A 55,028-nucleotide genomic window follows, 5' to 3' on the forward strand; every position below is an offset into this window, starting at 1 on the left:
CGGTTCGCACTCGACGTTCTTGTCAGCCAGCGACCCCGTGGGTAAAGGGATTCAAGCTGGAATGCAAAAGTTGGAAGGCTTCTTGCAATACCGCCTCCAGGACGCGCTTCAGCGTCAAAACTTTGCTTCAAGGAACACGAGGAATACCGGTGGTAGATCGCTCTCAAATGCTCAACACGGCCCGTGGCACCCTGACTGATCTGTCGCGGGGCAACCTGGGTGTGCCGTTGTTGTTGCTGGTGATGCTGGCAATGATGATGTTGCCGATGCCGCCGTTCCTGCTCGACGTGTTTTTTACCTTCAACATTGCCCTGTCCGTCGTCGTGCTGCTGGTCTGCGTGTACGCCCTGCGGCCGCTGGATTTCGCGGTATTTCCTACCATCCTGCTGATCGCGACCCTGCTGCGCCTGGCGCTGAACGTGGCGTCCACGCGGGTGGTGATGCTCCACGGCCAGGACGGCCACGCCGCCGCCGGTAAGGTGATCCAGGCGTTCGGTGAAGTGGTGATCGGCGGTAACTACGTGGTCGGTATCGTGGTGTTCGCGATCCTGATGATCATCAACTTCGTGGTGGTGACCAAGGGCGCCGGGCGGATCTCCGAGGTGAGCGCGCGCTTTACCCTCGACGCCATGCCCGGCAAACAAATGGCGATCGACGCCGACCTCAACGCCGGCCTGATCGACCAGGGCCAGGCCAAGGCCCGCCGTCTGGAAGTGGCCCAGGAAGCCGAGTTCTACGGTTCCATGGACGGTGCGAGCAAGTTCGTGCGCGGTGACGCCATCGCCGGCCTGTTGATTCTGTTCATCAACCTGATCGGCGGCATGGCGGTTGGTATCTTCCAGCACGGCATGACCTTCGGCGATGCGGGCAAGGTCTACGCCTTGCTGACCATCGGTGACGGTTTAGTGGCGCAATTGCCATCACTGTTGTTATCCACAGCCGCCGCGATCATGGTGACCCGTGCTTCGGGCTCCGAAGACATGGGCAAGCAGATCAGCCGCCAGATGTTTGCCTCGCCCAAGGCGCTGGCCGTGGCCGCTGGCATCATGGCGATCATGGGCATCGTGCCGGGCATGCCGCACATCTCGTTCCTGAGCATGGCGGCCATGGCCGCCGGCGGTGCGTACCTGTTCTGGCGCAAGCAAAACCAGGTCAAGGTGCAGGCCCAGCAGGAAATCGCCCGCCAGCAGGACCTGCTGCCGTCGCCGGCCCGCGCCCAGGAAACCAAGGAGCTTGGCTGGGATGACGTGACCCCGATCGACATGATCGGCCTGGAAGTCGGCTACCGCCTGATTCCGCTGGTGGACCGCAACCAGGGCGGCCAATTGCTGGCGCGGATCAAGGGCGTGCGCAAGAAGCTGTCCCAGGACCTGGGCTTCCTGATGCCGACCGTGCACATCCGCGACAACCTCGACCTGGCCCCCAGCGCCTACCGCCTGACCCTGATGGGCGTGATCCTCGCCGAAGCCGAGATTTACCCCGACCGCGAACTGGCGATCAACCCCGGCCAGGTGTTCGGCACGCTCAACGGCATAACCGCCAAAGATCCGGCTTTTGGCCTGGAAGCGGTGTGGATCGAAGTCAGCCAGCGCAGCCAGGCGCAATCGCTGGGTTACACCGTGGTAGACGCCAGTACGGTGGTCGCCACGCACCTCAATCAGATCCTGTACAAGCACTCCCACGAGCTGATCGGCCACGAGGAAGTCCAGCAATTGATGGGTTTGCTGGCCAAAGCCTCGCCAAAACTGGCCGAAGAACTGGTGCCGGGCGTGCTCTCTCTGTCGCAATTGCTCAAGGTATTGCAGGCCTTGCTCGCCGAACAGGTGCCGGTGCGCGACATTCGCAGCATCGCCGAGGCCATCGCGAACAACGCCGCCAAGAGTCAAGATACCGCCGCGCTGGTGGCGGCGGTGCGGGTCGGATTGTCCCGTGCAATCGTGCAAAGCATTGTAGGGATTGAGTCTGAGCTGCCTGTGATCACCTTGGAGCCAAGGTTGGAACAAATATTGCTCAATAGTATTCAGAAGGCGGGACAAGGCCAGGAAGAGGGCGTTCTGCTGGAGCCAAGCATGGCGGAAAAACTGCAGCGTTCTTTGATTGAAGCCGCGCAGCGCCAGGAAATGGCGGGTCACCCGGTAATTCTGCTGGTGGCGGGCCCGGTCCGCGCGATGTTGTCGCGGTTTGGACGTCTGGCAGTGCCGAATTTGCACGTTTTGGCTTATCAGGAAATTCCTGACAACAAGCAAGTGACTATTGTCGCGACAGTAGGGCCCAACGGCTGAGGTAGTGGGTTATGCAAGTTAAGCGTTTTTTCGCCGCCGATATGCGTCAGGCCATGAAACTGGTACGTGATGAGCTGGGCGCCGATGCCGCGATTATCGGAAACCGTCGTATTGCCGGCGGTGTCGAGCTGACGGCTGCCCTGGATTACACCCCCTCGGCGCTGGCGCCGCGTGTGCCGAACATGGAGCTCGAAGACGAGCTGCGCAAGATGGCCTCGCGGATTGTCTCGGCCCAGGCTGAATTGAGCATGCGTGGCGACAGCGATGCCAGCACCAACCGCCAGTTGTTCGCCGGCCTGCCGCTGACCGCTGCCGAGCCGCTGTTTGAACCGACATTCAAAGAACCGCCACGTCCTGCAGCGCCGGCCCCGGCTGCCGCAGTCGACCAGCGCGTGTTCGACTCGATGCGCTTTGAGCTCAACGGCCTGCGTGAGCTGCTCGAAGTGCAGCTGGGCTCGCTGGCGTGGAACCAGTTGCAAGGCAGCAAACCGCAACAAGCCAACCTGTGGCGTCGCCTGCAACGCATCGGTCTGTCTGGCCCGTTGTCCCGCGACCTGCTGGCGCTGACCGCCGAAGTTGAAGAACCACGCCAGGCCTGGCGCATGTTGCTGGCGCACTTGGCACGCATGATCGTGACGCCGGAAATCGAACCCCTGGAAGAGGGCGGTGTGATTGCCATGGTCGGCCCGGCCGGCATGGGCAAGACCACCACCCTGGCCAAGCTGGCAGCGCGTTATGTGCTCAAGTACGGCGCGCAGAATATCGCGCTGGTGAGCATGGACAGCTACCGCATTGGCGCCCAGGAGCAGCTCAAGACCCTGGGCCGCATCCTCAATGTGACGGTGACCCACGTTGACCCGGGCCAGTCGCTGGCAAACGCCCTCGACCCGCTGCTGCGCAAGCGCGTGGTGCTGATCGACACCGCTGGCCTGCAAGCCAGTGACCCGGCGCTGCGCATGCAGCTCGAAAGCCTGGCCGGGCGTGGCATCAAGTCAAAAAATTACCTGGTGCTTGCAACCACCAGCCAGAAACAGGTTCTTACCGCTGCATATCACAGCTACAAGCGTTGCGGCCTGGCCGGTTGCATCCTCACCAAGCTCGATGAAACCGCGAGCCTGGGTGAAGTGCTGAGCCTGGCCATCAGTCATGAATTACCGGTCGCCTACCTGACCGACGGGCCGCGGATCCCGGATGATCTTCATCTGCCGCGCCGTCATCAGTTGGTCAGCCGTGCTGTCAGTGTGCAAATGCAAGAAGAGCCTAGCGAGGAAGCGATGGCCGATATGTTCGCCGACCTTTACCACAACCCCGCCAAGCGGGTCGGTTAAGGCCAGGATGAACACCATGAAATGTATCTACATCGATGGTCTGCAAGCGATTCACGCGGCCAAGCCATGTAGCCTGCGTCTAAGCAAGACAAGGTAAAGAAATAAAATGGGCAGCATGCATCCCGTACAGGTGATCGCGGTGACCGGCGGCAAAGGTGGCGTCGGGAAAACTAACGTGTCAGTGAATTTGTCCCTGGCCCTGGCAGAGCTTGGCCGTCGCGTCATGCTGCTGGATGCTGACCTGGGCCTGGCGAACGTCGACGTTCTGCTGGGGCTGACACCCAAACACACCCTTGCCGATGTGATCGAGGGCCGCTGCGAGCTGCGCGATGTGCTGCTGCAAGGCCCCGGTGGCATTCGCATCGTGCCGGCCGCCTCGGGCACCCAGAGTATGGTGCACCTGAGCCCGGCGCAGCACGCCGGCCTGATCCAGGCGTTCAGCGATATCGGCGACAACCTCGACGTGCTGGTGATCGACACCGCCGCCGGCATCGGCGAGTCCGTGGTCAGCTTCGTGCGCGCCGCCCAGGAAGTGCTGCTGGTGGTCTGCGACGAACCCACCTCGATCACCGACGCCTACGCCCTCATCAAACTGCTTAACCGTGACTACGGCATGAACCGCTTCCGCGTGCTGGCCAACATGGCCCAAAGCCCGCAGGAAGGACGCAACCTGTTCGCCAAGTTGACCAAGGTCACGGATCGCTTCCTGGATGTCGCCTTACAATACGTAGGCGCAGTTCCCTATGACGAGTGTGTACGCAAGGCTGTGCAAAAGCAGCGTGCGGTCTACGAAGCGTTCCCTCGTTCGAAGTGCGCACTGGCGTTCAAGGCTATTGCCCAGAAGGTCGATACTTGGCCGTTGCCCGCCAACCCTCGGGGGCATCTGGAGTTTTTCGTCGAGCGATTGGTGCATCAGACGAGCGCGGGACCTGTGCTATGACATCCAGCGGCTACAACCTTTACAAAAAGTCGGCGCGTGACAGCCAGGGCGAATTGATCGAGCGCTATGCGCCCCTGGTCAAGCGCATTGCCTATCACTTGCTGGCACGCCTGCCGGCCAGCGTGCAGGTCGAAGACCTGATCCAGGCCGGCATGATCGGTCTGCTCGAAGTGTCGACCAAATACGACGCGAGCAAAGGCGCGAGTTTCGAGACGTATGCGGGTATCCGTATCCGTGGCGCGATGCTCGATGAAGTGCGTAAAGGGGATTGGGCGCCGCGTTCGGTACACCGCAATACGCGCATGGTCAGTGACGCAATTCGCGCAATTGAAGCAAAAACCGGTCGTGACGCTAAAGATCATGAAGTTGCGGCCGAACTCCAATTGAGTCTCGACGATTACTACGGGATTTTGAACGATACCTTGGGCAGCCGCCTGTTCAGTTTCGACGACCTGTTGCAGGACGGCGAACACGAAGGGCTGCACGAGGACGGCGCGAGTGCTCATCTCGAACCGTCACGCGACCTGGAGGACGAACGTTTCCAGGGCGCGCTGGCGGAAGCGATTGCCAATTTGCCGGAGCGTGAGCGACTGGTGTTGGCGCTGTACTACGACGAAGAGCTGAACCTCAAGGAAATCGGTGAGGTCCTGGGGGTCAGCGAATCGCGTGTCAGCCAGTTGCACAGCCAGTGCGCAGCCCGCTTGCGGGGGCGATTGGGAGAGTGGCGCGCGCGCTGACAGGCAGTGTGGGGACACTGCAGACGCTACCGCGAAGGCTTCATGCCTTCGCGGGTTCGTACCGTGGTGCCCTGGGCAGTCCTTTTTGTGTAACGCCTGTTGATTGAAATGGCGCGTCCAGGTGCTGGGCGCGTTTAAGACTGCTTGGAGGTCGAATTGGACAAGAACATGAAAATCCTCATCGTTGATGACTTCTCAACGATGCGGCGGATCATAAAAAACCTGTTGCGTGACCTTGGGTTCACCAACACGGTCGAGGCGGATGACGGCATTACGGCGATTCCGATCCTCAACAGCGGGAGCATCGACTTTCTGGTAACCGACTGGAACATGCCGGGCATGACCGGTATCGACCTGCTGCGTCACGTGCGCGCCGATGAAAAACTGCGCAGCCTGCCTGTGTTGATGGTGACCGCCGAAGCCAAGCGTGAACAGATCATCGAAGCCGCCCAAGCCGGGGTAAACGGCTACGTGGTCAAGCCATTCACTGCACTGGCCTTGAAAGAGAAGATTGAAAAAATCTTCGAACGCATCGGTCATTGATGCTGCCACGGGGGAGCTATGGAGCATAAAGAAACGTCACAGGGAGACTTTGAGTCGACCCTGAAAAAGCATGCTCACCAGTTGGTCGAAAGCCTTGAAAAAGGCCACTTCGGCGACGCGGTGCAGTTGATCCATGAGCTTAACCAGACCCGTGACCGCGGCCTGTATCAGGAAGTGGGCAAGCTCACGCGCGAGCTGCACAGTGCGATCGTCAATTTTCAGATTGACCCGCACATGCCCCAGGCCGAAGAAATTTCGCAAATCACCGATGCCACCGAACGCCTGTCCTATGTGGTCAGGCTGACTGAGGCGGCGGCCAACCGCACCATGGACCTGGTGGAAAACGCCACGCCGCTGGTCAATGGCATGGCCACCGACGCTCAGGCGCTCAGCGTTGACTGGGGCCGCTTCATGCGTCGTGAAGTGGGGGCTGAAGAGTTTCGTGAATTGGCACGTCGGGTTGACGCTTTTCTGTCACGCAGCGAGCAGGAAAACCGCACGGTTTCCAGCAACCTCAATGACATTCTGCTGGCCCAGGATTACCAGGACCTCACCGGTCAGGTGATCAAGCGCGTGACCCAATTGGTCACCGAAGTGGAAAGCAACCTGCTCAAACTGGTGCTCATGGCCGGCCAGGTAGACCGTTTTGCCGGCATCGAACATGACCGCGAAGCGATCCTCTCGGAAAAAGATCCAAAAAAACATCTCGCCAAGGGTGAAGGTCCGCAGATTCATGCCGATAAACGTGAAGACGTTATGTCAGGTCAGGATGACGTAGATGACCTGTTATCCAGTTTAGGCTTCTAAGGAGCACCCACATGAGCTTCGGCGCCGATGAAGAAATCCTTCAGGATTTCCTTGTAGAGGCCGGCGAAATTTTAGAGCAACTGTCCGAGCAACTGGTCGAGCTGGAAAGCCGACCGGATGATGCGAACCTGCTCAATGCAATTTTTCGCGGTTTTCACACTGTAAAAGGGGGCGCCGGCTTCCTCCAGCTCCATGAGCTGGTGGAGTGCTGTCACATCGCCGAGAACGTGTTCGACATCCTGCGCAAGGGTGAGCGGCACGTCGACTCGGAACTGATGGACGTGATTCTCGAAGCACTGGATGCGGTCAACGGCATGTTCAGCGAAGTGCGCGAACGTGCACCGATCACTGCGGCCACGCCGGAACTGCTGGCGGCCCTGGCACGCCTGGCAGAACCGGCCACGTCGGCGGCACCTGTGGCAGCGGCGCCTGAGCCGGTTGTCGAGGCTGAGCCGGATGTGACCGACAGCGAGTTTGAGCAGTTGCTCAACTCCCTCAGTGCGGTGAAGGCCGAAGCTGAAGCACCGCAAGCGCCCACTGCGCCTGCAGCGCCGACCAGCGAAGACATTACCGACGCCGAGTTCGAATCGCTGCTCGACCAATTGCATGGCAAAGGCCAGTTCGCCGCCGACGCCGTGGCACCTGCCGCTGCGCCGCAAGCACCGGCGGCGTCTGCCAACACCGACATTACCGACGACGAATTCGAAGCGTTGCTCGACCAGTTGCATGGCAAAGGCACCTTTGCGGCCGAAGCCTTGCCGGAAGTCGCCGCCACCGCCGCCGCGCCTGCCGCCACGGCAGAACCGGCAGAACCGGCTGGCGACGGGCTGATCTCCGATCACGAATTCGAAGCCTTGCTGGATGAATTGCACGGCAAAGGCAAGTTCACCGAAGTGGCCCCGGCCGCCGCGGCGACCGCCACCCCGGTAGCGGCGAAACCCGCGCCAGCCAAAGCCGCCGCACCGGCCGCCGCTAAACCCGCTTCAGCCCCCGCAGCCGCCCCGGCGCCTGCACGGGCTGGTGCGGCGCCAGTGGCCGAGAAGCCTGCCAGTGAAGCCGAAACCACCGTACGGGTTGATACCGCACGCCTGGACGACATCATGAACATGGTCGGCGAACTGGTGCTGGTGCGTAACCGTCTGGTGCGCCTGGGCCTGAACAGCGGTGATGAAGCCATGCAGAAGGCCGTGTCGAACCTCGACGTGGTCACCGCTGACTTGCAGACCGCCGTGATGAAAACGCGGATGCAGCCGATCAAGAAAGTCTTCGGCCGCTTCCCGCGCCTGGTTCGCGACCTGGCGCGCCAGCTCAAGAAAGAAATCAACCTGGAACTGGTGGGCGAAGAAACCGACCTCGACAAAAACCTGGTCGAGGCCCTGGCCGATCCGCTGGTCCACTTGGTGCGCAACGCCGTCGACCATGGCGTCGAAACCCCGGAAGAACGCGAAGCCTCGGGCAAGTCCCGCAACGGCAAGGTGATTCTGGCGGCCGAGCAAGAAGGCGACCATATCCTGCTGTCGATCACCGATGACGGCAAAGGCATGGACCCGACGATTCTGCGCAATATCGCGGTCAAGCGTGGCGTGATGGACAAGGACGCCGCCGACCGCCTGACCGACACCGAGTGCTACAACCTGATCTTCGCCCCGGGCTTCTCGACCAAGACCGAGATTTCCGACGTGTCCGGCCGTGGCGTGGGCATGGACGTGGTGAAGACCAAGATCAGCCAGCTCAATGGCTCGATCAACATTTACTCGACCAAGGGCCAAGGCTCGAAGATCGTCATCAAGGTGCCGTTGACCCTGGCGATCATGCCGACCCTGATGGTGATGCTGGGCAACCAGGCGTTCGCCTTTCCGCTGGTCAACGTCAACGAGATCTTCCACCTCGATCTGTCGCGCACCAACGTGGTGGACGGCCAGGAAGTGGTGATCGTGCGCGACAAGGCGTTGCCGCTGTTCTACCTCAAGCGCTGGCTGGTGGCTTCGGCCAAGCATGAAGAGCAGCGCGAAGGCCATGTGGTGATCTTGTCCGTGGGCACCCAGCGCATCGGCTTTGTGGTCGATCAACTGGTTGGTCAGGAAGAAGTGGTCATCAAGCCGTTGGGCAAAATGCTGCAGGGAACCCCGGGCATGTCGGGTGCGACCATCACCGGTGACGGTCGGATCGCGCTGATTCTCGATGTTCCGAGCATGCTCAAGCGTTACGCCGCACGGCGTATTTGATTCTGGTGGGGCTTGGGCGGTAATGCCCGCCCCGCCTAACGGAGTGTTTATGGCAGTCAAGGTCCTGGTGGTGGACGATTCGGGTTTCTTCCGCCGCCGCGTCTCGGAAATTCTTTCCGCCGATCCAACGATCCAGGTGGTCGGCACGGCCACCAACGGCAAAGAAGCGATTGATCAAGCCATTGCGTTGAAGCCGGACGTGATCACCATGGACTACGAGATGCCGATGATGGATGGCATCACGGCTGTTCGGCACATCATGCAGCGCTGCCCGACTCCGGTGTTGATGTTCTCCTCGCTCACGCACGAAGGCGCCCGGGTCACCCTGGATGCGCTGGACGCGGGGGCCGTGGACTTCCTGCCGAAGAATTTCGAAGACATCTCGCGCAACCCCGAGAAGGTCAAGCAGATGCTGTGCGAGAAGGTGCACAGCATTTCGCGCAGTAACCGTCGCAGCCTGTCCAGTGCGCCGGCGCCGGCCCCGGTGGCAGCGCCTGCTGCGCCGACGTCGTCGTTTGCGCGCCCGGCACCTGCGCCCGTGGCACGCCCTGCGGCGGCGCCGGTGCGCGCCGCTGCACCGAGCGTGCATTCGCCTGCGCCCAAGCGCAAAGCCTACAAGCTTGTCGCTATCGGCACCTCTACCGGCGGCCCGGTGGCCTTGCAGCGGGTATTGACCCAACTGCCGGCCAACTTCCCTGCGCCGATCGTGCTGATCCAGCACATGCCGGCTGCCTTTACCAAAGCGTTCGCCGAGCGCCTGGACAAGCTGTGCCGCATCAGCGTCAAGGAAGCCGAGGATGGCGACATCCTGCGTCCTGGCCTGGCGCTGCTGGCCCCGGGCGGCAAGCAGATGATGGTCGATGGCCGTGGCGCGATCAAAATCCTGCCGGGCGATGAGCGCCTTAACTACAAGCCGTGCGTGGACATCACCTTCGGCTCGGCGGCCAAGTCCTACGGCGACAAAGTTCTGGCGGTGGTGCTCACCGGCATGGGCGCCGACGGCCGTGAAGGCGCGCGCCTGCTCAAGCAGGGCGGCAGCGCCATTTGGGCCCAGGACGAAGCCAGCTGCGTGATCTATGGCATGCCCATGGCCATCGTCAAGGCTGACCTGGCCGACGCCGTCTACAGCCTGGACGACATCGGCAAGCACCTGGTGGAGGCCTGCCTCTGATGGATGTCTTGAGCCTGATTGGCATTACCATGGCGTTTGTCGCGATTATCGGCGGCAACTACCTTGAAGGCGGCCACCTTGGCGCCTTGGCCAACGGCCCGGCGGCACTGATCGTGATCGGCGGCACCGTGGGCGCCGCGTTGCTGCAATCGCCCCTGAGTTCCTTCAAGCGCGCCATGCAGATTCTGGTGTGGATCATTTTCCCGCCACGCGTCGACCTGCCCGGCGGCATCGATCGCGTGGTCAACTGGAGCCTCACCGCCCGCAAGGAAGGCCTGCTGGGCCTGGAAGGCGTGGCCGATGCCGAGCCCGACAGCTACGCGCGCAAAGGCCTGCAATTGCTGGTTGATGGCGCCGAACCGGAGGCGATTCGCAGCATCCTCGAGGTGGATTTCTACACCCAGGAAAGCCGCGACATCAACGCCGCCAAAGTCTTTGAAAGCATGGGCGGCTACGCGCCGACCATCGGCATCATCGGTGCGGTGATGGGCTTGATCCACGTGATGGGCAACCTGGCCGACCCGTCGCAGCTGGGCAGCGGCATTGCCGTGGCGTTTGTCGCCACCATCTACGGCGTGGCGAGTGCCAACCTGGTGTTGCTGCCGGTGGCGAGCAAGCTCAAGTCGATTGCCATGCGCCAGTCGCGTTACCGCGAAATGTTGCTGGAAGGCATCTTGTCGATTGCCGAGGGTGAAAACCCGCGCTCCATCGAATTGAAGCTTCAGGGCTTCATGGATTGATGGGCATGCTTTGTGTAGGAGGGAGTTTGTGAGCCGTCGCCGCCGCGAGCCTGAAGAGCACGTCAACCATGAACGCTGGCTGGTGTCCTACGCCGACTTCATTACCTTGCTGTTCGCGTTTTTTGTGGTGATGTACTCCATCTCGTCGATCAACGAAGGCAAGTACAAAGTCATTTCCCAGGCGCTGATCGGCGTGTTCAACGACGCCGACCGTGCCCTCAAGCCGATCCCCATTGGCGAAGAGCGGCCCAAGACCGTGACCCCGGCCAAGCCGCTGGTCAACGACAGCGACGAAACCGCCGCCGGCATCGGTGGCACCAGTGACCCGCTCAAAAGCATTGCCGACGACATCAGCGCTGCGTTTGGCGACCTGATCAAATCCAACCAGATGACTGTGCGCGGCAACGAGTTGTGGGTGGAAATCGAATTGAATTCCAGCCTGCTGTTCGCCAGCGCCGATGCGATGCCGAGCGACCAGGCGTTCACCATCATCGACAAGGTGGCGGCGATCCTCAAACCGTTTGAAAACCCGATCCACGTGGAAGGCTTTACCGACAACTTCCCGATTGCGACCGCGCAGTACCCGACCAACTGGGAACTGTCGTCGGCGCGCGCCGCAAGCATCGTGCGCATGCTCGCGATGCAGGGCGTGAACCCTGGTCGGCTGGCGTCGGTGGGCTACGGCGAATTCCAGCCGGTGGCCAATAACGCCACCGCCGAAGGCCGCGCGCGCAACCGTCGCGTGGTGCTGGTGGTGTCGCGCAACCTGGATGTACGCCGCAGCCTGACCGGCACCGGCACGGCCAATGCAACACCGGATGCGGCACTGAAGCGGGCTGGCACACAAACTGCTACGCCAACCGTTAAGCCGTCGGTTCGTCAGAGCGCCGTCAATTCTCCGTCACCGGCTCAATAACTTATGCAATGTCTCGGTCGCGCCATCGCCTGCCGGGAGGAACCAACCGAATGAGAGTCTGGGCAGTTGCCAATCAAAAGGGTGGAGTCGGCAAGACCACCACCTCCATCGCTTTAGCCGGCTTGCTGGCCGAGGCGGGCAAGCGTGTGGTCGTGGTCGACCTCGACCCGCATGGCTCGATGACCAGCTATTTCGGCTACGACCCGGATGCGCTGGAACACAGCTGCTACGACCTGTTCCTGCACAAAGGCAGCGTGCCTGCCGACTTGCCGGGGCAATTGCTGCTGCCCACCAGTAACGAAAGCATTTCCCTGCTGCCCTCCAGCACTGCGCTGGCGACCCTGGAGCGTCAGTCGCCGGGGCAGAGCGGTTTGGGCCTGGTGATCGCCAAGACCCTGGCGCAGCTGTGGCAGGACTTCGACTACGCGATCATCGACAGCCCGCCGCTGCTGGGCGTGCTGATGGTCAACGCCTTGGCGGCCAGCCAGCAGTTGGTGATCCCGGTGCAGACCGAGCACCTGGCGGTCAAAGGCCTGGAGCGCATGGTCAGCACGCTGGCGATGATTAACCGTTCGCGCAAGCAGGCGCTGCCGTTCAGCATCGTGCCGACGTTGTTCGACCGTCGTACCCAGGCGTCCCTTGGCACCTTGCGGGTATTGCGCGATGCCTACCCGGACACCATCTGGAACGGCTACATCCCGGTCGACACGCGCCTGCGTGACGCCAGCCGCGCAGGCCTGACGCCTTCGCAGTTCGATGGCAAAAGCCGTGGCGTGCTGGCGTACCGCGCGTTGCTCAAGCATTTGCTGTCGCAACAGCTTGTGGCGCAGGTGGCGTGATGAACCGTCCCGTTGAATTCAAGACCCGGCCGCAACTGGCGCTGGAATCCTACCTGGATGCCCTGCTGCAGGACGCGACCGAAGAGCAACTGCCGGAACCGATTCTGCTGCTTGAACCGGTTGTAGAAGCCGAAAGCACGCTGGATGAGTTCCAGTTGGCAGTGCTCGAAGAACAAGCCCGCGATGCATACCTCGTGCCTGTGGTTGAGCCGTTAGAGCCGATTGCGCCGACGGTCGTGGCGCCCGTGGTGGTCGAGCCGGTGGTGGAAGTCCACCTGCCGCCGAGCATCACGCCGCCGCCAGTCACCGCGGATGGTCGCCCGGTGTGGGCCGCCGAGCCGTTCGAATGCCTGTTGTTCGACGTCGCCGGGTTGACCCTGGCGGTGCCGCTGGTGTGCCTGGGCTCGATCTATTCGCTGGAAGGCCAGGAGCTGACGCCGCTGTTCGGGCAACCGGAGTGGTTTCTCGGCATCCTGCCAAGCCAGGCCGGCAACCTCAAGGTGCTGGACACCGCACGCTGGGTCATGCCCGACCGTTACCGCGATGACTTCCGCCAGGGTTTGCAGTACGTGATTTCGGTGCAGGGCTACGAGTGGGGACTGGCGGTGCATCAGGTCAGCCGCTCGTTGCGCCTGGACCCGAATGAAATCAAATGGCGCAGCCACCGGGGCCAGCGGCCGTGGTTGGCCGGCACCGTGATTGAACACATGTGCGCGTTGCTCGATGTCGCCGAGCTGGCTGAGTTGATCGCCAGCGGCGCGGTAAAAGCGATGCCACAGAACAAACGCAGTTGATTGAACAATAAGGCCCGCATGCAAGTGCGGTCAGCGAAGTACATACGCCGTGAAAACGGTATTTGAAGGGGTCCGAGGAATGAACAAGTCAGCATCCGCACAAGGTTTGGTCGATGATCCAATCCTGCAATGGGTAACCTTCAAACTGGACAACGAGTCCTACGGCATCAACGTGATGCGCGTGCAGGAAGTGTTGCGCTACACCGAGATCGCGCCGGTACCGGGTGCGCCGAGCTACGTGCTGGGCATCATCAACCTGCGCGGCAACGTGGTGACCGTGATCGACACCCGCCAGCGTTTTGGCCTGGTGCCGACCGAGGTTAACGACAACACGCGTATCGTCATCATCGAAGCCGACAAGCAAGTGGTCGGGATCATGGTCGACAGCGTGGCCGAAGTGGTTTACCTGCGCCAATCGGAAGTGGAAACCGCGCCGAACGTGGGCAACGAAGAATCGGCCAAGTTCATCCAGGGCGTGTGCAACAAGAACGGCGAGCTGCTGATTCTGGTTGAGCTGGACAAGATGATGAGCGAAGAAGAATGGCAGGACCTGGAGAACATCTGATTGTTTTTTGAAGCGGCGGTGATTGTCCTGGCCCTGTTGTGGGCCGGGACCGTGGCGTTCCTGCTGCGCTATATGCGCCAGCAACGCGAATTGGCCCAGCAACAGGCCGAGCGCGATGCCGTGCGTGACCGGCGCATTCTTGACCTGGTCAAGCGCGTGGATCACTTCCAGCAGACTGCGGTAAAGGTCGGGGACGAGGTGCATGAACTGCGCGCGATTCTCGGGCCGCTGCCGGACAAGCTGGCGCAGATCGAACAACGCGACCCTTCGAGCCTGTCGTTCGCCCAGGCGGCGAAGCTGGTGGGCATGGGCGCGACCGTGGATGAGCTGACGCAGTCGTGTGGCTTGACCCAGGCTGAAGCGCAATTGATGAGTAAGTTGCACAAAAGCTGACGTAGGTTGCTGCACCTGTCCGACGTTGCGGGCTGGCTTTCCTGTGGGAGCTGGCTTGCCTGCGATGCGGACACCTCGGTACACCAGGCGCACTCGATAGGTGCCGCCTGACATTTGCGCCTCGGCCTGGGACGGATTACAGGGTGCAGGCGAGCATTTACGCCGACTGTTCAATCCAGTTGCATGAGCTGTCTGCCGACGGCAAGCGATGGGATGCCGTAGAACCTGTGCCCAACGGCAAGGTATCGATGTGCAAGGCGATGGATAACTTCCAGGCGGCCAATAAATTTGCGTCCCCGATGGCTTTTTTCTCTCCGGCCAATGTCCACATCCTTCAAGCACCTTTGAACCCAGGAGAATCCCCGCATGACCACCCCCAAGGCACTGTTGATCCTGCACGGCAAGCAAGCCCTCAACGAGGATGTGCGCGCCGCCGTGCAGGCCCGTCGTGAGCAGGGCTGGGAGCTGGCGGTGCGGGTCACTTGGGAGGGTGGCGACGCCCAGCGCATCGTCAATGAGGCCCTGGCCGACGGCTATACCCACCTGATCGCCGGCGGTGGCGACGGCACTTTGCGCGATGTGGCCGAAGCCATGGCGCTGGCCAAGACCGACGCCAGCCTGGTGCTGATGCCGTTGGGCACCGCCAATGATTTTGCCCGCGCCGCCGGCGTTCCGCTGCAGCCTGCGCACGCGCTGGCGCTGCTGGACGTACCGCCCAGGGCCATCGACCTCGGCCAGGCTGGCGGGCAAATGTTCCTCAATATGGCCACCGGCGGGTTTGGCAGCCAGGTCACGGCCAACACCTCCGAAGACCTGAAAAAAGTCCTCGGCGGCGCGGCCTACCTGTTCACCGGGTTGACGCGTTTCAGTGAACTGAAGGCCGCCTATGGCGAGCTGGAAGGGCCGGGCTTCCATTGGAAGGGCGACCTGCTCGCGCTGGGGATCGGCAACGGTCGCCAAGCGGGCGGCGGGCATGTGCTGTGCCCTGGCGCGTTGGCCGACGACGGCTTGCTGGATATCAGCATTCTGCCGGCACCTCAGGAGGTGGTTGGCACGCTGATGACCCTGATGAGCGACGGCTGGGGCCTGGACAACATGTTTGTGCGCGCGCGCCTGCCGTGGGTCGAGATCAAGGTGGCCGAAGGGCTGTACATCAACCTGGACGGTGAACCGTTAAAAGGCGATGACCTGCGGTTCTCTGCACTGCCCAAGGCCTTGCGTGTGCACCTGCCGCTGAATTCGCCGCTAATCGTCCAGGCTGATGATCTGCTCGCGAACGGCGAATAGCACCAGGCCCGCCACGTCGAATATCTGCAGGCGCTTCATGATTTGCGAGCGATGCGCCTCCACGGTCTTGATGCTCAGGCCCAGGCCGTGAGCGATCTCCCGGGTGGATTTGCCGCGCACGATCAGGCGCAGGATTTCCAGCTGGCGCGCCGTGAGGTTGTGGCTGTGGGCGACGGGGGACGTCGGCCCCTGGCTGCGGATCAGCGCCTGATTGATCACGGTGTGGGCAATCGCCGGGCTCAGGTAGCGTTCGTTGTTGCGCAAGGCGAGCAGGGCGTGTTCCAGCTCGTTGGCGGTGGTGTCCTTGAGCAGGTAGCCATGGGCGCCGGACTCCAGCGCCCGCATGATCAGCTCCGGGTCGGTGTGCATCGACAGGATCAGCACTTTGCTTTTGGGGTAGGCCGCCTTGAGTTGCTGCAATGCGTCCAGGCCACCGACGTGCTTCATCGACAGGTCCAGCAGCACGATATCCGGCTGCAGTGCGCTGAATTTTTCCAGTAACTGCGCACCATCATTGGCTTCACCGATCACGGTGTAGCCGGGAATATCCTGGATCAGCGCGCGTACGCCGGCCCGAATCAGTGCGTGGTCATCCACCAGGAGTAAATTGCAGGTCACTCGAGAACCTTAGGGGAACTGGCCCGTTCGAGGGCGCGCGGCGCCCAGGGGAAAAGTGCGTCGATCCGGGTCCCTTTGCCAGGCTGGCTGTTGACGGACAAAGTGCCCCCTAACTGATCTATCCGCTCGGACATGCCGGCCATGCCCCGTTGGCCTTCCAGGCCGGGGTTGATGGCAGGCGAGAAGCCCTGGCCGTCATCGCAGATCATCAGCGACAGGCCTTCGGGCAGGCGTTGCAGGCGCACCAGCAAGTTGTGCGCCTGGGCATGGCGAAGCATGTTGGTCACCGCTTCCTGGGTGATCCGAAAGGCCGCCACGGCCATCTCTTCGGGAATACCGGTCAGCCGTTGCTGGCATTCCAGGCTCCAGTGCACCGGGGTGTTTTCCAGGGTCTTGAGCAGGTGCGCGCGCAGGCTGGCTTCCAAGCCCAGGCTGGCCAGCTGCCTGGGGTTGAGAATGGCCGAGACGTCGCGCACTTTGGCCAGGGTTTCATTCAAGGTGTTGCACAGCACCGTGCACTGGCTTTGCAGGTCTGGCGGCAAGCGGCGCTTGAGCCATTCGCTTTGCAGCTTGGCGGCGGTGAGCAACTGGCCGATGTCGTCATGCAATTCGCGGCTGAGGCGATGCCGTTCGTTTTCCTGTACTTGCAGCAAGCGATCGGCCAATTCCTGCGGCTGAAATTTTATCGATTTGCGCGAGCGCCACTGTTGCACGCCCACCACCAGCAACGTGGCCAGGTTGAGCAAAGGGATCAATAACGGCAACGGCGCGGAACGGGCATAGGCCCACAGGCTGACCAGCAATGAGCAAAGGCACAGGGCGAGAACGATGCGGCGGGCATTGCTGCGGGACACGGATCTTGCGATGAGTGACTTTAAGCTGGCGTACATAGCGGATGGAGCCAATGAAGGTTCGCTGCGGGAAGACCGGTCACGGCGGCTGACGGGGCTTTGTTTGATATGCGGTGCCGAAACATCTTTTATACATCATGAAGTTGATTCACTTCGAGCGGGGCATAGTACCACCACTATTACCGTTGGTCGCCTGGCGACTCGCCTGAGGGGTTAACAACCACGCATAAATACTCAGGGCCCTAGTCTGCGCGTTAGAGGGTCCCGGAGTTGAAACAGCAGGCCGTTGTATTAATGAAGTGGGTGTGCAGAGTTATAGCGCTGATGGCTAATTGATATGTTGCTGTCGTTATTAGATAACTCACTGATTAAATACGACCTCTTACCCCTTCATGAGGTGTGATGTAAGCGTTGCTGCGGTTTATAACCGAAGTTTTTTTGCGGGATCTGCAAGGTGACTGTCGCAATCAATTTAGTTTGCTCGCTTTCATCCAGGGCCAGTTCGCCGGTGCGGGTGTCGATCAACTCCAGTTGCCAGGCCAGTAATGTCAGGCAGTCATGCAAGGCCTTCAGCGCCTGGTCATGCAGTTCCATGGGGCAGGCGGCATTGGCAATCAGGTTTTGAATATGCCGAGAGAATTCGCTGATCGCCTGCAGGGCCAGGCCTTCGGCCTTTTCAGCCAGCTTGCTCAAACTGATTTTCATGCAGTCGATGGCATCGCTGTCGTTGCGAATCAGGTGCAAGTGGTTCAAGCACTCTTGCGACTTGGCCAGGAGCATCTCGGCCTCAAGCAAGAATTCGGGAAGTGCAGTTTGCCATTCGTTTGCGTTATTCATCATGCATGTCTCCGCAACATAAGCTCGGGTGATGAGATGCCGCACCGGGTGAATGGCGTAAACCTACCGCTGAAATATGACTGAAATCTGTAGCCCGCTTCCGAAATTCGAGTAGGACCGTTATTAGAATGATCACGGTAGCCGAGAGTGGCCCTGGTCATTCGGGTCGCTTGCACAACTTTGGATGCCGCCACGGCAATCTCTGAAAGACCCGTGGGCCGAGGGCTTGGGATGGCAAACAAAAGCCTGACTCCATTCATGCAATGAGAATGGCGTCACATTAATGGCTATTAGATATCGCGAATATCAGGTTGGGCCTGATTGTGTATAGGGGATTCCCTTACGCAGCGGAACCTCACGTCGATTTGAAGGTCGCGCGACGTTGCTGCAGTGCCATTTGAAGAGGCCGTTGCAGTAAACCATGATGTCAGTGTGACATCAATGAATTTACGTGGCATTTTACCGGGGTCAAGCTCTGGCGATCGCCGCCGATAACGAGCATAGACGCAAGCATGCTCGCGAAGAATTCAAAGACGGCGCGTTGGTCGGCAGGGTCGCGATACCCGACCCGCTGAACCAGCCGCACACACACCACATCAGGAGCTTTTAATGGCCGGCATTCTCGACACGGTAGATCAACGCACGCAACTGGTGGGTGAGAATCGCCTGGAGATTCTCATGTTTCGCCTGGCCGGGCGGCAGCTGTTCGCGATCAACGTGTTCAAGGTGCAGGAAGTCCTGCAGTTGCCCAAGCTGACCCTGATGCCCCAGCGTCATCCGTTTGTGTGTGGCGTGGTCAACCTGCGCGGCCAGACCCTGCCGGTGATCGACCTGTCGCAGGCGATTGGCATGCGTCCGCTGGTGCCGGGGCCCAACAGCACGATTATCGTCACCGAGTACAACCGCTCGGTGCAGGCGTTCCTGGTGGGCGGTGTGGACCGCATCGTCAACATGAACTGGGAAGCCATCCTGCCGCCACCGGCCAGCGCCGGTCGCCAGCATTACCTCACCGCCATCAGCAAGGTCGATGACCAGTTGGTGGAAATCATCGACGTGGAAAAAGTTCTCGCCGAAATCGTGCCGTACAACGCCAAGGTCTCCCGCGAGAAACTCGAAGACCCGGTGCTGGAGCGCGCCCGTGGCCGCGAAGTGCTACTGGTGGACGACTCCAATGTGGCCCTGTCGCAACTGCGCGATACCCTTGGCCAGCTTGGGGTGAAAATGCACATCGCCAGTGATGGCCTCAAGGCGCTGAACATGCTCAAGGCGTGGGCCGACAGCGGCCAGGTGATGACCGACAAACTGCTGATGATCTTTACCGACGCCGAAATGCCGGAGATGGACGGCTACCGCCTGACCACTGAAATCCGCAACGATCCGCGCCTGCGTGGGCTTTACGTGGTGCTGCACACCTCGCTGTCGGGCAGCTTCAACGACTCGATGGTGAAAAAGGTCGGTTGCGATAACTTCCTGTCCAAATTCCAGCCCGACAAGCTGGTGGATGTGGTGCGCCAACGCCTGATGCTGGATGAAGTGCCGGCCTGAATGTCTTTAAGGGGAAGCTGTAGTTGGGTGAGTTGGCTCTTTGTGGCGAGCAGGCTTGCCCTGCGTTGGGCTGCGCAGCGGCCCCGTAAGGACGCTGCGGTGTCTCAGTAGAACTGCGGCGTCTGGTTGTGGGGCTGCTTCGCAGCCCAAAGCGGGGCAAGCCCGCTCGCCACAGTAAGTCCGCTCGCCACGGTAGGCCCGCGCGCCAGGGTAAGTCTGGGTGGCACGCTGAGTCTGCGCGTTGCACCTGCTTGTTGGCTGTGGGGGCGTCGTCCTTTGATTCCGGGGGCTGCCTGCTATAGGGTGGCGCTTTGTCCCCTCAGGAACGCAGGCTCATGCTTCGTCTCAGCGCGTTGTACCGTTATCCCTTGAAGTCCGGCAAGGCCGAAACCTTGCAGCAGGTCGGTCTGGATCAACTCGGGCTGGACGGGGATCGACGCTGGATGTTGGTGGACGCAGCCAGCGGGCGATTTCTGACGCAGCGGGCGGTGGCGAAGATGAGCCAGTTGTCGGCGTTGTGGAACAGCGCCGGTGGCTTGACCTTGAGCACGCCAGGCATGGCGCCGCTGGAGGTGGCCTTGCCCGGCAGCGACGCCGAACTGCGCGGGGTGACGATCTGGCGCGATACCCTGCGTGTGCCGGATGCCGGCGATGCGGCGGCGGCCTGGGTCAGTGATTTTATCGGCAAAGCCACGCGGCTGGTGCAGATGCCACTGGCCCGTGCACGCACCACCGAGGCCGGTTTCGGCAAAGATAACGACCAAGTGGCGTTTGCCGACGGCTACCCGCTGTTGTTGATCGGCCAGGCGTCCGTGGACGACCTTTCCCGGCAGGTCGGCCGGCCTATGGAAATGCTGCGTTTTCGTCCCAATCTGGTGATCGAAGGCAGTCAAGCGTACGCCGAAGACGGCTGGAAGCGCCTGCGTATCGGCGACGTTGAGTTCCGAGTGGTCAAGCCCTGCGCACGTTGCATCCTCACCACGATCGACCCCGCGACCGGCGAACGCAGTGCCGATCGCGAACCCTTCGCCACGCTCGATGCCTATCGCAAGACGGAACACGGCGCCCTGTTCGGCCAGAACCTGGTCAACGATGACTTGGGCCGTCTGGAAGTGGGCATGCCGGTGACCGTCATCGAGTAACACGTTCGCGCATAAAAAATGCCCGTCTCCTGCGAGACGGGCATTTTTTTGACCGGTGCAACCCTTAGCCGCGGTATTCGCACAGGTAAGCAGTGTCTACCGCGACCTTCAGCTGGAACTTGCTGTTGGCCGGTACGTTGAACTGGCTGCCGGCAGCGAAGGTTTCCCAGTCGGCGTCTGGCAGTTTCACGGTTAGGGCGCCGGACACCACGTGCATGATTTCACGCTGGGCGGTGCCGAATTCGTATTCACCCGGTGCCATTACGCCGATGGTCGCCGGACCTTCTGCGGTGCCGAAAGCGATCGACTTGACGGTGCCGTCGAAGTATTCGTTGACTTTAAACATGGGTGAATCCTCGAAAAGTGGATTAAGGCTTGCTGCTCCGTATGGACGTGCGCTTGCCGGCGATAAGGCCCTTGGGCCTGGCTTCGCTCAGGCGCACGCCATTACCGGCACGCCGGCTCCTACAGAACAGCAGGATATTGGAAAAGGCCGGCCAGTATGCCCAAGCCTTTGCGCGCTGCCTAGACCGGCAAAATCAATGGCAGCAGGCGCGCGGTGTTGCGTGCATCTTCCAGCGCCCGGTGTTGCTGACCCTGAAACTGCATCCCCGCCAATTGCAGCGCGCCGTTGAGACCCAGCGGCTTATCCAGGCGCCGGGCCTTGGCAAAGCGCTGCTTGAGGTTCACATGCGGCGTTTGTGCGAGCGCGCTGGCCAGGCCATGGCGTTGCCATTCGAGTTCAAGCTGCTTGCGATCGTAGTCGCCCCAGCTGGCCCAGCCTTCCAGGCGCGTGTGATGTTGGCCCAGCCAGCGTTCGAAGAGTGGCCACACGTCGGTCATCGGTGCCGCGGCGTCGATGTTGGCCTGGGTGATGTGGGTGAGCTGTCGGCAGAACGGCGTCAGCAACGGCCGACGCAGCGGCCGCACAAAGCGCTGGAAGTGATCCAGTTCACGGCCTTGGCGGTTCACCAGGCTCGCGCCGATCTCGATGACTTCCATCTCCGTCACGGGCCAGCCGCCTTCATCCGTTGTGGCTTCAAGGTCAATAATCAGCCAATGAGGCATCGCGCAGGTTCCCGTACTCGTCCCTTCCTGATGGGGATAGAGCGTAGCCGGGCCTTGTAGTTCCGCCTAGGGCTTTTCGATCTCCAGTAAAACCTGGCGGTTGCGCACCTGAGCGCCTGCAATCACCTGCACGCTTTTGATCACGCCGTCGATGCCGGCCGTCAGCGGATGCTCCATCTTCATCGCTTCGAGCACCAGCAGCAGCTGGCCCTGGCTGACACGCTGACCGGCGCTGACCCGAATATCGACAATGGCACCGTCCATCGGCGCCTTGACGGTGCCGCTGCCGGCATCGGCCTGGCGGCTGGCAACCTGCTGGGTACGGTTGATCACCCGCACGCCGGGCAGCCAGAGCTGGGTATCGTCGAGGTGATAGGCGACGCGGCGGCGCACGCCGTTGATCTCCAGCGTGGCCCGACGGCCGTCGGTACTGAGGTTGCGAATGTCGATGCCGTTGGCCTGCAGGTGGTTGGCGTGCAAAACGCTAACGGCGACCTCGCGGGGTGCGTCGTTAATATCCAGCCGATAAGTCCAAGGCACGCTGGCGTTGTTGCGCCAGCCCGTTAAACCTGGGGAGTAGGTACCGGCGCTGTGTTGATAAAACAGCACGGCGGCCAGGGCGATCTGTTCATTCGTGGCTGCCTGGCGGGGAATTTCGCTGAAGTGCGCGGCGATGAATCCGGTGCTGAAATCGCCGGCGATAAAGTCCGGGTGTTCAAGCAGATCGGCGAGCAATCGCTGGTTGGTCGTTACGCCCAGCAATACCGTGTCTTGGACTGCTCGCAGCAGTTTGCGCCGGGCTTCTTCACGGGTGGCGCCGTGCGCGATGATCTTGCCGAGCATGGCGTCGTAGAACGGGCTGATGCGCTGGCCTTCGAGTACGCCGTGGTCGGTCCGCACGCCGACGGCAGGCTCCCAGCGCAGCACGTCACCGGTTTGCGGCACAAAGCCCTGGGCCGGGTCTTCGGCGTACAGGCGCACTTCCAGGGCGTGGCCGCTGAGGGTCACGTCGGCCTGTGTGAGTGGCAGCGGTTCACCGGCGGCGATTTGCAGTTGCCAGGCCACCAGGTCGAGGCCGGTGATCAGCTCGGTAACGGGGTGCTCCACTTGCAGGCGCGTGTTCATTTCCAGGAAATAGAATTGGCCGTCGCGGTCGAGCAGGAATTCCACGGTACCGGCGCCCACGTAATTGACCGCCCGCCCGGCCTTCAGCGCAGCTTCGCCCATGGCGTGGCGCAGTTGCGGGGTCATCACAGGGCAGGGGGCTTCCTCGATGACTTTCTGGTGGCGGCGCTGGATCGAGCAATCGCGTTCGCCCAGGTAGATGAGCTGGCCGTGGCTGTCGCCGAACAGTTGAATTTCGACATGGCGCGGGTCGATCAGCGCGCGCTCGAGGATCAGTTCGTCGCTGCCAAAGGCGTTCATCGCTTCCGAGCGGGCGGTGCGCAGTGCGTCGAGCAGTTGGCTGGCGTCGTGCACCAGGCGCATGCCGCGCCCGCCGCCGCCGGCGCTGGCCTTGATCATCAGGGGGTAGCCAATGCGCTTGGCTTGCTCTTGCAGGCTGGCGTCGTCTTGGCGGTTGCCTTGGTAACCGGGTATGCACGGCACGCCAGCCTCGAGCATGGCCAGTTTGGACAGGCGCTTGCTGCCCATCAGTTCGATGGCCTCAACGCTTGGGCCGATGAAGGTGATGTTCGCGTGTTGGCAGGCGCGGGCGAAGTCGGCGTTTTCGGAGAGAAAGCCATAGCCGGGGTGGATGGCGTCGGCGCCCGTGATGTTGGCTGCGTTGAGAATGGCGGCGATGTTGAGGTACGACTGCTGGACGGGCGCCGGGCCGATGTTGACGGCTTCGTCGGCCATCTGCACGTGCAGGGCCTGGGCGTCGGCATCGCTGTAGACCGCCACGGTGCGGTAGCCCAGGGCCTGCGCGGTGCGCTGGATGCGACAGGCAATTTCGCCGCGGTTGGCGATCAGGATTTTGCTGAATGGGGGCATTGGTTTATCCCTGGGTAATCGGGTGTTTGTTCTGGCCCCATCGCAGGCAAGCCAGCTCCCACCTTGAAAGGCATTTCAACGGTGGGAGCTGGCTTGCCTGCGATGGCGTCATTTGCACCAGCCTGGCTTACGCTTCTGCACAAAAGCCTGCGTCCCCTCTATTCCTTCCACGCCCGTCACCGCCTCGGCAAACCACTGCGCCCCGCGATCCAGCACCGCCTCAAGCGGCTCGTCGGCACTGGCCAGCAACAGCGCTTTAGTCCGCGCATTCGCGCCCGGCGCACACTGCAGCACGTGTCCCAACACCTCATCCAGGCGCTGCGCCAATGCCTGCGCATCGCTCTCGGCAAAATGCACCACGCCCAAGCGCTGCGCCTCAAGCCCATCAAACCGCGCCGCGGTCAGCGCCAGCCGGCGCGCCTGGGTCAGGCCAATCCGCTTGACCACAAACGGCGCAATCTGCGCTGGCAACAAGCCTAAGCTGGTTTCCGGCAAGCCGAATCGCGCCTGGTGATCGGTGATCGCAATGTCACTCACACACGCCAGCCCAAACCCGCCCCCCAGCACGGCGCCTTGCAGCACCACGATCACCACTTGCGGCACCGCCTCAACTTCTTGCAGCAAGGTGCCAAACGCACGGTTCAGCGCCTGCAACTGCGCCGTGCCGCCGGCGGTGACCATGTCTTTCACATCCGCCCCCGCGCAGAAATGCCCGCCCGCGCCGCTGATCACCAGCGCACGCACCTGGCTGTCGAGCTGCGCCAACACCGTCCGCAGTTCGTTGACCATCTCCAGGCTCATGGCATTGCGATGCGCCGGGCGATTGAGGGTGATGTGCAGCACGCCGTTATGCGGTTCGAGCAGCAAGGTATTCATGATTTTTTCCCAGGCAGCGTGCCCATCAATTTGCAGATGATGCCCAGCATGATTTCGTCGGCGCCGCCGCCAATCGACACCAGCCGTACGTCGCGGTAGGCGCGGGCCACCGGGTTGTCCCACATAAAACCCATGCCGCCCCAGTATTGCAGGCAGCTGTCGCTGACCTCGCGGCCCAGGCGCCCGGCCTTGAGTTTGGCCATGGACGCCAGGCGGGTCACGTCCTGGCCTTTGATGTATTGCTCGGTGGCCTGGTAGACCAGCGCGCGCAGGCATTCGATTTCAGTGGCCAGTTCGGCCAGGCGAAAGTGAATGACCTGGTTGTCGATCAGCGCTTTGCCGAAGGTCTGGCGTTCTTTGCAGTACTCAATGGTGCTGTCGATGCAGTATTCCAGGCCCTTGATCATGTTGGCCGCGCCAAACAGGCGTTCTTCCTGGAACTGCAGCATTTGCATCATGAAGCCCGCCCCTTCGTGGCCGATGCGATTGCGCTGCGGCACGCGCACACCGTCGAAGAACACCTGGGCAGTCTCGGAGCTGTGCATGCCGAGTTTTTCCAGCGGTGGGCTGACGCTGATGCCCGGCGTGTTCATCGGCACCATGATCAGCGACTTGTTGATGTGCGGCTTGTCGTCGGAGGTGTTGGCCAGCAGGCAAATGAAGTCGGCGCTGGGCGAGTTGGTGATCCACATTTTGCTGCCGTTGATCACGTAGTCGTCGCCGTCTTTGCGTGCATGGGTTTTCAGCCCGGCGACGTCGGAGCCGGCGCCGGTTTCCGAGACGCCGATGCAGCCGACCTGCTCGCCGCTGATGGCCGGGCGCAGGAACTCGTCGCGCAGTTCATCGCTGCCGAATCGGGCGAGGGCGGGGGTGCACATGTCGGTCTGCACGCCGATGGACATGGGGATGCCGCCGCAGCGGATGGTGCCGAATTCTTCGGCCGCAACAATGGAATAACTGTAATCCAGGCCCATGCCGCCGAATGGCTCCGGCTTGGAAATGCCCAGCAGGCCGAGGTCACCGGCCTTGCGAAAGATCTCGTGAATGGGGAAGCGCCCGGCTTTTTCCCATTCGTCCACATGCGGGTTGATCTCGCGATCGACGAAGGCGCGCACGGTGCGGCGCAGTTCCTGATGTTCCTGGGTAAAAATCATTGTTGTTGTTCTCCTTTAGAAACGCGCCACGCCGAAGCTGTTGGGTTGCAACTGCCGCCTCTGGGCCTCATGGCAAATGTCCAGCAGGTAACCCAGCAGCGTGCGGGTATCGCGTGGATCGATCAGCCCGTCGTCCCACAGATTCGCGCTGCCATAGAGCGCGGTGGACTGGCTGTCGAGCTTCTGCGCGGTGACCTGTTCGAGCATGTCGAGCACCTTGGGGTCGGGCACCAAACCCTCCTTCAATTGCTTGGCCTCGGTGACGATGCGCAGCACCTTGCCCGCCTGCGCGCCGCCCATCACCGCCGTGCGGCTGTTGGGCCAGGCGAAGATAAAGCGCGGGTCCAGGCCGCGGCCGCACATGGCGTAGTTGCCGGCGCCGTAGGAGCCGCCGACCACCACCGTGAGTTTAGGCACCCGCGCATTGGCCACTGCCTGAATCATCTTCGCGCCGTGCTTGATCACGCCGTGTTGCTCCGACTCGGTGCCCACCATGAAACCTGTGGTGTTGTGCAGGAACAGCAGCGGCGTGCGGCTCTGGTCGCACAGCTGGATAAATTGCGCGGCCTTGCTCGCGCCTTTGGGCGTGATCGGGCCGTTATTGCCGATCACGCCGACGGCGCGGCCTTGGATGTGCAAATGGCCGCAGACGGTGTGGGCGTCGAACTCGCCCTTGAATTCGAGGAAGTTGGAACCGTCGGCCAGGCGCGCGAGGATTTCGCGCACGTCGTAGGGCTTTTTCGGGTCGTCGGGGATCAGCCCCAGCAGCTCTTCGATGGGGTACAGCGGTTCTGTGTAACTGCGTGTTGGCGCACGCGGCAGGTGCTCAGCCCAAGGCAACAGGCTGACGATCTCGCGCACGATGCGCACGCCGTCGGCATCGTTTTCGGCCAGGTATTCGGCGGTGCCGGCGGTTTGCGCGTGCATCTGGGCGCCACCCAGTTCCTCATCGGTGGCCACTTCGCCGGTGGCGGCCTTGAGCAGCGGCGGTCCGGCGAGAAACAGCTTGGCCTTGCCGCGCACCACCACCACGTAATCCGACAGCCCCGGCTGATACGCACCGCCGGCCGTGGCCGAGCCGTGCACCACGGTGATCTGCGGCAGGCCCATGGCCGACATGCGCGCCTGGTTGGCAAAGCTGCGGGCGCCCTCGACGAAAATCTCGGCGGCGTAGTTGAGGTTGGCACCGCCGCTTTCGGCGAGCGTCACCACCGGCAGTTTGTTTTCCATGGCGATCTGTTGCAGGCGCAGGGATTTTTTCAGCCCCGTGGGGGAAATGGTGCCGCCCTTGATCGCGCTGTTGTTGGCCACCACCAACATGCGCACGCCACTGACGTAGCCGATGCCGGCGATCAAACCGCCGCCGGCCGCGCTGCCGTCTTTGTCGTCGTGGAGTTTGTAGCCGGCCAGGCTGGCCAGTTCCAGGAACGGCGCGCCGGGGTCCAGCAGCAGGTTGAGGCGCTCGCGGGGCAGCAGTTGGCCGCGCGTGTCGAACTTGGCTTTGGCTTCCTGCGCCTTGCTGAGCAGGGCGTGCTCCAGTTGGCGCAACTGCGCGATGGCGGCCAGCATCGCCTCGCGGTTTTGCGCGAACTGCGGGCTATGGGCGTCGATCAAGCTTTCAATCACCGGCATGGTTTATTGCTCCGCCTTGAGCACGTCGGGCAGGTAGGCGCGGTGGAAACCATTGAACGGCTCGCTCGGCGGTTGCGCCTTGGGCAGCGGCCAGGCGCGGCTGCCCAGGCTGGCGGCGCCGTCGATGCGCAAGGTGCTGCCGCTGATGAACGCGGCGGCGGGGCTGAGCAGGAACACGATGGCCGCGCTGACCTCCGATTCGGTGCCGATCCGCTTGAGCGGCACGTGCTCGCGCAGGGTCGGGATCACCGCCTTGAAGGCGCCTTCGTAGGTGTCCATGCCGCTGGAGGCAATCCAGCCCGGCGCCACGGCGTTGACGCGCACGCCGGCATAACCCCATTCGAAGGCGGCGGTTTTGGTGAAGTTGTCCATGCCCGACCTGGCTGCGCCCGAGTGGCCCATGCCGGGCATGCCGCCCCACATGTCGGCGAGCATGTTGACGATGGCGCCGCCGTGTTTGCCCATGGATTGATTGAACACTTCCCGCGCCATCAGGAAACCGCCGACCAGGTTGGTGCGCAGCACGGTTTCAAAGCCCTTTTGATTGATCGAGGCCAGGGGCGACGGGTATTGGCCGCCGGCGTTATTCACCAGCCCGTGAATCGGCCCGTGTGCGTGGAGGATCTGCGTGACCAGCGCCTTCACCGCGTCTTCATCGCGAATATCGCAAGCCTGCCAATGCGCCGTGCCGCCGTCTTCGGCGATTTCCGCGGCCACCGTTTGCAGTTTTTCCGGTTTGCGCCCCACCAGAATCACTTGAGCGCCGAGGGCCGCGAGTTCATGCGCGGTGCAGCGGCCAATGCCACTGCCGCCACCGGTGACGATCACGGTTTGCCCGTGGAACAGGTCGGCTTTGAAGATTGAGTCGAAGGCCACGGCAACGCTCCTTTTATTTGAGTTGATCGGCGATGTGTTGCGGCACGGCGATGGGAATTTCCAGCAGTTGCTGGGCGAAGGCTTTGCCCTGCGGGTCGATGCGCAGGCTGGCGATACCGCCGCCGCCCAGGGCGTTTTCCAGCAGGAAATTCAGGCTGTGGCTGCCGGGCAAGTACCAGCGTTCGACGCGGCCGTGGAAGGGGTCAAGCACGTGGCTCATCCAGTCGACGATCACTTGCGGGGTCAGCACTTCGGCGATCCACGGCAAGTAGTCGGGATGGCGGGCGATCACGCCGATATTGCTGTGGTTGCCTTTGTCGCCGGAGCGCGCGACGGCCAGTTTCACCAGCGGCACGCTGGCGTCGGCGCGGCCCTGGGGCTTGGGCGGGTCGATCGGCTCAGCCGGGGTGACCAGTGGCGCAGAGGCGGGCAGTTCAATGGCGTGACGCTGGCCTTGGAAGTCGATCACCAGCTCACAGGATGATTTATCGATCAGGAACGAAAACAGCCGAATCAGCGGATACACCGTCGGGCGGCCGCCAACAATTCCGGTCAACCCCGGCGCCATACCGGTGGCTGCCTGGGCGATCTCGCGGGCGAACAGCACCAGCGCCTGTTTGCTCGGGTGCCGCACTGCCAGCTTGACCACCACTTCGCGGCAATCCTGACGCTGGGCGTGCGCGCCGTAGGTGGCTTCGCTGCCGAGCAGTTCGATGTTGACCTCGGTGTAAGGCGCCCAGCCGCGCTGGCTGAACAGTTGAGAGGTCTTGTTGATGAGCGCCTGGCTGACACGCTCGGCCTTGGCCACCGCGTCGATCCCGGCGATCAGGCAGCTGGCGGTGCAACGAAAACCGTCCGGGTAGGTGGCGCTGACTTTGTACTGATCGGTGGGCGGCAAACCTTTGGCGCCGTGCAGGCGCACTTGGTTTTTGCCCTGCTGCTGCAGTTTGACCTGGCTGAAGTCGCAGATCACATCGGGCAGCAGGTAGGCGCGCGGGTCGCCGATTTCATACAGCAGCTGTTCGGCCACGCTGAGTTCGCTGATCAGCCCGCCCGTGCCGTCGACTTTATTAACGGTGAACTGGCCGTCGGCACTGACCTCGACGATGGGAAAACCGATGTGCTCGTAGTCCGGCACGTCACGCCAATCGGTGAAGTTGCCGCCCGTGCATTGCGCGCCGCATTCGATGATGTGCCCGGCGAGGGCAGCTTGGGCGAGGCGGTCATAGTCCTGCCATGACCAGTTGAATTCGTGCACCAATGCGGCGCTGACCACGGCGCTGTCGACCACGCGGCCGGTGATCACGATGTCGGCGCCCAGCTCAAGTGCCTTGGCGATGCCCGGCGCGCCGAGGTAGGCGTTGGCCGACACGCACATCGGCGGCAGCGGCGCGCCGTTGAACATATCGCTGACGCCGTGCAGGTGCTTGAGCTGCGGTTGCAGGTCATCGCCCAGCAGCACGGCGATTTTCAGCGGGATTTGCGCCTTGTCGCAGGCTGCTTGCAGGGCGGCGGCGCACGCTTGCGGGTTGATGCCGCCGGCATTGCTGATCACGCGGATGCCCTGGCGCTGGATGTCGCCCAGCAGCGGCGTGAGCACTTCGACGAAATCCGTGGCGTAGCCGGCCTGAGGGTCTTTCATCCGTGCGCCGGCAAGGATCGACAGGGTGACTTCCGCCAAATAGTCGAACACCAGGTAATCCAGCGCGCCGCCGTGCACCAGCTGGGCGGCGGCGGTGCAGGTGTCACCCCAGAAAGCGCTGGCGCAGCCGATACGTACCGTCTTGCTCATGAGAAATCCGTCCTCGAATGGCTGGCGTCGAGACTACCAAGCAAGCGCTTGGTTTGTAAACTCTGTACACAAGTTTTGCCCAAGCGCTTGCTTGGGTGGCGGCCACGGCCTAAATTGCCGCCCACGACGTCAGCACACGTGAAGGAGAGAGGCATGGATGAGCAAAAAGCCCTGAGGGTGATGCGCACCATGGTCGATGCCGGCCAATTGACCGACCCCGACAGTGCCCGGGGCAAATTGCTGCAAACCGCAGCTCACCTGTTTCGCAACAAAGGCTTTGAGCGCACCACCGTGCGTGACCTGGCCAGCGCGGTGGGCATTCAGTCCGGCAGCATCTTTCATCACTTTAAGAGCAAGGACGAGATCCTGCGCGCGGTGATGGAGGAAACCATCCACTACAACACCGCGATGATGCGCGCCTCACTCGAGGAAGCGAACAGCGTGCGTGAACGCGTATTGGCGCTGATTCGCTGTGAGTTGCAGTCGATCATGGGCGGCAGCGGCGAGGCCATGGCGGTGCTGGTCTACGAATGGCGTTCGCTGTCGGCCGATGGCCAGGCTCAGGTGCTGGCGCTGCGGGATGTGTACGAAGACATCTGGTTGCAGGTGCTGGGCGAGGCCAAGGCCGCCGGTTACATCAGGGGCGATGTATTTATCACCCGGCGTTTCCTCACCGGCGCATTGTCGTGGACCACCACGTGGTTCCGCGCCCAAGGCAGCCTGACCCTGGAGCAATTGGCCGAAGAAGCCCTGCTGATGGTGCTGAAGGCCGATTGAGGCGCAAGCCATTAATTTGCCGATGGAAAGTTGTCTCACCTGACAAAAACGCCTAGCTTATCGCCATCAGAGTATTAAACGGTGTGTGCCTCAATGTTTTCGCCATGGCGGCTGGCTGCAGGACTAACTTTATGGGCACTGGGCACCGCGGGGTGGATGCCGGCTTCGGCTGCGCAATTGGTGAGGATCGGCGCCGCGCATTTTCCGCCCTACACCGTACGCCCCGAGCAAGGCGCCGACACCGGTTTACTGCCGCAACTGGTCGAGGCGCTGAACGCCTCGCAAACCGACTACCAGTTTGTACTGGTGCCGACGTCGATCCCGCGGCGTTTTCGCGATTTCGAGCAAGGCCGGGTCGACATGGCGATCTTCGAAAATCCCGATTGGGGCTGGCAGAACATTGACCACACTGCCGTGGACATGGGGCTTGAGGACGCGGAAATTTTCGTCGCCCAACGTGAGCCCGGTCGCGATCAGCGCTATTTCGCCGACCTCAACGGCAAGCGTCTGGCCGTGTTCAGCGGTTATCACTACGCCTTTGCCAACTTCAACCCCGACCCCAAGTACATGACCGAGCATTTCAACGCCACGTTGACCTATTCCCATGACAGCAACTTGCTGATGGTGGCGCGCGGGCGTGCGGACATCGCACTGGTCACGCGTTCGTACTTGAGTGATTTCATGGTGCGCAACGCGGACATGGCCGGGCAGTTCCTGGTCTCGGAGCGGATTGACCAGGTGTACCACCACTACGCGTTGCTGCGGCCAAAGGCACCGATTACCGGAGCGGCGTTTGCCGAGATGCTCAAGCGCCTGCGCGATAACGGGCAGCTGTTGAAGATCTTCGAGCCGTATCGCATTGATGTGACAGCGGTGCACTGAGCGCGGATCAGGCTTGCTGTGGCGGGTAGGCTTGCTGTGGCGAGCGGGCTTGCCCCGCGTTGGGCTGCGAAGCGGCCCCAATAAAGCCGCCGCAGGTTTTCAGTCAGACCGCAGTGTCTGGTTCAGGGCTGCTGCGCAGCCCGACGCGGGGCAAGCCCGCTCGCCACAACAAGCCCGCTTGCCACAGCAACCCTGCCCACCACAACAAGCCCTTTCCCCATACTCAGACTCGACGTGCAAACGTATCGCTGTGGCTGCCCGACACTTTGCGGCAATGCACCAGCGCATCACGAATCATGAAGTTCACCAGGGTCGGCGAGACGCCGAGTTCCTTGGCGATGTCCTTTTGCGGCACGCCGTGCAGGCGATACATCTCGAACGCGTAACGGGTGCGTTGGGGCAATTGCGTCAGGGCGTCGGCGATGTTTTCCAGGGTGTTGAAGTTGATGTGCGAGGTTTCCGGTGAAGCGCCGTGAATGACCACATTCAAGCCTTCCTCTTCGGTCCCGGAGTATTTGAGTTCCAGGGCCTGCTTGCGGTAGTGATCGATCGCCAGGTTGCGCACGATCTGGAACAGATAACTCAGTTGGGCCTTGAACGATGAGGTGATCGTCGGCGCCGATTGCAGCCGGAAGTAGGCGTCCTGCACCACGTCTTCGGCGCGCGAGCGGCAGCCGGTAATGCGTGCCGCGATCTTCACCAGAATCAAACGATTGTCGACGAATGCCTGGAGAAGCGGTGAGTCGCACCTGCCTGTGAATACTTGTTCCGTCATGGAAATCACCTTGTCGCAAAAGAGGTTAGGGGAGGGCGTCCGTGCTGAGGCCTCCTACACATCGGGCAACAAATTATGCTTAATGATAATGATTGTCAAATGAGAAGACGAACTAATCTTATGCCTTTCTGAAAGGTGTGAACCAGGTCTCGCGCTTGCCCGCAGACTAATTATTTGCCGGCACCGTCCGTTCTCATGGGTGACAGGTCCGTTAACAAACGGCCAGGGATCAGCGCCCGCAGGAGGACGACATGGGTTTGTACGGTGCATACAGCGTGTTTCAGTTTGAAGCCTTTAGCCTATCGGGCGCCCTCAGCCTGATGAGAGCGCTCAGCCGATGAGTACCGCCACGCGACTGCGCCTGTTTTGCCTGCCCTATTCGGGGGCCAGCGCCATGGTCTATGCGCGTTGGCGTCGGGCTCTGCCGGATTGGTTGCAAGTGTGCCCACTGGAATTGCCGGGGCGCGGCATGCGCATGGATGAGCCGTTGCAGCGCGACATCAAGGCCTTGGCAGCGCAGTTGGCGGATGAAATCAGCCGTGACCTGAACGGCCCGTATGCCCTGTTCGGCCACAGCCTCGGCGGCCTGCTCGCCTTCGAATTGGCCCACGCCCTGCGCGAGCGCGGTGCGCCTGAGCCGCTGGCGTTGTTTGCCTCTGGCACCGCCGGCCCGGCGCGCCGTGATGTGAGCGACTACGCCATTGAAAAGACCGACCAACAACTGATCGCCCGCCTGCGCGAATTGCAGGGCACCGCCGAAGAGGCCCTGGCCAACCCCGAATTGATGCAGTTGATGCTGCCGATCCTGCGCGCCGACTTCCTGCTCTGCGGCAGCTTCACCTACGGCCAGCGCGAACCGCTGGGCATGCCGATCCACGTGTTTGGCGGCAAGCAAGACAGCGTGCGCGCCGACCAGTTGCTTGACTGGCAGGCCGACGCCGCCAGCGGCTTTTCCCTGGACATGTTCGACGGCCACCACTTCTTTCTCGTGCAGCACGAAAGCGCCGTGCTGCGTTGCCTGCGGCGCTACGCCGACGAGCACCTCGCACGCTGGCGTAGTGACGCGGCGCGGCAGCTGGCCGCCGTCTGAACGCTCTCTATTTCTCGATTTTCCCGTAAGCCGATTTCAGGCAGGAACCCCATGATGGACGCCTTCGAACTTCCCCGCACTCTGGTCCAGTCCCTTCAACGTCGCGCCGCGCAGACCCCGGACCAGGTGGCCCTGCGCTTCCTCGCCGACTCTGCCGAGCAAAACGTTGTGCTCAGCTACCGTGACCTGGACCAGCGCGCCCGCGCCATCGCCGCCGCCTTGCAGGCCAATGTGGCGTTGGGCGAGCGCGCGGTGCTGTTGTTCCCCAGCGGCCCGGACTACGTCGCGGCGTTTTTTGGCTGCCTGTACGCCGGGGTCATCGCAGTGCCGGCGTATCCGCCAGAGTCCACGCGCCGGCATCATCAGGAGCGCTTGCTGTCGATCATCAGTGACGCCGAACCTCGCTTGCTGCTGACCATCGCCAGCCTCGGCGGCGGCCTGGCGCAGATCGAAAACGCACCCCCGGTGCTGAGCGTCGACACCCTGGATGCACAGCTCGCCGAGCGCTGGGTCGAACCCGAACTGCACGCCGACGACATCGCCTTCCTGCAATACACCTCCGGCTCCACCGCATTGCCCAAAGGCGTGCAAGTCAGCCACGGCAACCTGGTGGCCAACGAAGTGCTGATCCGCCGTGGCTTCGGCATCGACCTCAACCCGGATGACGTGATCGTCAGCTGGCTGCCGCTGTACCACGACATGGGCCTGATCGGCGGCCTGCTGCAACCGATCTTCAGTGGCGTGCCGTGCGTGTTGATGTCGCCGGCGTACTTCCTTGGCCGGCCGCTGCGTTGGCTGGAGGCGATCAGTGAATACCGCGGCACCATCAGCGGTGGCCCGGACTTCGCCTACCGCCTGTGCAGCGAGCGGGTCAGCGAATCCGCCCTGGAGCGCCTCGACTTGAGCACCTGGCGCGTGGCCTATTCGGGCTCTGAACCGATCCGCCTCGACACCCTGGAGCGCTTCGCCGAGAAGTTCGCGACGTGTGGCTTCACCCCGAACAATTTCTTCGCCTCCTACGGCCTGGCCGAGGCGACCCTGTTCGTCGCCGGCGGCACCCGTGGCCACGGCATCCCGGCCTTGCGCCTGGATGAACAGGCGTTGGCCGCCAACCGCGCCGAACCGGGGCAGGGCAACGCGATCATGAGTTGCGGCACCAGCCAGCCGGAGCACGCGGTGTTGATCGCCGACCCGCACACGCTGAGCGAACTGCCGGATAACCACGTCGGCGAACTGTGGGCCAGCGGCCCGAGCATCGCCCACGGCTACTGGCGCAACCCGCAAGCGTCGGCCAAGACGTTTGTACAGCACGCCGGCCGCACCTGGCTGCGCACCGGCGACCTGGGTTTTATCCGCGAGGGCCAGGTGTACATCACCGGTCGCCTGAAAGACCTGCTGATCGTGCGCGGCCACAACCTGTATCCCCAGGACATCGAACAAACCATCGAGCGCGAAGTGGAAGTGGTGCGCAAGGGCCGCGTTGCCGCTTTTGCAGTGAATGACCAAGGCCTGGAAGGCATCGGCATCGCCGCCGAAATCAGCCGCAGCGTGCAGAAAATCCTGCCGCCCGAGGCGCTGATCAAAGCCATCCGCCAGGCCGTGGCCGAGGCGTATCAAGAAGCCCCGAGCGTGGTGGTGCTGCTCAACCCCGGCGCCTTGCCGAAGACCTCCAGCGGCAAAGTGCAGCGCTCGGCCTGTGCCCTTCGCCACGCCGATGGCAGCCTCGACAGCTACGCGCAGTTCCCCGACCTGCAAGCGCACACGAGCGATGCGGCGTTGGAATCCGATCTGCAAAACCAGATCGCCGCCATCTGGTGCGAGCAGTTGCAGGTCGCAACCGTTGCGGCCGATGACCACTTTTTCCTGCTCGGCGGTAACTCCATCACCGCCACCCAAGTGGTCGCCCGCCTGCGCGAAACTCTGGGGCTGGAGCTGAACCTGCGCATGCTGTTCGAAGCGCCGACCCTGGCGAGCTTTGCCGCAAGCGTTGCGCAATTGCAGCAGGACGGCGGCGTTGCTCAAGGCGCGATTCATGCCTTGTCGCGCCAGGACGACCTGCCGCAATCCCTGGCGCAAAACCGCCTGTGGATCACCTGGCAACTTGACCCGCAGAGCAGCGCCTACACCATCCCCGGCGCCTTGCGTTTGCGCGGCGAGTTGGACGAAGACGCCGTGCGCGCCAGCTTCCAGCACCTGATCCAGCGTCACGAAGCCCTGCGTACGCGTTTCTACGAGCGCGACGGCCAGGCCTTCCAGCGTGTGCAGGCAAGCGCCGAATTCGACCTGCAAATTATCGACCTCAGCGACCTGCCGGGCGCCGAGCGTGAGGCGCGCGCGCAGCAGATCCGCGAAGACGAGGCGCGCACCCAGTTCGACCTGGAAAAAGGCCCGCTGCTGTGGGTGACCCTGGTGCGCCTGGACGATGAAGATCACCAATTGCTGGTGACGCTGCACCACATCATTGCCGACGGTTGGTCGCTGAATATCCTCATCGACGAATTCTCGCGCCTGTATGCCGCCGCAACGCAAGGCCAGACCCTGGAGCTACCACCATTGGCCCTGCAATACGCCGACTACGGCAGCTGGCAGCGCCAATGGCTGGCCGAAGGCGAAGGCCAGCGGCAACTGGCGTACTGGAAAACCCAGTTGGGCGAGGAACATCCGAGCCTGAGCCTGGCCACCGACCATCCGCGCTCGTCGCAACAACGCCACAGCGCGTCGCGCCATAGCGTGCGCCTGGAGGCCGGCCTCAGTGCAGCGATTCGCCAGACCGCCCAAGACCACCAAGCCACCCCGTTCATGCTGCTGCTGGCGGCGTTCCAAAGCCTGCTCTACCGCTACAGCGGCCAGCGCGATATTCGCATCGGCGTGCCGAATGCCAACCGCCCGCGCCAGGAAACCCAAGGCCTGATCGGCTTCTTCATCAACACCCTGGTGCTGCGCGCCGAGCTGGATGGCCGTCTGCCGTTCGATCAATTGTTGGCGGCCACCCGTCAGGCTGCGTTGGGCGCCCAGGCGCATCAGGACCTGCCGTTCGAGCAACTGCTGGAAGCCTTCCCGCACGCCCGCGAACAGGGCCTGTTCCAGGTCATGTTCAACCACCAGCAACGCGACCTGAGTGCCTTGCGCCGCCTGCCGGGCATGCTGGCCGATGAGTTGCCATGGCACAGCCGCGAGGCCAAGTTCGACCTGCAACTGCACAGCGAAGAAGACCGCAACGGGCGCTTGAGCCTGTCGTTCGACTACGCCGATGAGCTGTTCGACAGCGCAACCATTCAGCGTCTCGCCGAGCACTTCATCAACATGCTGCACGCCGTGTGCGAGCAACCGCAACAGGCCATCGGCGACTTGCAGCTGATGCACGCCGACGAACAACAGCCGTGGAGCGCCGCGCCGTGCACGCCGGCGCAGCAGTGGCTGCCGGAGTTGCTCAGCCAACACACCGCGGACAACACCGCGCTGGTCTGGCAGGACGGCAACCTGACCTTCGCCCAACTGCACACCCAGGCCAACCGCCTGGCCCATTACCTGCGTGACAAGGGCGTTGGCCCGGATGTGTGCGTGGCCATCGCCGCCGAACGCTCGCCGCAACTGTTGATCGGCTTGCTGGCGATCATCAAGGCCGGTGGCGCCTATGTGCCGCTCGACCCGGATTACCCCGCCGACCGCCTGGCCTACATGCTCCAGGACAGCGGCGTGCACCTGCTGTTGACCCAAACCTCACTGCTCGAGCTGCTACCGGCACCCGAAGGTGTGTGCGTGATCGCCATGGACAGCCTGCACCTCGACAGCTGGCCGACCCAGGCACCGGGTTTGCATCTGCATGGCGACAACCTCGCCTACGTGATCTACACCTCCGGCTCCACCGGCCAGCCCAAGGGCGTGGGTAATACCCATGCGGCGCTGGCCGAGCGATTGCAGTGGATGCAAGCCACGTATCAACTCAACGACACTGATGTGCTGATGCAAAAAGCACCGATCAGTTTCGACGTGTCGGTGTGGGAGTGCTTCTGGCCATTGATCACCGGTTGCCGCCTGGTGCTGGCCGGCCCTGGCGAGCATCGCGACCCGCACCGCATCGCGCAGTTAGTGCAGGAACACGGCGTAACCACCCTGCACTTTGTGCCGCCGCTGTTGCAGCTGTTTATCGATGAGCCGCGGGTGGCCGAATGCACCAGCCTGCGCCGCCTGTTCTCCGGCGGTGAAGCCTTGCCCGCCGAACTGCGCAACCGCGTCTTGGCACAGTTGCCGGCGGTGCAATTGCACAACCGTTATGGCCCGACGGAAACCGCGATCAACGTCACCCACTGGCAGTGCCAGGCCGAAGACGGCGAGCGCTCGCCGATTGGCCGGCCGCTGGGCAATGTGATCTGTCGCGTGCTGGACGAACACCTCAACCCATTGCCGGCCGGTGTGCCGGGCGAATTGTGCATCGGCGGCATCGGCCTGGCGCGCGGTTACCTCGGCCGCGCCGGGTTGACCGCCGAACGTTTCGTCGCCGACCCCTTGGGCGAGGCGGGCACACGCCTGTACCGCACCGGTGACCGTGTGCGCTGGAGCGCTGATGGCGTACTCGAATACCTCGGCCGGCTCGATCAGCAGGTCAAACTGCGTGGCTTTCGCGTGGAGCCGGAAGAAATCGAAGCACGCCTGTTGGCCATGGACGGCATCGCCCAAGCCGTGGTGCTGGTGCGTGACCAGCAACTGATCGGCTACTACACCGCCAGCACCGCGCTGGACGAGCAGCAGGTAAAAACCGCCCTGGCCGCCGAGCTGCCGGAATACATGGTGCCCGCGCAACTGCTGCGTCTGGAGGCGATGCCGCTGAGCCCCAGCGGCAAACTGGACCGCCGTGCCTTGCCGGCGCCGGTGTGGCAAACCCGTGAACACATCGAACCCCGAACTCCGTTGCAGCAGCAGATTGCGGCAATCTGGCGCGAAGTCCTCGGCCTGCCTCGCATTGGCCTGGGCGACGACTTCTTCGCCCTCGGCGGCCACTCGTTGCTGGCCACTCAAATCATCTCGCGCACCCGCCAGGCCTGCGACGTCGAGCTGCCGCTGCGCACTTTGTTCGAAGCCAGCGAGCTGGGCGCGTTTGCCGAGCAAGTCGGGTTGATCCAGGCCTCGGGCCAGCGCAACCAGCAAACCGCCATCGCCAAGGTCGACCGCAGCGCGCCGGTGCCGCTGTCCTATTCGCAGCAGCGCATGTGGTTCCTCTGGCAGATGGAGCCGGACAGCCCGGCCTACAACGTCGGTGGCATGGCGCGCCTGCGTGGCGTGCTGGACGTGGGGCGTTTCGAGGCGGCGTTGCAAGCCTTGATCATGCGTCACGAAACCCTGCGCACCACCTTCCCGAGCCTCGACGGCGTGGCCCAGCAAAAGGTCGCGCCGCAAACCGGCCTGCGCATGGACTGGCAGGATTTCTCGGCGCTCACTGAAGCCGAGCGTCAGCTGCGCCTGCAACAACTGGCCGACCACGAAGCCCATACACCGTTCAACCTGGAAACCGGGCCACTGCTGCGGGCGTGCCTGGTCAAGGCCGGCGAGCAGGAACACTACCTGGTGCTGACCCTGCACCACATCGTCACCGAAGGCTGGGCGATGGACATCTTCGCGCGTGAACTCAGCGCGCTGTACGAGGCTTTTATCGACGAGCGCGATTCGCCGCTGGCGCCGTTGCCGGTGCAGTACCTCGACTACAGCGTGTGGCAGCGCCAATGGCTGGAGTCCGGCGAGCGTCAGCGCCAACTCGACTACTGGATCGGGCAGCTTGGGCATGAGCATCCACTGCTCGAACTGCCCGGCGACCGCCCGCGTCCGCCGGTGCAAAGCCATCAGGGCGAGCTGTACCGCTTTGACCTGAGCGATGAACTGGCCGCCCGCGTGCGCGCCTTCAATGCCGAACGCGGCCTGACCCTGTTCATGACCATGACCGCCACCCTGGCCGTGTTGCTCTACCGCTACAGCGGCCAGACCGACCTGCGCATCGGCGCGCCGGTGGCCAACCGCATTCGTCCGGAAAGCGAAGGGCTGATCGGCGCATTCCTCAACACCCAGGTGCTGCGTTGCCAGCTCACTGGGCAGATGAAGGTGGGCGAGTTGTTCGAGCAGGTGCGCCACACCGTGATTGAAGGCCAGTCCCATCAGGACCTGCCGTTCGATCATTTGGTGGAAGCCCTGCAACCCCCGCGCAGCGCGGCCTACAACCCGCTGTTCCAAGTGATGTGCAACGTGCAGCGCTGGGAATTCCAGCAGAGCCGCCAACTGGCCGGCATGACCGTCGAGTACCTGGCCAACGACGCGCGTGCGACCAAGTTCGACCTCAACCTGGAAGTCACCGACCTCGACCATCGCCTGGGTTGCTGCCTGACCTACAGCACCGACCTGTTCGACGAACCGCGCATTGCGCGCATGGCCGAGCATTGGCGCAACTTGCTGGAGGCATTGATCGCCAACCCGCAGCAGCGCCTCAGCGAATTGCCGTTGCTGACCGCCGCCGAGCAGCGCGCGTTGCAGGACAGCCTCGGTATGGAAGCGGGCGAGCATTGCCTCGATCAGTGCATTCATCAGTTGTTCAGTCAGCAGGCGAGCAAGCGTGCCGATGCGCCGGCGCTGACCTTTGCCGGTGAAACCCTTACCTACCGCGAACTGGACGCCCGCGCCAACCGCCTGGCGTGGATGCTACGTGAGCGCGGCGTCGGCCCACAGGTGCGCGTCGGCCTGGCGTTGCCGCGTTCCCTGGAAATGGTGATTGGCTTGTTGGCGATTCTCAAGGCCGGTGGCGCCTATGTGCCGCTCGACCCTGAATACCCGCTGGACCGCTTGCTCTACATGATCGAAGACAGCGGCATCGGCCTGCTGCTCAGTGACGCGGCACTGTTCGAAGCCCTTGGTGAGCTGCCGGCGACGGTGGCGTGCTGGTGCCTGGAAGATGACCTGCCGATGCTCGCCAATTACTCGGCCGACGAGCTGCCCTTTATCAGCTTGCCGCAACATCAGGCGTACTTGATCTACACCTCAGGTTCCACCGGCAAGCCCAAAGGCGTGGTGGTGTCCCACGGTGAAATCGCCATGCATTGCCAGGCGGTGATCAAGCGCTTTGGCATGCGTGCGGACGATTGCGAACTGCACTTTTATTCGATCAATTTCGACGCCGCCACCGAGCGTTTGCTGGTGCCGCTGCTCAGCGGCGCGCAGGTGGTGTTGCGCGCCCAGGGCCAGTGGGATGCCGAAGAAATCTGCGCGCTGATTCGCACCCATCGCATCAATATCCTCGGCTTCACCCCAAGCTATGGCAGCCAGTTGGCGCAGTGGCTGGCGACTCAGCAGCAAACCTTGCCGGTGCGCATGTGCATCACCGGCGGTGAGGCGCTGACCGGCGAACACTTGCAGCGTATCCGCGCAGCGTTCCAGCCCGAGGTGTTTTTCAACGCCTACGGCCCGACCGAAACCGTGGTCATGCCGCTGGCCAGTCTGGCGCCCGAGCACGTGGAGGAGGGCGCTGGCAGCGTGCCGATCGGCAGCATCATCGGCGACCGCGTGGCCTACATTCTCGACGCCGACCTGGCGCTGGTGCCGCAGGGTGCGACCGGCGAGTTGTATGTCGGCGGGGCCGGTCTGGCGCAGGGTTACCACCAACGCCCGGGCATGACCGCAGAGCGTTTTGTCGCCGACCCGTTTGCTACCAATGGCGGGCGTTTGTACCGCACCGGCGACCTGGTGCGCCAACGCGCCGATGGCCTGGTGGAGTACCTGGGCCGTATCGACCATCAGGTGAAAATTCGCGGTTTCCGCATTGAACTGGGCGAAATCGAAACCCGCCTGCTGGAACACCACGCGGTGCGCGAAGCGGTGGTGCTGGCGCTGGATTCGCCGAGCGGCAAACAGCTGGTGGCTTACCTGGTCAGCGACGCCGACCACGGCACACTGCGCGACGCGCTCAAGGCACACCTCAAGACGCAACTGCCGGACTACATGGTGCCTGCGCACCTGATCGTGCTGGACAGCATGCCGCTGACCGCCAACGGCAAGCTCGACCGCCGCGCCTTGCCGCAACCGGACCCGGAGGCGAACCGCCAAGACTACGTGGCGCCACGCAACGAACTGGAGCACACCTTGGCCGCGATCTGGTGCGCGGTGTTGAACGTGCAGCAAGTCGGTCTTGACGATAACTTCTTTGAACTGGGCGGTGACTCGATTCTGTCGATCCAGGTGGTCAGCCGTGCGCGGCAGGCCGGGATTCACTTCAGCCCGCGCGACCTGTTCCAGCATCAAACCGTGCAAACCCTCGCGGCCGTGGCCACGCGGTCCGAGCGGGTCAGCGCCGAACAAGGGGTGCTGACGGGCAGCTCGGGCCTGACGCCGATCCAGCATTGGTTTTTCGATACGGCGATTCCGAATCGTCAGCACTGGAACCAGGCGTTGCTGCTCAAACCGCTGCAACTGCTCGACCCTCATCGCCTGGAGCAAGCGCTGTTGGCGGTGCTGGAACACCACGACGCCCTGCGCCTGAGCTTTACGCCGCGCGATGCCCAATGGCACGCCGAGCACTTGGCCGTGCCGCGCGGCGGCGTGCTGATGCAGGCGCAAGTGCGCGATATGGCGCAGTGCACCGCGCTGTTCACCGACACCCAACGCAGCCTCGACCTCGAACACGGTCCGCTGCTGCGCGCCTTGCTGGTGGATGGCCCGCAGGGTCAGCAACGCCTGCTGATCGCGATTCATCACTTGGTGGTGGATGGCGTGTCGTGGCGCGTATTGCTTGAAGACCTGCAAACCGTCTACCGCCAACTGAGCGACGGCCAATCGGTCAGCCTGCCGGCCAAGACCAGCGCCTTGCGTGATTGGGCTGCGCGTTTGCAGGCCTATGCGAGCAGTGAATCCCTGCGTGAAGAGTTGAGCCTTTGGCAAGACCGGTTGGCCGGTGCTGCGGCGGTATTGCCGGTGGATCGCCCACACGGTTCGCTGCTCACTCGGGATGCCGACACAGTCAGCGTGCGCCTGGACGCGCAACACACCCGCCAGTTGCTGCAACAGGCGCCAAGCGCCTATCGCACTCAGGTCAACGACCTGCTGCTGACGGCGTTGGCCCGTGTGCTGTGCCGCTGGAGTGGTCACGATTCAGCGTTGATCCAGCTGGAAGGCCATGGCCGTGAAACCTTGTTTGATGACATCGACCTGACCCGCAGCGTCGGCTGGTTTACCAGTGCTTACCCATTGCGCTTGACCCCGCAAGCAGAGCAGAGCGCGTCGATCAAGGCGATCAAGGAGCAACTGCGCGGCGTGCCGCACAAGGGTTTGGGCTATGGCGTGCTGCGTTACCTGGCGGACGATCTGTGCAAGCAGACCATGGCCGCACTGCCAAGCGCCGACATCACCTTCAACTACCTCGGCCAGTTCGACCAGAGCTTCGGCGCCGATGCGCTGTTCCACCCGCTGGATGAGCCAGCCGGCCTGGCGCATGACCCGCAGGCGCCGTTGCCCAATGAGCTGAGCGTCGACAGCCAGGTGTACGGCGGCGAACTGGTGCTGCGCTGGACCTTCAGCCGCGAGCGCCACGATCAACAGACCATCCGCGAACTGGCCGAGGCCTACCTGGGCGAACTGCAAAGCCTGATCGCGCATTGCCTGAGCGACGCTGCCGGCGGCCTCACGCCGTCGGACTTCCCGCTGGCGCACCTGACCCAGCCACAACTCGACAGCCTGCCGGTGCCGGCCAGCGCCATCGAAGACGTGTACCCGCTGACGCCGATGCAGGAAGGCCTGCTGCTGCACACTTTGCTGGAACCGGGCACGGGCCTCTACTACATGCAGGACCGCTACCGCATCAACAGCGCGCTCGACCCGCAGCGGTTTGCCCAAGCCTGGCAGGCGGTGATCGCCCGTCACGAAGCCTTGCGCGCGTCGTTCTGCTGGAACGTCGGCGAAGACATGCTGCAAGTGATTCACAAGCCGGGCAGCACGCCGATCGAGTACCTGGACTGGAGCGCCGATCCGGAAAGTGAACAGGAGCCGCGCCTGCAAGCCTTGCTCAAGGCCGAGCGTGAAGCCGGTTTCGATCTGCTTAACCAGGCGCCGTTTCACCTGCGTCTGATCCGCGTTGGTGAAGCGCGCTACTGGTTCATGATGAGCAACCACCACATCCTCATCGATGCCTGGTGCCGTTCGCTGTTGATGAATGACTTCTTTGAAATTTATATGGCCCTGGGCGAAGGTCGCGAAGCACAGTTGGCCACACCGCCGCGCTACCGCGATTACATTGCCTGGCTGCAACGCCAGAACCTCGCCGAAGCGCGCCAGTGGTGGCAGCACAACCTGCAAGGTTTCGAGCGCACCACACCGATCCCGAGCGACCGGCCGTTCCTGCGTGAACATGCGGGCCATAGCGGCGGCATGGTGGTGGGCGACTGCTACACCCGCCTGGAGGTACGCGACGGTGCGCAACTGCGTGAACTGGCGCAGGCCCATCAACTGACCGTCAACACCTTCGCCCAGGCGGCATGGGCGTTGGTGCTGCGTCGCTTGAGCGGCGAGCGTGACGTGTTGTTCGGCGTTACCGTGGCCGGGCGCCCGGTGGACATGCCCGAGATGCAACGCACTGTCGGCCTGTTCATCAACAGCATCGCGCTGCGGGTGAAACTGCCTGAAGACGGTCAGCGCTGCAGCGTGCGCCAGTGGTTGAGCGGCTTGCTTGACAGCAACATGCAGCTGCGCGAGTACGAGTACCTGCCGCTGGTGACCATTCAGGAACACAGCGAATTGCCCAAGGGCCAACCGCTGTTCGACAGCCTGTTCGTGTTCGAGAACGCGCCGGTGGAGGTCTCGGTGCTGGACCACGCGCAAAGCCTGAATGCCACCTCGGATTCCGGCCGCACCCACACCAACTTTCCGCTGACCGCGGTGTGCTACCCGGGCGATGACCTCGGTTTGCACCTGTCCTACGACCAGCGTTACTTCGACGAGAGCACCGTGCAGGGCATGCTCGGCGAGTTCAAGCGCCTGCTGCTGGCGCTGGTGCAGGGTTTCCATGGCGACATGGCCGACCTGCCATTGATTGGCGCGCAGGAACGTGAATTCCTGCTCGACGGCTGCAACCAGAGTGAGCACGTCTACCCGTTGGAGCGCAGCTATGTCGAGCTGTTCGAGGCGCAGGTGGCCGAGCATCCACAGCGCATCGCGGCCAGCTGCCTCGACCAACAGTGGAGTTACGACGAATTGAATCGGCGCAGCAACGGTTTGGGTCACGCGCTGATCGCAGCAGGCGTTGGCCTGGACCAGCCGGTGGCATTGCTGGCCGAGCGTAACCTCGACTTGCTGGGCATGATCATCGGCAGCTTCAAGGCCGGCGCCGGTTATCTGCCGCTGGACCCAGGCCTGCCAAGCCAGCGCCTGAGCCGGATTATCGACTTGAGCCGCACGCCGTTGCTGGTGTGCACCGAGGCGTGTCGCGAGCAGGCAATTGAATTGCTGGAAGGTACCGACTGCCAGTTGCTGGTGTGGGAGGAAGTGCCGGGCCGTGGGGAAAATCCAGGTGTCTACAGCGGCCCGGACAACCTCGCCTACGTGATCTACACCTCGGGCTCCACCGGGCTGCCCAAAGGCGTGATGGTCGAACAGCGCGGCATGCTGAATAACCAGTTGAGCAAGGTGCCGTATCTGGACCTGAGCCCGGCGGATGTAATCGCCCAAACTGCGTCGCAAAGTTTCGATATTTCCGTGTGGCAATTCCTCGCTGCGCCGCTGTTTGGCGCGCGGGTGGATATTGTGCCGAATACGGTCGCCCATGATCCGCAAGGTTTGCTGGCCCATGTGCAGGCCCAGGGCATTACTGTGCTGGAAAGCGTGCCGTCCTTGATCCAGGGCATGCTCGCCCAGGAACGCATGAGCCTGGACGGCCTGCGCTGGATGCTGCCGACGGGCGAAGCAATGCCGCCGGAGCTGGCGCACCAATGGCTGCTGCGGTATCCAGATATTGGCCTGGTCAACGCTTATGGCCCGGCGGAATGTTCGGATGACGTGGCGTTCTTCCGCGTCGATCTGGCGTCAACCCAAGGCACTTATTTGCCGATTGGCACCCCGACCGACAACAACCGGTTGTACGTGCTCGATGGCGCACTGGCGTTGGTGCCACAGGGCGCGGTTGGCGAGCTGTGTGTGGCGGGGACTGGTGTGGGCCGTGGTTACGTCAGCGATCCGTTGCGCACGGCGCAGGTGTTTGTGCCCAACCCGTTTGGCGCACCCGGCGAGCGTCTCTATCGCACCGGCGACCTGGCACGTCGGCGCAGCGATGGCGTGTTGGAATATGTGGGGCGTATCGACCACCAGGTGAAGATTCGCGGCTACCGCATCGAGCTGGGTGAAATCGAAGCGCGCCTGCATGAACAGCCGCAGGTGCGTGACGCCGCGGTGGGTGTACAAGAGGGCGTCAACGGCAAGCACTTGGTGGGTTACCTAGTGGCGGCGGATGAAAGCCTCAACCCGAGCGAGCGCCTGGACCGCATCAAGCAACGCCTGCGCGCAGAGCTGCCGGAATACATGGTGCCACTGCACTGGTTATGGCTCGAGCGCCTGCCGCTGAACGCCAACGGCAAACTCGACCGCAAGGCCCTGCCGACCCTGGAGATCGGCCAGTTGCACAGTCAGGACTACCTGGCGCCGCGCAACGAACTGGAAACGACGTTGGCGGCTATCTGGGCCGAGGTACTGAAAGTCGACAAGGTGGGCGTACAGGACAACTTCTTCGAGCTGGGCGGGCACTCGTTGCTGGCCACGCAGATTGCCTCCCGCGTGCAGAAAACCCTGCAACGCGATGTGCCACTGCGGGCGATGTTTGAGTGCAGCACGGTGGCGGAGTTGGCTGAGTACATCGAGGGGGTGGCGGCGAATGAAATCAGTGCCGAGAAGGTGGATCGGTTGAGTGATTTGATGGCGGAGTTGGAGGGGCTTTAAGGAAAACTGGAACAACTGGCGGTGAGAGAAATTGTGCTTATTTCCGCCTTTGTTTGTAGGATATCGACCTCGAGTGGCGTAGGTGATTTCCATAATACTGTTTTTATATACAGTGTTTTAAGGGCTGTTGCCTGATGGGAAGCAAATGAGTGAAAAACGGGCCTGTGGCAAAAAAAGGCAACTCCGTTAGGTTGAGGTTCTCTCCTTCAGGAAGGGAGAGTTCTTAATCACTATCAATGGAGTCACACATGAATAAACCACGCACCCAGACACCTCTTCGCCATGGTCGTGTCACGTCCCCTTCCAGCCGTGGCGCAGTCGCCGTGGATCTCGGCCTGCTGGCTACCTGGCAGGTCAATGAAATGGAGGGCGGCAAGAACTTTCCGGCACTGATTGCCGGTCCGTTCCCGGCGCCTTATCAAACCGACAGTGACAGCGTCACCCCACCCGCCGACGGCTTCATCCTCAGCGGCGGCAAGACCGATGCCCGTGACTGCATCAACTTCACCAACGAGGAAATGGCCAAGAAACTCAACCGTGCTTTCACCTGGCCGCTGCTCAATGTCGACCCGGGTCAGACCTTCAAGGTCGCCTGGGAATACACCGCGCCGCACACCACCCGTGGCTATCGCTGGCTGATCACCAAGGATGGCTGGGATCCGAAACAGCGCATCACCCGTGCACAGCTGGAAACCCAGCCGTTCGCCGAAGACTTCTATACCCAGGTGCCGTACTTCAGCCATGCAGGTGAACTGAAGGCCAAGGTCAATCATGAAGTGAAACTGCCGGCCAACAAAAAGGGCAAGCATGTGATCGTATTGATGTGGATCGTCGCCAACACCGGCAACGCCTTCTATCAAGCCTTCGACGTGGACTTCAAATAAGCCCGCGCCGTTAAACCCATACGTTCTGAAGGATTAGAACATGACAAATATTGACTTCACCTCACTGAAATCGCCGCTGAACGATGTCGCTTCGCTGATGCCGAGCATTGCCGGCAAAAAGATCCTCATGGGCTTCTGGCACAACTGGCCTGCCGGCGCGAGCGACGGTTACCAGCGTGGCCAATTCGCCAATATGAACCTGGCGGACGTGCCGAAGGATTACAACGTGGTGGCCGTGGCCTTCATGAAAGGCAACGGTATCCCAACGTTCAAGCCGTACAACCTTTCCGACGCCGAGTTCCGCCGTCAGGTGGGCGTGCTAAACAGCCAGGGCAGGGCGGTGCTGATTTCCCTTGGCGGCGCCGATGCGCACATCGAGCTGCATAAAGGCAACGAACAGCCACTGGCCAACGAGATTATCCGCCTGGTGGAAACCTATGGCTTTGATGGCCTGGACATCGACCTTGAACAGAGCGCGATTGATTTCGCCGACAACAAGACTGTCCTGCCCGCCGCGTTGAAACTGGTCAAGGACCATTACGCCGGTGAAGGCAAACACTTCATTATCAGCATGGCGCCGGAGTTTCCTTACCTGACCACCGCCGGCAAATACGTCGGTTACATCCAGGCGCTGGAAGGCTATTACGACTTCATTGCCCCGCAGTATTACAACCAGGGGGGCGACGGGATCTGGGTGCAGGAGGCCAACAACGGCAACGGTGCCTGGATTGCCCAGAACAACGACGCGATGAAAGAGGATTTCCTGTTTTACCTGACCGAGAGTCTGGTGAGCGGAACGCGAGGGTTTACCAAAATCCCGGCGGACAAGTTCGTCATTGGTCTGCCGGCCAACGTCGACGCAGCCGCCACCGGTTATGTGATCAACCCCGCAGCCGTGACCAATGCATTCAAGCGTTTGGACGCCAAAGGGTTGTCGATCAAGGGCCTGATGACATGGTCGGTGAATTGGGACAACGGGATCAGCAAAGACCACGTGCCCTACAACTGGGAATTCAGCCGCCGTTATGGGCCGTTGATCACAGGCACTCATCTGTCTGGCCTCGGTGAGGATGAGGCGGATCTCGACGTCGCCAATCGGCGGTAGCGCAAGGAGACATCGGGCAGACGTGCCTGATCTCAAACAGCTGTGTTTATGAGCTGATCGTTGGCTTTATCAAATAGAATCCGATGCCCTCTTTGGGCATCGGATTTTCTGCGTCAGGCTCAAGTTTTCATCCGTTTTTTATGAACTTGCTTTGCTCGTTTTCTGTTGCGCAAGCCCGAAACAGTCTTAGGGAAACGCCGATTACTTGGGCCCCAGAATCTTCGCCAGCTTGTCCGGCGACGGCGCGCCTTGCTGTTGCTGCAACCCGCCCTTGTCATCCAGATAGAAAATCGCCGGCGTCGCCGACAATTCCAGCTCTTCCATCAACTTCATGTTGGCATCGAGCTTGGCTTCGATGTCCGCCGGGATCTTGTCCAGCGCCTGCAATTTGCTGCCTTTGCCGGCGGCTTCGTGTTCTTCCAGGGCTTTTTGCGGGTCTTTGGCGGCGAACAGCGCAGCCGACTTGCCTGGGCTGTCCTCGCGGATAATGCCCACCATGATGTGGCGCAACTGCACCTTGCCGGCCTTTACCCACGGCCGTGCCTGTTCCCAGAACATGTTGCAGTACGGGCAGTTGGGGTCGCTGAACAGGTAGACGATACGTGGCGCGTTTTTATCGCCGTCCTGAATCCAGTTGCTGTGTTCCATCTTGGCCCAGACTTCCTTGGCCATCGGCGCATACACCAGTTTTTCCAGGGGCGCGCTGCTCAGGTCTTTACCTTCGGCGTCGTACAGGTTGCCGGCAATCACACTTTTGCCGTCGGCAGTCAGGTACAGCGCCATGCCACGGTTCTGGTACTGCGCGGCGTAGCCGGTGAGGCCGCTGGGCGCATCGAACTTGCCGAGGATCTTGGCGCCTTTGGCTTCGATCTGTTTGATCGGTGCCGGCCAGTCTTCGGCCTGGGCCAGGGTGGCCGCGAGCGTCAGCGGCAGCAGGGTCAGCAGGTGGCGGAGGCTTGGCATGTCGGTTTCCTTTCAGGGGCGGTGTCGAAGGGTTCCATGGCACGGGCCAGGCTGGCTTGGGACAGCTCACCGAGGTGGCTGTTGATCAGGCGCCCATCGGCTTGGTAGAACAGCGTGGTCGGCAAGGCCATGGAGCCCACGGCCTGGCCGAGTCGGCCGCTGGCGTCAAACAATACGTTATCGAGGGTCAGGCCTTGGGTCGCGAGGAAGGTGCTGACGCTTTGCATGCTTTCGGCCTGGTTGACGAACAGGAAGGTCACGTCGGGGCGCTGGTGCTGGGCGCGCTCCAGTACCGGCATTTCCCGGCGGCACGGTGGGCACCAGGTGGCCCAGAGGTTGATCACCAGCGGGCCGCCTTTGTAGTCGGCCAGTTGCACCACGTCGCCATTGGCGTTGCGCAAGGTGATGTCCGGCAGTTGCGCGCCTTTGTCGTACAGGCTCAGCGATAAACTGGTCAGGCCCCAGAACACCAAGCCCGTGACCACCCCGGCGCTCAACGGTTTGCGCAGGGCAGGGCGGCGCCAGCCGTACAACAGGGCGCCGAGTACCAGTGCAATCACGCCGGGCCAGGCGAGGAAACCGCCGTCGCGCAGGTCGACCATCTGCAGGGGATCGCGGCTGTAATCGCTCCAGTACATCACGACAAAGCTGACGCGTGCGGCCAACATGCCCAGCAGGAACAGGGTGAACAGCACCGATTCGGGGTTTTCGCCGCCACGCTTGGCCACCCGCCAGCCCACCAGGGTGGCGAGAATCAACGCGCTGATCAGCAGGATGTGATTCAGGGCGATGGCAAAGGTGCCGATGGTCAGGGTCAGCATCAGCGTGCGTCTCGGGTTTGCGTCCAGCGTTGCAGGAAGGCGGCGGCATCCACTTCGCCGGTGATGCGTTGGGCGCGACGTTCTTCACCGTTGGGGCCGATCCACACAAAGCTCGGTGGCCCCGGCACCTTGTAGCGACCCAGCAGCTCACGGCTGGCAGCGGTGTCGGCGGTGACGTCGAGGCGCAGCAGGCGCACATCTTTAAGGGCGTCCATCACCTCCGGTTTGCCGAATACCTGTTTTTCCATGATCTTGCACGACACGCACCAGTCGGCGTAGTAATCCACCAGCACCCATTGGCCCTGCGCCTTGGCACTGTCGAGCTGGGTTTGCAGCACGGCCGGGTCATTGATGGTCATGAACGCGTCATGGGCGCTCGGTGCGGCGGCAACCCGCGAGCCACCGTAGACTTTCAGCGGTTGCCAGAGGTCGTCGCTGCCACCGGCCGCGCCCACCACCAGTACTGCGCCCCACAGGCCCAGCACCAGGGAGCCTGCGCCAAACACTTTGGCCGCCAGCCCGTATTCGCGCGCCAGGCCCCAGCCGCAGTAAGCCATCACCAGGGCCAATACGCCCCACAGGCCGAGCCACAGGCTTTCGCCGACCACCGGGCGAATCATCAGCACTGCGGTGCCCAGGAACAGGAAGCCGAAGACGCCCTTGAGCACGTTCATCCAGGTGCCCGGTTTCGGCAGGAATCGGTTGCCCACCGTCACCAGCAGCAACAGCGGGATGCCGATGCCGATGCCCATGGCGAAGAGAATCAAGCCACCGTGCAGCGCATTGCCGCTCTGGGCGATATACAGCAGCGCGCCGGCCAGTGGCGCAGTCATGCACGGCCCCACCAGCAAGCCGGAGAGCGCACCGAGCACGCCGGCGCCTACCAGGCTGCCGCCGCTTTGCTGACGGCTGACGTTGTCCAGGCGATCACGCAGGAAGGCCGGCAATTGCAGTTCAAAGAAACCAAACATTGGCAGGGCGAGGATCACAAACAGCGCGGCGAAACTGCCAAGAATCCACGGCGTTTGCAGCCATGCTGCGAGGTTGCCGCCGAGCAGCGAGGCCAGTACGCCCAGCGCTGCATATACCAGCGCCATGCATATCACGTAGCTGCTGGCCAGGGCGAAACCACGACGCGGGCTCGCGCCACTGCCGACCACCAGGCCTGCGAGAATCGGCAGCATCGGCAGCGAACACGGGGCAAATGCCAGCAGCAGGCCCAGACCAAAGAACACCAGCAGGCTCCAGCCCAGGCTGCGCTGTTGCAGGCCGCTGGCCAGGCTCTGGTCCTGGGCTTGTGCGGTGGCGGCGACGGCGGGGTTGCCGCCCAGGTCCACGGTGATCGACTGCGGCGGGTAGCACAGGCCGGCATCGGCACAACCCTGCCAGCCGAGTTTGACCTGGCCGGTAGCGCCGGCCGGAATCTTCACTTCCAGGCCCTGGCGATACACTTGCTGCTCACCGAAGAACTCGTCGCTGTGGGCTTCGCCCTGCGGTAACGCCGGCTTGTCGGCCAGGCCGTCGAACTTCATGCGTTGCTGGTACAGGTAGTAACCGTCGGCAATCTGCCAATACAGCTGCGTCTCGCCAGACTCCAGGCGTTCGGAGGTAAAGGTGAAGGCTTTGCCCACCGGGAGGAAATCGGGTTTGCTTTCAAAAGGGTTGCCCGGCGCGGCCTGGGCGAATCCCGCGAACATTACCAGTAGAAAGGTAAACAGATGCCGCATGGTCAAGCCTTAGTTTGGTGCAAGTTAGGGACACAATGTGTGGCGTTGATTAACCGATGATTAACCGGGGGCTATTCTAAAGTGAAGGGCGTGTCTGAGCGCGCCTCTTTTCACGGCATAATCGGCGCTTAATCCGCTGCACCTTTAATTCTCCCCATCTTTCATGAAGGGTTCACCATGCACGTACTGGTCTGTGAAGACGACGAACTGATCGCCAGCGGCATCGTGGCCGGCCTCGGCGCTCAGGGCTTTACCGTCGAACGCGTGGCCACGGCCGCGGCTGCGCGAGCGATGCTCAAGGCAGCCACGTTCGACATCATGGTGCTCGACCTCGGTTTGCCCGACGAAGACGGACTCAAGCTGCTGCAACAACAGCGCAGCCAGGGACTGGAGATTCCGGTGCTGATTCTGACGGCGCGCGATTCTGTGACCAACCGTGTCGACGGCCTGCAAGCCGGTGCCGACGATTACCTGCTCAAGCCCTTCGACCTGCGTGAGCTTGCCGCCCGCCTGCAAACCCTGCTGCGGCGGGTGGCGGGGCGCCGGGTCAACCTGATCGAACACGGCCGCCTCGCCTACGACCCCAGCAGCCGCGAAACCTTCCTGGGCGGCGAGCCGGTGGATCTTTCCCGTCGCGAACAAGCGTTGTTGCAGGCCTTGTTGCATAACAAAGGCCGGGTGCTGTCCAGCGAGCAGCTCAAGGACAGCGTCTACGGTTTTAACGACGAACTGGAAAGTAACGCCCTCAACGTGCATATCCATCACCTGCGGCGCAAATTGGGCAACGGCATCGTCGAGACCGTACGCGGCCTCGGTTATCGCCTGGGCACGGCCGATGGTGGCGTGGCCGATGATGGAGAACACGCCTCGTGATGAGCCTGCGCCTGCGCCTGACATTCAAGCTGGGCGCTGCTTTCGTGCTGATCTGGCTGCTGGCGGCGGCCTGGATGCTCAACGATCTGCGCAACCAGATGATGTTCTCCCTCGACCAGCGTCTGGTGGCGTCGGCGCGCATGGTCGCGGGGCTGACCGAGCAGATGCCGGGCCTGGCCAGTGTGAGCGGCGGTACGCACCTGCGCACCGAGCAACTGAATGTGCCGGGTGGCATGGCCTGCCAGGTCAGCTCCCTGCGTGGGGAAATTCTGGCGCGCAGCCACATGACCCCGGATGAAGGCCTGGAGTCGCGCAAGAGTGGCTTTCGCGATCAAGTCATCGACGGCGTCGGCTGGCGCAGTTTCACCCTGTCCCGGGGGGACTTGTTGATCACCACGGCCGACCGTCAGGTGGAGCGCGAGGCGCTGAACCTGTCGATCCTGCTGGCGGCTTCGGTGCCGGTCGGCGTAGCCTTGCTGGGTTGCCTGTGCCTGCTGTGGCTGGGCATCGGCCAGAGCCTGTTGCCGCTCAACCGCATGCGTGACGCGTTGATGCGCCGCAGCGCCGATTCGCTCGAACCCTTGCAGATTCACCCCTTGCCCAGCGAGCTTAAACCGCTGCTCGACACCCAGAACCAACTGTTGCAACGCATCGCCAAGACCATCGAGCGTGAGCGCCGCCTCACCGGTGATGCCGCGCATGAGCTGCGCAGCCCGCTGACGGCGATCAAGACCCACCTGCAAGTGGCGCGCATGACCGACGGCGCGGCGCGCGACCAGTCCCTGGCCCATGCCGAGGAGGGCGCTGACCGCCTGCATCGCACCCTTGAGCAATTGCTGCTGTTGGCGCGGGTGGAAGGCAGCCTGTCGTTCGATGACGGCCTGCAATCAAGCGCCGAACAGGTCGCACGGCTGGCGATTCAGGATGCCAACGCCGGTGACAACCGGCGTATCGACCTGATCCTGTCGGCCAACCTCACCGATACGCCGGTGGAAATGCCGGTGGCCCTGGCGGTCGCGGCCTTGCGCAACCTGCTGGATAACGCGCTGCGCCATACGCCGGGTGATACCCGGGTGGAGCTGAGTGTGTTCACCACCGCCGACACGGTGGTGTTCCGCGTGCGTGATCATGGCAAGCAGATTTCCAGTGAGGACCTGCAATACCTGACCCAACGCTTCTGGCGCAATGGCAGCAGCGAGGGCTGTGGGCTGGGTCTGGCGATTGTGCAGGCGATCGTGCAGCGCTGCTCCTGCTCGCTGAAATTCGACAGTCAGGCAGATGGTTTACGGGTCGATCTGGGGATGCCGTTGCGGCGCTGAGCACTTTTCTTCAAGCACCAAATAGTTACCGCCCGCCTGACATTCTTCCCTTCAGGATGGCGGTAATTTTTTTGCGCTTGAGCGGGCTGAATGACTCGGCCTGTACTGAAAAGGACGGTTCTTATGTTGGTGGTCGATAGCAGTTTCCCCGCCAGGGGTTTCAATGAGCGTAACGCTGAGCCCGTGCAGCAGGTGATTTTGCATTACACCGCGGCGCCTTTCGCTTCATCCCTGCGTACGCTCACGCAAGAGGGTGTCAGCGCTCACTACTTGCTGCCCGATCCGGATGACCCTGGCTACCGCGCCACCGGCCATGACGAATTGCGCGTGTTTCGGCTGGTGGACGAGGATAAGCGTGCGTGGCATGCCGGGGTCAGTCATTGGGGTGGGCGGGATGATCTCAATAGCCGGTCGATTGGTGTCGAGATTGTTAATTTGGCGCGGGATGAGGGGGGCGTGTTTACGTTTCCAGCGTATGGCGAAGAACAGGTTGATGTGTTGATTGCGTTGGTTCGCGATGTGCTTGGGCGCTATCCGCAGATTGGGCCTGCCGATGTGCTTGGGCATTCGGATGTTGCCTATTGGCGCAAGAGCGATCCGGGGCCTCGGTTGCCTTGGCGGTGTTTGTTCGAGGCAGGGGTTGGGGCCTGGTTTGATGAGGCGACGCGGGGCATGTACCAGCGGCGGTTTTGTCTTGGGTTGCCGCCGGAGGTTGAGGTGGAGCGGGCGTTTCAGCGGTATGGGTATAAGCCGGCCCAGAATCGCCGGGCGTTTGAGCTGAGGACGCGGGCGTTTCAGATGCACTTTCGGAGTCGGGATTATGGTGGGGTTTTGGATGGGGAGACGTGTGCGATTTTGTATGCGTTGAATGATCGTTATCGGGGGATTTGAGCGCCTTATTTGGGGGGTGG

Annotated in this window: 40 protein-coding genes and 1 pseudogene; 26 read left to right on the forward strand and 15 right to left on the reverse strand. The window is 62.3% G+C overall.

Translation table 11 applies throughout. The annotated features are described in order from the left end of the window. The first annotated feature begins 167 nt into the window (after nt 1-167). The 15 genes from flhA (at nt 168) to yegS (ending at nt 15,567) form a co-directional block, all read left to right on the forward strand. A complete protein-coding gene (gene flhA / locus NTD89_RS06190; protein ID WP_145159571.1) occupies nt 168-2,282 on the forward strand; it encodes a flagellar biosynthesis protein FlhA in 2,115 nt (704 codons plus the stop codon). A gap of 11 nt (nt 2,283-2,293) precedes the next feature. Continuing rightward, nucleotides 2,294-3,610, forward strand: a complete 1,317-nt coding sequence (flhF, locus tag NTD89_RS06195; RefSeq protein WP_262206753.1) for a flagellar biosynthesis protein FlhF — start codon at nt 2,294-2,296, stop codon at nt 3,608-3,610. Between the two features lie 106 nt (nt 3,611-3,716). After that, on the forward strand, nt 3,717-4,550 hold the full coding sequence (gene fleN / locus NTD89_RS06200) for a flagellar synthesis regulator FleN (protein ID WP_003192912.1): 834 nt from the start codon (nt 3,717-3,719) through the stop codon (nt 4,548-4,550). Further along, on the forward strand, nt 4,547-5,287 hold the full coding sequence (fliA, locus tag NTD89_RS06205; protein WP_016973417.1) for an RNA polymerase sigma factor FliA: 741 nt from the start codon (nt 4,547-4,549) through the stop codon (nt 5,285-5,287). Before fleN ends, fliA begins: the two co-directional genes overlap by 4 nt. 168 nt (nt 5,288-5,455) lie before the next feature. Continuing rightward, complete coding sequence (locus NTD89_RS06210; RefSeq protein WP_005790040.1) at nt 5,456-5,830, forward strand: chemotaxis response regulator CheY; 375 nt, start codon at nt 5,456-5,458, stop codon at nt 5,828-5,830. Nucleotides 5,831-5,848: 18 nt separating this feature from the next. Further along, nucleotides 5,849-6,637: a protein phosphatase CheZ gene (locus tag NTD89_RS06215; RefSeq protein WP_145158861.1), complete on the forward strand. Its 789-nt coding sequence runs from the start codon at nt 5,849-5,851 to the stop codon at nt 6,635-6,637. An 11-nt stretch (nt 6,638-6,648) separates the two neighbouring features. Further along, the gene (locus tag NTD89_RS06220) at nt 6,649-8,862 is read left to right on the forward strand and encodes a chemotaxis protein CheA (RefSeq protein WP_262206754.1); all 2,214 of its coding nucleotides are present in this window, start codon (nt 6,649-6,651) and stop codon (nt 8,860-8,862) included. A 49-nt stretch (nt 8,863-8,911) separates the two neighbouring features. After that, nucleotides 8,912-10,033, forward strand: a complete 1,122-nt coding sequence (locus tag NTD89_RS06225; protein ID WP_262206755.1) for a chemotaxis response regulator protein-glutamate methylesterase — start codon at nt 8,912-8,914, stop codon at nt 10,031-10,033. Then, on the forward strand, nt 10,033-10,773 hold the full coding sequence (locus NTD89_RS06230) for a flagellar motor protein (protein WP_005790033.1): 741 nt from the start codon (nt 10,033-10,035) through the stop codon (nt 10,771-10,773). Before NTD89_RS06225 ends, NTD89_RS06230 begins: the two co-directional genes overlap by 1 nt. A gap of 28 nt (nt 10,774-10,801) precedes the next feature. Then, nucleotides 10,802-11,689 carry a flagellar motor protein MotD gene (gene motD / locus NTD89_RS06235; RefSeq protein WP_145158853.1) on the forward strand — a complete coding sequence of 296 codons (888 nt, stop codon included), beginning with the start codon at nt 10,802-10,804 and terminating at the stop codon, nt 11,687-11,689. Between the two features lie 50 nt (nt 11,690-11,739). Then, complete coding sequence (locus tag NTD89_RS06240) at nt 11,740-12,528, forward strand: ParA family protein (protein WP_014719332.1); 789 nt, start codon at nt 11,740-11,742, stop codon at nt 12,526-12,528. After that, on the forward strand, nt 12,528-13,322 hold the full coding sequence (locus NTD89_RS06245) for a CheW domain-containing protein (protein ID WP_262206756.1): 795 nt from the start codon (nt 12,528-12,530) through the stop codon (nt 13,320-13,322). Before NTD89_RS06240 ends, NTD89_RS06245 begins: the two co-directional genes overlap by 1 nt. Nucleotides 13,323-13,401: 79 nt before the next feature. Next, nucleotides 13,402-13,887: a chemotaxis protein CheW gene (locus NTD89_RS06250; protein WP_106576477.1), complete on the forward strand. Its 486-nt coding sequence runs from the start codon at nt 13,402-13,404 to the stop codon at nt 13,885-13,887. Beyond that, on the forward strand, nt 13,888-14,280 hold the full coding sequence (locus NTD89_RS06255) for a DUF2802 domain-containing protein (protein ID WP_145158849.1): 393 nt from the start codon (nt 13,888-13,890) through the stop codon (nt 14,278-14,280). A 366-nt stretch (nt 14,281-14,646) separates the two neighbouring features. Next, nucleotides 14,647-15,567, forward strand: a complete 921-nt coding sequence (yegS, locus tag NTD89_RS06260; protein WP_106576480.1) for a lipid kinase YegS — start codon at nt 14,647-14,649, stop codon at nt 15,565-15,567. Here the strand turns inward: yegS and NTD89_RS06265 are convergent. From NTD89_RS06265 to NTD89_RS06275, 3 genes are all read right to left on the reverse strand, one after another. Further along, nucleotides 15,526-16,185, reverse strand: coding sequence for a response regulator transcription factor (locus NTD89_RS06265; protein WP_242195599.1), 660 nt, complete (start codon nt 16,183-16,185; stop codon nt 15,526-15,528). The genes yegS and NTD89_RS06265 overlap by 42 nt on opposite strands. Next, entirely contained in the window at nt 16,182-17,075 is an 894-nt protein-coding gene (locus NTD89_RS06270) for a sensor histidine kinase (RefSeq protein ID WP_242195596.1), read from the reverse strand. Before NTD89_RS06270 ends, NTD89_RS06265 begins: the two co-directional genes overlap by 4 nt. Before the next feature lie 351 nt (nt 17,076-17,426). Then, complete coding sequence (locus NTD89_RS06275; RefSeq protein ID WP_178119654.1) at nt 17,427-17,876, reverse strand: hypothetical protein; 450 nt, start codon at nt 17,874-17,876, stop codon at nt 17,427-17,429. Between the two features lie 606 nt (nt 17,877-18,482). On the opposite strand from NTD89_RS06275, the gene NTD89_RS06280 reads away from it, so the two are divergent. Further along, nucleotides 18,483-19,418: a chemotaxis protein CheV gene (locus NTD89_RS06280; protein ID WP_017134971.1), complete on the forward strand. Its 936-nt coding sequence runs from the start codon at nt 18,483-18,485 to the stop codon at nt 19,416-19,418. 335 nt (nt 19,419-19,753) lie between these two features. Beyond that, nucleotides 19,754-20,560, forward strand: a complete 807-nt coding sequence (locus NTD89_RS06285; RefSeq protein ID WP_262206757.1) for an MOSC domain-containing protein — start codon at nt 19,754-19,756, stop codon at nt 20,558-20,560. Nucleotides 20,561-20,624: 64 nt separating this feature from the next. Here the strand turns inward: NTD89_RS06285 and NTD89_RS06290 are convergent, their stop codons facing one another. The 8 genes from NTD89_RS06290 to NTD89_RS06325 form a co-directional block, all read right to left on the reverse strand. Then, nucleotides 20,625-20,906: a pyrimidine/purine nucleoside phosphorylase gene (locus NTD89_RS06290; RefSeq protein WP_106576484.1), complete on the reverse strand. Its 282-nt coding sequence runs from the start codon at nt 20,904-20,906 to the stop codon at nt 20,625-20,627. A gap of 179 nt (nt 20,907-21,085) precedes the next feature. After that, nucleotides 21,086-21,628: an exonuclease domain-containing protein gene (locus NTD89_RS06295; protein ID WP_119742324.1), complete on the reverse strand. Its 543-nt coding sequence runs from the start codon at nt 21,626-21,628 to the stop codon at nt 21,086-21,088. A gap of 66 nt (nt 21,629-21,694) precedes the next feature. Next, nucleotides 21,695-23,623, reverse strand: coding sequence for an acetyl/propionyl/methylcrotonyl-CoA carboxylase subunit alpha (locus NTD89_RS06300; protein ID WP_262206758.1), 1,929 nt, complete (start codon nt 23,621-23,623; stop codon nt 21,695-21,697). Between the two features lie 108 nt (nt 23,624-23,731). Then, nucleotides 23,732-24,499 (reverse strand): enoyl-CoA hydratase/isomerase family protein, encoded by a 768-nt coding sequence (locus NTD89_RS06305; RefSeq protein WP_262206759.1) that lies wholly within the window; start codon nt 24,497-24,499, stop codon nt 23,732-23,734. Next, on the reverse strand, nt 24,496-25,653 hold the full coding sequence (atuD, locus tag NTD89_RS06310; protein ID WP_145158837.1) for a citronellyl-CoA dehydrogenase: 1,158 nt from the start codon (nt 25,651-25,653) through the stop codon (nt 24,496-24,498). Before atuD ends, NTD89_RS06305 begins: the two co-directional genes overlap by 4 nt. 15 nt (nt 25,654-25,668) lie before the next feature. Further along, complete coding sequence (gene atuC / locus NTD89_RS06315; RefSeq protein WP_262206760.1) at nt 25,669-27,285, reverse strand: geranyl-CoA carboxylase subunit beta; 1,617 nt, start codon at nt 27,283-27,285, stop codon at nt 25,669-25,671. 3 nt (nt 27,286-27,288) lie between these two features. Next, a complete protein-coding gene (locus NTD89_RS06320; RefSeq protein WP_262206761.1) occupies nt 27,289-28,161 on the reverse strand; it encodes an SDR family oxidoreductase in 873 nt (290 codons plus the stop codon). A 13-nt stretch (nt 28,162-28,174) separates the two neighbouring features. Then, nucleotides 28,175-29,953, reverse strand: coding sequence for an acyclic terpene utilization AtuA family protein (locus tag NTD89_RS06325; RefSeq protein ID WP_262206762.1), 1,779 nt, complete (start codon nt 29,951-29,953; stop codon nt 28,175-28,177). Between the two features lie 153 nt (nt 29,954-30,106). Between NTD89_RS06325 and NTD89_RS06330 the strand changes: the two genes are divergently transcribed. Both NTD89_RS06330 and NTD89_RS06335 read left to right on the forward strand, forming a co-directional pair. After that, nucleotides 30,107-30,730 carry a TetR/AcrR family transcriptional regulator gene (locus NTD89_RS06330; protein ID WP_262206763.1) on the forward strand — a complete coding sequence of 208 codons (624 nt, stop codon included), beginning with the start codon at nt 30,107-30,109 and terminating at the stop codon, nt 30,728-30,730. Nucleotides 30,731-30,823: 93 nt separating this feature from the next. Beyond that, entirely contained in the window at nt 30,824-31,612 is a 789-nt protein-coding gene (locus tag NTD89_RS06335; RefSeq protein WP_145158827.1) for a substrate-binding periplasmic protein, read from the forward strand. A gap of 223 nt (nt 31,613-31,835) precedes the next feature. On the opposite strand, the gene NTD89_RS06340 is transcribed toward NTD89_RS06335, so the two are convergent. Continuing rightward, nucleotides 31,836-32,387, reverse strand: coding sequence for an RNA polymerase factor sigma-70 (locus tag NTD89_RS06340; protein WP_145158825.1), 552 nt, complete (start codon nt 32,385-32,387; stop codon nt 31,836-31,838). A gap of 337 nt (nt 32,388-32,724) precedes the next feature. Between NTD89_RS06340 and NTD89_RS06345 the strand changes: the two genes are divergently transcribed. The 4 genes and pseudogenes from NTD89_RS06345 to NTD89_RS06360 all read left to right on the forward strand — a co-directional run. After that, on the forward strand, nt 32,725-33,477 hold the full coding sequence (locus tag NTD89_RS06345) for a thioesterase II family protein (protein WP_262206764.1): 753 nt from the start codon (nt 32,725-32,727) through the stop codon (nt 33,475-33,477). Between the two features lie 51 nt (nt 33,478-33,528). After that, nucleotides 33,529-46,425 (forward strand): non-ribosomal peptide synthetase, encoded by a 12,897-nt coding sequence (locus tag NTD89_RS06350; RefSeq protein WP_262206765.1) that lies wholly within the window; start codon nt 33,529-33,531, stop codon nt 46,423-46,425. Nucleotides 46,426-46,673: 248 nt separating this feature from the next. Further along, nucleotides 46,674-47,309: a lytic polysaccharide monooxygenase auxiliary activity family 9 protein gene (locus tag NTD89_RS06355; RefSeq protein ID WP_262206766.1), complete on the forward strand. Its 636-nt coding sequence runs from the start codon at nt 46,674-46,676 to the stop codon at nt 47,307-47,309. A 40-nt stretch (nt 47,310-47,349) separates the two neighbouring features. Beyond that, nucleotides 47,350-48,348: pseudogene (locus NTD89_RS06360) on the forward strand (chitinase); the annotation flags it as partial. A gap of 267 nt (nt 48,349-48,615) precedes the next feature. Here NTD89_RS06360 and dsbG read toward each other — a convergent pair. Genes dsbG through dsbD form a run of 3 tightly spaced genes read right to left on the reverse strand, consistent with a single transcriptional unit; the run spans nt 48,616 to nt 51,925 of the window. Beyond that, entirely contained in the window at nt 48,616-49,377 is a 762-nt protein-coding gene (gene dsbG, locus NTD89_RS06365) for a thiol:disulfide interchange protein DsbG (protein ID WP_106576498.1), read from the reverse strand. Continuing rightward, nucleotides 49,353-50,198 carry a TlpA disulfide reductase family protein gene (locus NTD89_RS06370; protein WP_106576499.1) on the reverse strand — a complete coding sequence of 282 codons (846 nt, stop codon included), beginning with the start codon at nt 50,196-50,198 and terminating at the stop codon, nt 49,353-49,355. The genes dsbG and NTD89_RS06370 overlap by 25 nt, the downstream gene beginning before the upstream one ends. Continuing rightward, complete coding sequence (gene dsbD / locus NTD89_RS06375; protein ID WP_262206767.1) at nt 50,198-51,925, reverse strand: protein-disulfide reductase DsbD; 1,728 nt, start codon at nt 51,923-51,925, stop codon at nt 50,198-50,200. Before dsbD ends, NTD89_RS06370 begins: the two co-directional genes overlap by 1 nt. A gap of 177 nt (nt 51,926-52,102) precedes the next feature. Between dsbD and NTD89_RS06380 the strand changes: the two genes are divergently transcribed. The 3 genes from NTD89_RS06380 (at nt 52,103) to NTD89_RS06390 (ending at nt 55,008) form a co-directional block, all read left to right on the forward strand. Further along, nucleotides 52,103-52,798: a response regulator transcription factor gene (locus NTD89_RS06380; protein ID WP_106576501.1), complete on the forward strand. Its 696-nt coding sequence runs from the start codon at nt 52,103-52,105 to the stop codon at nt 52,796-52,798. Beyond that, nucleotides 52,798-54,117: an ATP-binding protein gene (locus NTD89_RS06385; protein WP_242195561.1), complete on the forward strand. Its 1,320-nt coding sequence runs from the start codon at nt 52,798-52,800 to the stop codon at nt 54,115-54,117. Before NTD89_RS06380 ends, NTD89_RS06385 begins: the two co-directional genes overlap by 1 nt. Nucleotides 54,118-54,240: 123 nt before the next feature. Next, entirely contained in the window at nt 54,241-55,008 is a 768-nt protein-coding gene (locus NTD89_RS06390; protein WP_262206768.1) for an N-acetylmuramoyl-L-alanine amidase, read from the forward strand. Nucleotides 55,009-55,028 lie beyond the last annotated feature (20 nt).

The sequence above is a fragment of the Pseudomonas sp. 14P_5.3_Bac1 genome, assembly GCF_025466135.1.
GTDB lineage: Bacteria > Pseudomonadota > Gammaproteobacteria > Pseudomonadales > Pseudomonadaceae > Aquipseudomonas.

Excerpts from the sequence above, each read along its gene's own strand:
- flhA (WP_145159571.1), top strand. The coding sequence starts at position 168 with ATGCTCAACACGGCCCGTGGCACCCTGACTGATCTGTCGCGGGGCAAC.
- flhF (WP_262206753.1), top strand. The coding sequence starts at position 2,294 with ATGCAAGTTAAGCGTTTTTTCGCCGCCGATATGCGTCAGGCCATGAAA.
- fleN (WP_003192912.1), top strand. The coding sequence starts at position 3,717 with ATGGGCAGCATGCATCCCGTACAGGTGATCGCGGTGACCGGCGGCAAA.
- fliA (WP_016973417.1), top strand. The coding sequence starts at position 4,547 with ATGACATCCAGCGGCTACAACCTTTACAAAAAGTCGGCGCGTGACAGC.
- NTD89_RS06210 (WP_005790040.1), top strand. The coding sequence starts at position 5,456 with ATGAAAATCCTCATCGTTGATGACTTCTCAACGATGCGGCGGATCATA.
- NTD89_RS06215 (WP_145158861.1), top strand. The coding sequence starts at position 5,849 with ATGGAGCATAAAGAAACGTCACAGGGAGACTTTGAGTCGACCCTGAAA.
- NTD89_RS06220 (WP_262206754.1), top strand. The coding sequence starts at position 6,649 with ATGAGCTTCGGCGCCGATGAAGAAATCCTTCAGGATTTCCTTGTAGAG.
- NTD89_RS06225 (WP_262206755.1), top strand. The coding sequence starts at position 8,912 with ATGGCAGTCAAGGTCCTGGTGGTGGACGATTCGGGTTTCTTCCGCCGC.
- NTD89_RS06230 (WP_005790033.1), top strand. The coding sequence starts at position 10,033 with ATGGATGTCTTGAGCCTGATTGGCATTACCATGGCGTTTGTCGCGATT.
- NTD89_RS06240 (WP_014719332.1), top strand. The coding sequence starts at position 11,740 with ATGAGAGTCTGGGCAGTTGCCAATCAAAAGGGTGGAGTCGGCAAGACC.
- NTD89_RS06245 (WP_262206756.1), top strand. The coding sequence starts at position 12,528 with ATGAACCGTCCCGTTGAATTCAAGACCCGGCCGCAACTGGCGCTGGAA.
- NTD89_RS06250 (WP_106576477.1), top strand. The coding sequence starts at position 13,402 with ATGAACAAGTCAGCATCCGCACAAGGTTTGGTCGATGATCCAATCCTG.
- yegS (WP_106576480.1), top strand. The coding sequence starts at position 14,647 with ATGACCACCCCCAAGGCACTGTTGATCCTGCACGGCAAGCAAGCCCTC.
- NTD89_RS06270 (WP_242195596.1), bottom strand. The coding sequence starts at position 17,075 with ATGTACGCCAGCTTAAAGTCACTCATCGCAAGATCCGTGTCCCGCAGC.
- NTD89_RS06275 (WP_178119654.1), bottom strand. The coding sequence starts at position 17,876 with ATGATGAATAACGCAAACGAATGGCAAACTGCACTTCCCGAATTCTTG.
- NTD89_RS06280 (WP_017134971.1), top strand. The coding sequence starts at position 18,483 with ATGGCCGGCATTCTCGACACGGTAGATCAACGCACGCAACTGGTGGGT.
- NTD89_RS06285 (WP_262206757.1), top strand. The coding sequence starts at position 19,754 with ATGCTTCGTCTCAGCGCGTTGTACCGTTATCCCTTGAAGTCCGGCAAG.
- NTD89_RS06290 (WP_106576484.1), bottom strand. The coding sequence starts at position 20,906 with ATGTTTAAAGTCAACGAATACTTCGACGGCACCGTCAAGTCGATCGCT.
- NTD89_RS06295 (WP_119742324.1), bottom strand. The coding sequence starts at position 21,628 with ATGCCTCATTGGCTGATTATTGACCTTGAAGCCACAACGGATGAAGGC.
- NTD89_RS06300 (WP_262206758.1), bottom strand. The coding sequence starts at position 23,623 with ATGCCCCCATTCAGCAAAATCCTGATCGCCAACCGCGGCGAAATTGCC.
- NTD89_RS06305 (WP_262206759.1), bottom strand. The coding sequence starts at position 24,499 with ATGAATACCTTGCTGCTCGAACCGCATAACGGCGTGCTGCACATCACC.
- atuD (WP_145158837.1), bottom strand. The coding sequence starts at position 25,653 with ATGATTTTTACCCAGGAACATCAGGAACTGCGCCGCACCGTGCGCGCC.
- atuC (WP_262206760.1), bottom strand. The coding sequence starts at position 27,285 with ATGCCGGTGATTGAAAGCTTGATCGACGCCCATAGCCCGCAGTTCGCG.
- NTD89_RS06325 (WP_262206762.1), bottom strand. The coding sequence starts at position 29,953 with ATGAGCAAGACGGTACGTATCGGCTGCGCCAGCGCTTTCTGGGGTGAC.
- NTD89_RS06330 (WP_262206763.1), top strand. The coding sequence starts at position 30,107 with ATGGATGAGCAAAAAGCCCTGAGGGTGATGCGCACCATGGTCGATGCC.
- NTD89_RS06335 (WP_145158827.1), top strand. The coding sequence starts at position 30,824 with ATGTTTTCGCCATGGCGGCTGGCTGCAGGACTAACTTTATGGGCACTG.
- NTD89_RS06340 (WP_145158825.1), bottom strand. The coding sequence starts at position 32,387 with ATGACGGAACAAGTATTCACAGGCAGGTGCGACTCACCGCTTCTCCAG.
- NTD89_RS06345 (WP_262206764.1), top strand. The coding sequence starts at position 32,725 with ATGAGTACCGCCACGCGACTGCGCCTGTTTTGCCTGCCCTATTCGGGG.
- NTD89_RS06350 (WP_262206765.1), top strand. The coding sequence starts at position 33,529 with ATGATGGACGCCTTCGAACTTCCCCGCACTCTGGTCCAGTCCCTTCAA.
- NTD89_RS06355 (WP_262206766.1), top strand. The coding sequence starts at position 46,674 with ATGAATAAACCACGCACCCAGACACCTCTTCGCCATGGTCGTGTCACG.
- dsbG (WP_106576498.1), bottom strand. The coding sequence starts at position 49,377 with ATGCCAAGCCTCCGCCACCTGCTGACCCTGCTGCCGCTGACGCTCGCG.
- NTD89_RS06370 (WP_106576499.1), bottom strand. The coding sequence starts at position 50,198 with ATGCTGACCCTGACCATCGGCACCTTTGCCATCGCCCTGAATCACATC.
- dsbD (WP_262206767.1), bottom strand. The coding sequence starts at position 51,925 with ATGCGGCATCTGTTTACCTTTCTACTGGTAATGTTCGCGGGATTCGCC.
- NTD89_RS06380 (WP_106576501.1), top strand. The coding sequence starts at position 52,103 with ATGCACGTACTGGTCTGTGAAGACGACGAACTGATCGCCAGCGGCATC.
- NTD89_RS06385 (WP_242195561.1), top strand. The coding sequence starts at position 52,798 with ATGAGCCTGCGCCTGCGCCTGACATTCAAGCTGGGCGCTGCTTTCGTG.
- NTD89_RS06390 (WP_262206768.1), top strand. The coding sequence starts at position 54,241 with ATGTTGGTGGTCGATAGCAGTTTCCCCGCCAGGGGTTTCAATGAGCGT.